Origin of the sequence: Winogradskyella immobilis, from assembly GCF_021887715.1 — a bacterium.
GTDB lineage: Bacteria > Bacteroidota > Bacteroidia > Flavobacteriales > Flavobacteriaceae > Winogradskyella > Winogradskyella immobilis.
Genome location: NZ_JAIQXX010000001.1, coordinates 288358 through 342298, shown reverse-complemented (window position 1 = coordinate 342298; position 53941 = coordinate 288358). Strand labels below are relative to the sequence as shown.

The 53941-nt window shown below is 32.2% G+C and carries 49 protein-coding genes, 1 tRNA gene and 1 pseudogene (1 of these 51 cut by a window edge); 26 read left to right on the top strand and 25 right to left on the bottom strand.

The features are described from left to right. From K8Z87_RS13960 to K8Z87_RS01520, 3 genes are all read left to right on the top strand, one after another. Positions 1-1680, top strand: a 1680-nt coding sequence (locus tag K8Z87_RS13960; protein ID WP_227475707.1) for a collagen-like domain-containing protein, incomplete at its 5' end; no start/stop codon positions are given. 63 nt (positions 1681-1743) lie between these two features. Then, complete coding sequence (locus K8Z87_RS01525; protein ID WP_227475706.1) at positions 1744-2877, top strand: gliding motility-associated C-terminal domain-containing protein; 1134 nt, start codon at positions 1744-1746, stop codon at positions 2875-2877. Between the two features lie 18 nt (positions 2878-2895). Further along, a complete protein-coding gene (locus tag K8Z87_RS01520) occupies positions 2896-3663 on the top strand; it encodes a M48 family metalloprotease (protein WP_227475705.1) in 768 nt (255 codons plus the stop codon). A 45-nt stretch (positions 3664-3708) separates the two neighbouring features. Here K8Z87_RS01520 and K8Z87_RS01515 read toward each other — a convergent pair whose 3' ends face one another. Then, on the bottom strand, positions 3709-4104 hold the full coding sequence (locus K8Z87_RS01515; protein WP_227475703.1) for an ankyrin repeat domain-containing protein: 396 nt from the start codon (positions 4102-4104) through the stop codon (positions 3709-3711). Positions 4105-4368: 264 nt separating this feature from the next. Here K8Z87_RS01515 and gpmI point away from each other — a divergent pair, with 264 nt between their 5' ends. The 4 genes from gpmI to K8Z87_RS01495 all read left to right on the top strand — a co-directional run bounded on the left by gpmI (position 4369) and on the right by K8Z87_RS01495 (position 8005). Further along, positions 4369-5886 (top strand): 2,3-bisphosphoglycerate-independent phosphoglycerate mutase, encoded by a 1518-nt coding sequence (gene gpmI, locus K8Z87_RS01510; protein WP_227475701.1) that lies wholly within the window; start codon positions 4369-4371, stop codon positions 5884-5886. Positions 5887-5889: 3 nt separating this feature from the next. After that, positions 5890-6300, top strand: coding sequence for a BT0820 family HAD-type phosphatase (locus K8Z87_RS01505; protein WP_227475699.1), 411 nt, complete (start codon positions 5890-5892; stop codon positions 6298-6300). A gap of 75 nt (positions 6301-6375) precedes the next feature. Further along, entirely contained in the window at positions 6376-7200 is an 825-nt protein-coding gene (gene map, locus K8Z87_RS01500; protein WP_227475697.1) for a type I methionyl aminopeptidase, read from the top strand. Between the two features lie 10 nt (positions 7201-7210). Continuing rightward, positions 7211-8005, top strand: coding sequence for a class I SAM-dependent methyltransferase (locus K8Z87_RS01495; protein WP_227475695.1), 795 nt, complete (start codon positions 7211-7213; stop codon positions 8003-8005). A gap of 100 nt (positions 8006-8105) precedes the next feature. Here K8Z87_RS01495 and K8Z87_RS01490 read toward each other — a convergent pair whose 3' ends face one another. Both K8Z87_RS01490 and K8Z87_RS01485 read right to left on the bottom strand, forming a co-directional pair. Then, positions 8106-9119, bottom strand: a complete 1014-nt coding sequence (locus K8Z87_RS01490; RefSeq protein ID WP_227475693.1) for an FAD:protein FMN transferase — start codon at positions 9117-9119, stop codon at positions 8106-8108. A 93-nt stretch (positions 9120-9212) separates the two neighbouring features. Continuing rightward, complete coding sequence (locus tag K8Z87_RS01485) at positions 9213-9590, bottom strand: Na(+)-translocating NADH-quinone reductase subunit F (RefSeq protein WP_227475691.1); 378 nt, start codon at positions 9588-9590, stop codon at positions 9213-9215. Between the two features lie 198 nt (positions 9591-9788). Between K8Z87_RS01485 and K8Z87_RS01480 the strand changes: the two genes are divergently transcribed. After that, positions 9789-11228: an SLC13 family permease gene (locus tag K8Z87_RS01480; RefSeq protein ID WP_227475689.1), complete on the top strand. Its 1440-nt coding sequence runs from the start codon at positions 9789-9791 to the stop codon at positions 11226-11228. Positions 11229-11290: 62 nt separating this feature from the next. Further along, complete coding sequence (locus tag K8Z87_RS01475; protein ID WP_227475687.1) at positions 11291-11620, top strand: cupin domain-containing protein; 330 nt, start codon at positions 11291-11293, stop codon at positions 11618-11620. Between the two features lie 108 nt (positions 11621-11728). Here K8Z87_RS01475 and nqrF read toward each other — a convergent pair whose 3' ends face one another. The 6 genes from nqrF to K8Z87_RS01445 are packed head-to-tail and all read right to left on the bottom strand — an operon-like array spanning position 11729 to position 17899. Continuing rightward, entirely contained in the window at positions 11729-13036 is a 1308-nt protein-coding gene (nqrF, locus tag K8Z87_RS01470) for an NADH:ubiquinone reductase (Na(+)-transporting) subunit F (protein WP_227475711.1), read from the bottom strand. Positions 13037-13040: 4 nt separating this feature from the next. Next, complete coding sequence (nqrE, locus tag K8Z87_RS01465; protein ID WP_227475685.1) at positions 13041-13784, bottom strand: NADH:ubiquinone reductase (Na(+)-transporting) subunit E; 744 nt, start codon at positions 13782-13784, stop codon at positions 13041-13043. A gap of 48 nt (positions 13785-13832) precedes the next feature. Then, positions 13833-14477: an NADH:ubiquinone reductase (Na(+)-transporting) subunit D gene (locus K8Z87_RS01460; RefSeq protein ID WP_227475683.1), complete on the bottom strand. Its 645-nt coding sequence runs from the start codon at positions 14475-14477 to the stop codon at positions 13833-13835. 3 nt (positions 14478-14480) lie between these two features. Further along, positions 14481-15269, bottom strand: a complete 789-nt coding sequence (locus tag K8Z87_RS01455; RefSeq protein ID WP_227475681.1) for a Na(+)-translocating NADH-quinone reductase subunit C — start codon at positions 15267-15269, stop codon at positions 14481-14483. Between the two features lie 2 nt (positions 15270-15271). Further along, a complete protein-coding gene (locus K8Z87_RS01450) occupies positions 15272-16501 on the bottom strand; it encodes an NADH:ubiquinone reductase (Na(+)-transporting) subunit B (RefSeq protein WP_227475680.1) in 1230 nt (409 codons plus the stop codon). A gap of 45 nt (positions 16502-16546) precedes the next feature. Continuing rightward, positions 16547-17899 carry a Na(+)-translocating NADH-quinone reductase subunit A gene (locus tag K8Z87_RS01445; protein WP_227475678.1) on the bottom strand — a complete coding sequence of 451 codons (1353 nt, stop codon included), beginning with the start codon at positions 17897-17899 and terminating at the stop codon, positions 16547-16549. A gap of 271 nt (positions 17900-18170) precedes the next feature. Between K8Z87_RS01445 and K8Z87_RS01440 the strand changes: the two genes are divergently transcribed. From K8Z87_RS01440 to apaG, 3 genes are all read left to right on the top strand, one after another. Continuing rightward, complete coding sequence (locus K8Z87_RS01440; RefSeq protein ID WP_227475677.1) at positions 18171-19418, top strand: type IX secretion system plug protein; 1248 nt, start codon at positions 18171-18173, stop codon at positions 19416-19418. An 82-nt stretch (positions 19419-19500) separates the two neighbouring features. Continuing rightward, positions 19501-20877 (top strand): pyridoxal phosphate-dependent decarboxylase family protein, encoded by a 1377-nt coding sequence (locus K8Z87_RS01435; protein ID WP_227475675.1) that lies wholly within the window; start codon positions 19501-19503, stop codon positions 20875-20877. A 54-nt stretch (positions 20878-20931) separates the two neighbouring features. Next, a complete protein-coding gene (apaG, locus tag K8Z87_RS01430) occupies positions 20932-21318 on the top strand; it encodes a Co2+/Mg2+ efflux protein ApaG (protein ID WP_227475674.1) in 387 nt (128 codons plus the stop codon). Here the strand turns inward: apaG and K8Z87_RS01425 are convergent. Further along, the gene (locus K8Z87_RS01425; RefSeq protein WP_227475672.1) at positions 21273-22325 is read right to left on the bottom strand and encodes a DUF6695 family protein; all 1053 of its coding nucleotides are present in this window, start codon (positions 22323-22325) and stop codon (positions 21273-21275) included. The genes apaG and K8Z87_RS01425 overlap by 46 nt on opposite strands. Before the next feature lie 165 nt (positions 22326-22490). Between K8Z87_RS01425 and pruA the strand changes: the two genes are divergently transcribed. Together pruA and K8Z87_RS01415 are read left to right on the top strand one after the other, a co-directional pair. Next, complete coding sequence (gene pruA / locus K8Z87_RS01420) at positions 22491-24119, top strand: L-glutamate gamma-semialdehyde dehydrogenase (protein WP_227475671.1); 1629 nt, start codon at positions 22491-22493, stop codon at positions 24117-24119. 111 nt (positions 24120-24230) lie between these two features. Further along, complete coding sequence (locus K8Z87_RS01415) at positions 24231-24641, top strand: nuclear transport factor 2 family protein (RefSeq protein WP_227475669.1); 411 nt, start codon at positions 24231-24233, stop codon at positions 24639-24641. 4 nt (positions 24642-24645) lie between these two features. Here the strand turns inward: K8Z87_RS01415 and rsmG are convergent, their stop codons facing one another. Then, complete coding sequence (gene rsmG / locus K8Z87_RS01410; RefSeq protein ID WP_227475667.1) at positions 24646-25272, bottom strand: 16S rRNA (guanine(527)-N(7))-methyltransferase RsmG; 627 nt, start codon at positions 25270-25272, stop codon at positions 24646-24648. Between the two features lie 143 nt (positions 25273-25415). On the opposite strand from rsmG, the gene K8Z87_RS01405 reads away from it, so the two are divergent. Together K8Z87_RS01405 and K8Z87_RS01400 are read left to right on the top strand one after the other, a co-directional pair. Then, positions 25416-26519, top strand: coding sequence for a fatty acid desaturase family protein (locus K8Z87_RS01405; protein WP_227475666.1), 1104 nt, complete (start codon positions 25416-25418; stop codon positions 26517-26519). A gap of 22 nt (positions 26520-26541) precedes the next feature. Continuing rightward, positions 26542-27729, top strand: coding sequence for a pyridoxal phosphate-dependent aminotransferase (locus K8Z87_RS01400; protein ID WP_227475665.1), 1188 nt, complete (start codon positions 26542-26544; stop codon positions 27727-27729). A gap of 160 nt (positions 27730-27889) precedes the next feature. Here the strand turns inward: K8Z87_RS01400 and K8Z87_RS01395 are convergent, their stop codons facing one another. The 3 genes from K8Z87_RS01395 to trkA form a co-directional block, all read right to left on the bottom strand. Continuing rightward, positions 27890-28159, bottom strand: coding sequence for a hypothetical protein (locus K8Z87_RS01395; RefSeq protein WP_227475664.1), 270 nt, complete (start codon positions 28157-28159; stop codon positions 27890-27892). Between the two features lie 543 nt (positions 28160-28702). Continuing rightward, a complete protein-coding gene (locus K8Z87_RS01390) occupies positions 28703-30205 on the bottom strand; it encodes a TrkH family potassium uptake protein (protein WP_227475661.1) in 1503 nt (500 codons plus the stop codon). Positions 30206-30208: 3 nt separating this feature from the next. Next, on the bottom strand, positions 30209-31555 hold the full coding sequence (gene trkA, locus K8Z87_RS01385; RefSeq protein WP_227475660.1) for a Trk system potassium transporter TrkA: 1347 nt from the start codon (positions 31553-31555) through the stop codon (positions 30209-30211). Positions 31556-31684: 129 nt separating this feature from the next. Here trkA and ubiE point away from each other — a divergent pair, with 129 nt between their 5' ends. Together ubiE and porT are read left to right on the top strand one after the other, a co-directional pair. Next, a complete protein-coding gene (gene ubiE, locus K8Z87_RS01380) occupies positions 31685-32416 on the top strand; it encodes a bifunctional demethylmenaquinone methyltransferase/2-methoxy-6-polyprenyl-1,4-benzoquinol methylase UbiE (protein WP_227475658.1) in 732 nt (243 codons plus the stop codon). A 1-nt stretch (position 32417) separates the two neighbouring features. After that, positions 32418-33131, top strand: a complete 714-nt coding sequence (gene porT, locus K8Z87_RS01375; RefSeq protein WP_227475657.1) for a type IX secretion/gliding motility protein PorT/SprT — start codon at positions 32418-32420, stop codon at positions 33129-33131. Here porT and K8Z87_RS01370 read toward each other — a convergent pair. After that, complete coding sequence (locus K8Z87_RS01370) at positions 33124-33852, bottom strand: TrmH family RNA methyltransferase (RefSeq protein ID WP_227475656.1); 729 nt, start codon at positions 33850-33852, stop codon at positions 33124-33126. The two genes, porT and K8Z87_RS01370, sit on opposite strands and share 8 nt — an antisense overlap. A 105-nt stretch (positions 33853-33957) precedes the next feature. On the opposite strand from K8Z87_RS01370, the gene tamL reads away from it, so the two are divergent. The 3 genes from tamL to accD all read left to right on the top strand — a co-directional run bounded on the left by tamL (position 33958) and on the right by accD (position 38647). Beyond that, positions 33958-36561 carry a translocation and assembly module lipoprotein TamL gene (gene tamL, locus K8Z87_RS01365; protein ID WP_227475655.1) on the top strand — a complete coding sequence of 868 codons (2604 nt, stop codon included), beginning with the start codon at positions 33958-33960 and terminating at the stop codon, positions 36559-36561. A gap of 121 nt (positions 36562-36682) precedes the next feature. Continuing rightward, complete coding sequence (gene fbaA / locus K8Z87_RS01360; RefSeq protein WP_227475654.1) at positions 36683-37750, top strand: class II fructose-bisphosphate aldolase; 1068 nt, start codon at positions 36683-36685, stop codon at positions 37748-37750. A 39-nt stretch (positions 37751-37789) separates the two neighbouring features. Next, positions 37790-38647 (top strand): acetyl-CoA carboxylase, carboxyltransferase subunit beta, encoded by an 858-nt coding sequence (gene accD, locus K8Z87_RS01355; protein ID WP_227475653.1) that lies wholly within the window; start codon positions 37790-37792, stop codon positions 38645-38647. A 44-nt stretch (positions 38648-38691) separates the two neighbouring features. Here the strand turns inward: accD and K8Z87_RS01350 are convergent, their stop codons facing one another. From K8Z87_RS01350 to K8Z87_RS01340, 3 genes are all read right to left on the bottom strand, one after another. Beyond that, positions 38692-41790, bottom strand: a complete 3099-nt coding sequence (locus tag K8Z87_RS01350) for a T9SS type A sorting domain-containing protein (RefSeq protein ID WP_227475652.1) — start codon at positions 41788-41790, stop codon at positions 38692-38694. Positions 41791-41873: 83 nt separating this feature from the next. Beyond that, a complete protein-coding gene (locus K8Z87_RS01345; RefSeq protein ID WP_227475650.1) occupies positions 41874-42482 on the bottom strand; it encodes a Riean_0653 family protein in 609 nt (202 codons plus the stop codon). Between the two features lie 187 nt (positions 42483-42669). Further along, positions 42670-43791 (bottom strand): helix-turn-helix domain-containing protein, encoded by a 1122-nt coding sequence (locus tag K8Z87_RS01340; protein ID WP_227475649.1) that lies wholly within the window; start codon positions 43789-43791, stop codon positions 42670-42672. Positions 43792-44030: 239 nt separating this feature from the next. Here K8Z87_RS01340 and rpsO point away from each other — a divergent pair, with 239 nt between their 5' ends. Together rpsO and K8Z87_RS01330 are read left to right on the top strand one after the other, a co-directional pair. Next, positions 44031-44300, top strand: coding sequence for a 30S ribosomal protein S15 (rpsO, locus tag K8Z87_RS01335; RefSeq protein ID WP_227475648.1), 270 nt, complete (start codon positions 44031-44033; stop codon positions 44298-44300). A 216-nt stretch (positions 44301-44516) separates the two neighbouring features. Next, the gene (locus K8Z87_RS01330) at positions 44517-46751 is read left to right on the top strand and encodes a polyribonucleotide nucleotidyltransferase (RefSeq protein ID WP_227475647.1); all 2235 of its coding nucleotides are present in this window, start codon (positions 44517-44519) and stop codon (positions 46749-46751) included. A gap of 56 nt (positions 46752-46807) precedes the next feature. Here K8Z87_RS01330 and K8Z87_RS01325 read toward each other — a convergent pair whose 3' ends face one another. After that, positions 46808-47431 carry an LA_2272 family surface repeat-containing protein gene (locus K8Z87_RS01325; protein ID WP_227475646.1) on the bottom strand — a complete coding sequence of 208 codons (624 nt, stop codon included), beginning with the start codon at positions 47429-47431 and terminating at the stop codon, positions 46808-46810. A 119-nt stretch (positions 47432-47550) separates the two neighbouring features. Here K8Z87_RS01325 and K8Z87_RS01320 point away from each other — a divergent pair, with 119 nt between their 5' ends. The 3 genes from K8Z87_RS01320 (at position 47551) to rpe (ending at position 50386) form a co-directional block, all read left to right on the top strand. After that, positions 47551-48519: a helix-turn-helix domain-containing protein gene (locus K8Z87_RS01320; RefSeq protein WP_227475644.1), complete on the top strand. Its 969-nt coding sequence runs from the start codon at positions 47551-47553 to the stop codon at positions 48517-48519. Between the two features lie 112 nt (positions 48520-48631). Further along, on the top strand, positions 48632-49495 hold the full coding sequence (locus tag K8Z87_RS01315; RefSeq protein WP_008270568.1) for a sigma-70 family RNA polymerase sigma factor: 864 nt from the start codon (positions 48632-48634) through the stop codon (positions 49493-49495). A gap of 228 nt (positions 49496-49723) precedes the next feature. Then, a complete protein-coding gene (gene rpe, locus K8Z87_RS01310) occupies positions 49724-50386 on the top strand; it encodes a ribulose-phosphate 3-epimerase (protein WP_227475642.1) in 663 nt (220 codons plus the stop codon). A gap of 100 nt (positions 50387-50486) precedes the next feature. On the opposite strand, the pseudogene K8Z87_RS01305 reads toward rpe, so the two are convergent. The 6 genes and pseudogenes from K8Z87_RS01305 to ftsZ all read right to left on the bottom strand — a co-directional run. Continuing rightward, positions 50487-50846 (bottom strand): annotated as a pseudogene (locus tag K8Z87_RS01305) (UDP-N-acetylglucosamine 2-epimerase); the annotation flags it as partial. A gap of 103 nt (positions 50847-50949) precedes the next feature. Next, positions 50950-51807 (bottom strand): zinc-dependent peptidase, encoded by an 858-nt coding sequence (locus K8Z87_RS01300; protein WP_227475641.1) that lies wholly within the window; start codon positions 51805-51807, stop codon positions 50950-50952. A gap of 243 nt (positions 51808-52050) precedes the next feature. Continuing rightward, a tRNA-Arg gene (locus tag K8Z87_RS01295) sits at positions 52051-52124 on the bottom strand. Further along, positions 52115-52357, bottom strand: a complete 243-nt coding sequence (locus tag K8Z87_RS01290; RefSeq protein WP_227475640.1) for a GIY-YIG nuclease family protein — start codon at positions 52355-52357, stop codon at positions 52115-52117. Before K8Z87_RS01290 ends, K8Z87_RS01295 begins: the two co-directional genes overlap by 10 nt. 112 nt (positions 52358-52469) lie before the next feature. Then, positions 52470-52922, bottom strand: coding sequence for a GatB/YqeY domain-containing protein (locus K8Z87_RS01285; RefSeq protein ID WP_227475639.1), 453 nt, complete (start codon positions 52920-52922; stop codon positions 52470-52472). A 150-nt stretch (positions 52923-53072) separates the two neighbouring features. Continuing rightward, a protein-coding gene (gene ftsZ / locus K8Z87_RS01280; RefSeq protein WP_227475638.1) for a cell division protein FtsZ crosses the window boundary here: on the bottom strand, positions 53073-53941 show its 3' portion. It continues 1045 nt past the right edge of the window; 869 of the gene's 1914 nt are visible here — the last part of the coding sequence; its start codon lies off the right edge, out of view — the gene reads right to left on this strand; its stop codon occupies positions 53073-53075.

The following is a 53941-nucleotide window of genomic DNA, read 5'->3' as shown; positions in this document are numbered from 1 at the left end:
GGTGAAATCGGACCACAAGGTCCTGCTGGACAGAATGGTCAAGATGGACAAGATGGTGCTACAGGTGCCACTGGAGCAACTGGCGCACAAGGACCACAAGGGGAAATTGGACCACAAGGTCCTGCTGGACAGAATGGTCAAGATGGCGCAACAGGTGCTACTGGCGCACAAGGACCACAAGGTGAAATTGGACCACAAGGTCCTGCTGGTGCAACAGGAGCTACTGGAGCACAAGGACCTCAAGGTGAAATTGGACCGCAAGGTCCCGCTGGACAGAATGGTCAAGATGGACAAGATGGTGCGACTGGAGCACAAGGACCGCAAGGGGAAATTGGACCTCAAGGTCCGGCTGGTGCAACAGGCGCTACTGGCGCACAAGGACCACAAGGGGAAATTGGACCACAAGGTCCGGCTGGTGCAACAGGTGCTACTGGAGCTACTGGCGCACAAGGACCACAAGGTGAAATTGGACCACAAGGTCCTGCTGGACAGAATGGTCAAGATGGACAAGATGGTGCGACTGGAGCACAAGGACCGCAAGGGGAAATTGGACCACAAGGTCCTCCTGGACAAGATGGTGCTACAGGTGCCACTGGAGCAACTGGCGCACAAGGATCGCAAGGTGAAATTGGACCACAAGGTCCTGCTGGACAGAATGGTCAAGATGGTGCTACTGGAGCAACCGGCGCACAAGGACCACAAGGTGAAATCGGACCACAAGGTCCTGCTGGTGCTGATGGAGCAACAGGCGCTACTGGCGCACAAGGACCGCAAGGTCCCGCTGGACAGAATGGTCAAGATGGACAAGATGGTGCGACTGGAGCACAAGGACCACAAGGACCGCAAGGACCCGCTGGTCAAAATGGACAGAATGGACAAGACGGACAAAATGGACAAGATGGTGTTGACGGACAAGATGGTGCTGATGGTGCTGATGGAGAAACGCCTACAATTTCAGTCACCACTCAAACAATAGGTTATAATTTCGCAGCAGCTTTTACTCAAGGTGATGGAACTAATTCTTTTAACATCAATTCTACTGTAGTTAGAAATTCTGCAGGTAGGTACTCAGTAACACTTTTAGAACCTCATCCAAATGGTTCAAATTATGTAGTAACATTAGGAACAGATGGTGACCCTGCTTTTATAACAGCTAACCCTCATGTTGATGATGGCTCCAGAACAAGTACCGGGTTTAATGTATCAATTACTCTTGGAAATACTTTTACTGATGTTAATTGGTCTTTTAATGTTACAGCTAATATAGACGTTGTAACAGCTGTAACTACAGATGGAGGAACGGGTGGAGGACCAAGTGGAGGTTCTGGGTTATCCTCTAGTGGTACACCTGCTACAGGAGCTAATGCTTTTGTCCCTATAAATCTTATGGATGATAATGGTGGAAATAATGTATTTCAACTTCAATTTAATGGGCCTAATATTAATACTAGTACTTCTTATGAGATATTACTTGACAATGTCCCTTATCAATTAACAAACTTTACATTGGGTGATCATACAGTTGTAGAGAATGATAATGGTGATGGAACTTTCGATTATTTATTTACTAGTACTTCGCCTATACCTCCTTTTAACCAATTCAGAGAAATCTTTGCGACTCGATCTGATACTGGAACAGGAAATGGTTGCGGATGTGTATCCTTTTTTACAATTCCATAAAACAATGTTTTTTATAAAAAAGATACAATGGATACTTATATTAATCACTAATAAACTTATTTGATGAAACAAATCATTTTCTTCATATTAGCTCACTCATATATATTCTCACAAACCGCATTTCAAAATTTTGGAAATGTGCAAATTCATAATGAAGGAGAAATAGGATTTCATATTAACTTAATTAATGATGGTGTTTTTAATGAAAATTTAGGTTTTACAGGATTCTACAATACTGTTAACTCATTATCAATTTCAGGAACTCAAATTCCAAGATTTTTTGATATGGATGTTAGTGTAAATGACAATTTATTTTTAGATATAAATACAGAAGTATTAAACTCTCTAAGTTTTACAGATGGAGACATTATAACACCTAGAGAAACCCCAAGTATTTCAATAGATTTTTTAGATAATGCTTTACCTATTTTAGAGAGTGATGATAGCCATACAGATGGTTATGCATCCTATCTTGGAAGTAATCCATTTGCATTTCCTATTGGAGATAATAACTCATTAAGACCTTTAATTATTCCTTTTCACAATAGCAATCTATTATATAGCGCCGCTTATTTTAATGAAGATCCTAACTTTCCTTCAATATTTACAAGCAGTTTTGACACCTCAAATTCCGAGGACATTATAAATACAATTAGTACTATTGAATTTTGGGATTTTGACGGATTAAGCAAAACTCAGGTTACACTAACTTGGAATAGAGAAAGCAATATTAATACACTGGTTAATGATTTAGAAAATTTAAGAGTTGTTGGTTGGAGTTTATCGGAAAACAGATGGTTAGATTTAGGTAATGTTAATACTACTGGAAGTTTAAGCTCTGGCACAATTACATCTAACTCTTTTATTCCCAACAATTACGAAGTGATTACTTTTGGATCCTTAATCGGCAGTGATGACATTATAATCTATGATGCGTTTTCACCAAATGGCGATGGCGTTAATGATTTTTTTGAAATAAGAGGTATTGAGTTATTTGAAAACGAGCTCAAAATATTTAATCGTTGGGGAAGTTTAGTATTTAATGCCAAAAACTATCAAAACGATTGGGATGGTACTTCTCAAAGAGGATTTGTTATAAATAGAAGTAGAAAACTTCCTGTTGGGACTTATTACTATACATTAAAATTAGTTAATGAAGATCGATTTATAGCAGGACCTATTTATTTAACTCATTAAATTTAAAATCATTATATAGTGAGAAGAGGTAATCTTAAAGCACGACTTTTAATTGGCCTTGTTGTTATTGGGTTTGCGTTTATGCGTCGATGCAGCCAACAAGAAACTAACCCGTATACGGGTAGAACACAAGCTATTTCTCTATCACCAGATCAAGAAATTGCTATTGGTTTACAAAGCGCGCCACAAATGGCTCAGCAACATGGAGGTTTACACCCAGATTCGCGATATCAAAATAAAGTGGATGAAGTAGGGCAAAAACTTGTTGTCAATAGTAGTGCAAATAGGTCTCCTTATAAATATGAATTTCACCTTTTAGCCGATTCACAAACTATAAATGCTTTTGCATTACCTGGAGGTCAAATATTTATTACTTATGCTTTATTTTCAAAGCTAGAAAATGAAGATCAATTGGCTGGAGTTTTAGGTCATGAAATTGGACATGTATTAGGCAAACATTCTAATGAGCGTATTACCAATGCTGATTTTTGGAAATATTTTGTAATGGGAGCCTCAGCTGTTGACATGGGAGCTGTAGCGCAACAATATGGACAGGGAAGTTTATTAAAAAATGGTCGTGGTGATGAACTAGAAAGTGATGATTTAGGTGTATTATTAATGCTTAACTCGGGCTATAACCCAGAAGAGATGATTGGTGTTATGCAAATACTTAAAACTGCCGCTGGCCCTAATAGAGTTCCTGAGTTTCAAAGTACGCATCCAGATCCTGAAAACCGTATAGAAAAAATAAAAGAAGCCATTATAAAATATAAAAAAGCATCCTAAAAAGGATGCTTTGCTTTAACTAACTAACTTAAAAAATTGCCTTATTTAGGCGCTCTTATCTTTAAAACGTTTTAATAAATTTTCTGCATCTTTTGCTTTTGATAATTTTGCATACTTCAATGCCGTATAACCCTTATCGCAAGGAGCATGTATTTTAGATCCTGCTTTAATTAATGCTCTCATGGCATCTACACGATTGTATTTTGCAGCATAATGAATTGGAAGCATCCCGTTTGATTTTTCATTAACGTTTGCTCCATTTTTAATTAACTGTTTAACGGTTGCCAAGTCTCCTTTTGCAACAGCTAAAGACAAAGGACTTACTTTAGATTTCTTTATAGAAATTTCAGTAGTGTTTGAAATTGTTTCAGAGTTTAATGCATTAACAGTTACAGTTGAAAAGCCAAATGCTAAGGCTAAAATTACTAGTGATTTTTTCATGATGAAAGATTTAAAAATTAATTGATTTGTTTTTTGATTATACTAAAGAGACGATTATAAATTTAAAGTGTTACGCCTTTTAATAACTAATAACATATTTTTAACTATATGTAAACAAATATGTTAAGGCTTTGCCAATAGATATAATTTTGTTGATTTTTAAATAATAGAGATATAAAAAATTAATAACTCTTTTATTTTTTTAGTTTGCCAATTTGATATAATTATCTAAGTGTTATCTTTGAAATTAACTAAAAAACAAAAATGAATAAAAAAGTCATTTTAATGATTTTAGATGGTTGGGGCATGTCTCCAGATCCTAAAGTATCTGCAATAGATAACGCGCAAACTCCATATATAGATTCGTTATACACAAAATATCCGTCAGCAAGTTTAAGAACCGATGGTTTACATGTTGGGTTACCTGAAGGACAAATGGGTAATAGCGAAGTTGGCCATATGAATCTTGGTGCAGGACGTATTGTATATCAAGATTTAGTTAAAATTAACTTAGCTATTGAAAATAATACACTTCAACAAGAAACTGTTTTACTTAATGCTTTTAATTATGCCAAACAGAATAATAAAAATGTGCATTTATTAGGCTTAGTTAGTGATGGTGGAGTACACTCACATATCAACCATTTATTTGGGTTATTAGATGCCGCAAATGATTATGGTTTAGATACTGTTTTTGTGCATGCCTTTACTGATGGCAGAGACGTAGATCCTAAATCTGGTTATGGTTTTATTAATAAACTAGAAGATAAACTAAAATCATCTACAGGAACTTTAGCAACTGTGACAGGTCGCTATTACTCCATGGACAGAGACAAACGTTGGGAACGTATTAAACTGGCTTATGATGCTTTAGTCTATGGTAAAGGAAAACATTCAAAACATATTTTAAAGTCCATAGAAGAAAGTTATGAAAATGGTATTACTGATGAGTTTATAGAACCTATTATACATGTTGATACCAATAATCAGCCTGTAACAACTATTAAAGATGATGATGTTGTTATCTTTTTTAACTTCAGAACAGATCGCGGACGCGAATTAACAGATGTTTTATCGCAAAATGATTTCCATGAATTTAACATGCGAAAGCTTCAATTGCATTATGTAACTTTAACGAATTATGATGATAATTTTAAAGGCATTAATGTTATTTTTAATAAAGATAATTTAACTGATACTCTTGGTGAAGTTTTAGAAAAAAATAACAAGACACAGATTAGAATTGCAGAAACCGAAAAATATCCGCATGTTACTTTTTTCTTTTCAGGCGGAAGAGAATTACCTTTTAAAGGAGAGTCTCGTATATTAAGAAACTCGCCTAAAGTAGCCACTTACGATTTAAAACCTGAAATGAGTGCTTACGAACTAACCGAAGCTTTAGTCCCAGAACTTCAAAAAGGCGAAGTGGATTTTGTATGCCTCAATTTTGCAAATGGTGATATGGTAGGTCATACAGGTGTTATGGAAGCTGCTATAAAAGCATGCGAAGCTGTAGATAGTTGTGTTAAGCAAATTATCGACACCGCTTTAGATAATAATTATACGACATTATTAATTGCCGATCATGGTAATTGTGAAACTATGATTAATGAAGACGGTTCTCCGCATACAGCGCACACCACAAATCCTGTTCCTATTATTTTAATTGATAAGGAATTAAAGGAAATAGAAGATGGTATTCTAGGTGATATTGCTCCTACAATTTTAAAATTAATAGGTATTCCACAACCTAAAACTATGACTCAAAATGCATTGATATAAATTATGAATTTTCAAGATAAGCTAATACTCGCTATAGATTTTGACGGTACTATTGTTGAAGATGCCTATCCTAGCATCGGCAAACCTAAATTATTTGCTTTTGAAACTTTAAAACGTTTACAAAAAGAAGGGCATCGTTTAATACTTTGGACTTATAGAAGTGGTAAACGATTAGATGAAGCTGTAGCTTTTTGTAACGAAAACGGTATTGAATTTTATGCTGTAAATAAAAGCTTCCCTGAAGAACAAAACGATATTGAGAAAAGCCCTAAAATTCATGCTGATTTATTTATTGATGACAGAAATATAGGTGGATTTATTGGTTGGGGTAAAATACATCAAATGCTTATTGACGACACACCACTTATTGAGACTAAAGTTAAGAAAAAAGGATTTTTAAATTGGTTTAAATAAGAGTTTATTTACCTACTCTAGAACCATATCTTAAGTTTATATAAATGGCTATCTTTGCCGCATAATTTCATAACCATGATTGTTGTTAAAACAAAAGAAGAAATAGAATTAATGCGCGAAGCAGCCCTTGTCGTTTCTAAAACTTTAGGTGAAGTTGCTAAAGCGGTTAAACCTGGTGTTACTACGCTTCAATTAGATAAAATTGCTGAAGAATGTATTAGAGATCAAGATGCTATCCCTGGCTTTTTAGGCTTGTATGATTTTCCTAATACGCTCTGTATGAGTCCCAATTCTCAAGTAGTACATGGCATTCCTAATGATATTCCTTTAGTTGAAGGCGATATTATTTCTATTGATTGCGGTGCTATTAAGCATGGTTTTTATGGTGATCACGCCTATACATTTCCTGTTGGAAAAATCGATGCAGAAACTGAAAAGTTACTTCAAGTAACTAAGGAATCGCTTTACATCGGTATTAAAGAATTAAAATTAGGCAATCGTGTTGGTGATGTTGGTTATGCCATTCAACAATACACAGAATCGCATGGTTATGGTGTAGTGAGAGAATTGGTTGGTCATGGTTTAGGCAAAACTATGCATGAAGATCCTGAAATGCCCAATTATGGACGTCGTGGTCGTGGCAAAAAATTTATTGAAGGTATGGTTGTTGCTATAGAGCCTATGATTAATATGGGGACACATAAGATCAAACAACATAAAGATGGTTGGACAATCACTACTCTAGACAATCTACCAAGTGCACATTTTGAACATGATGTTGCTATAGTTGATGGTAAACCAGAATTATTGTCGACGTTCGCATATATCTATGATGCCTTAGGAATTAAGAGTAATGAAGAAGATGAGTTTAGGCAAATTAAGTTAACAGTTAACAGTTAACAGCATCCATTTGAAACGACTTTTTAAAATAGTCCTAAATAATATTCCCAGACCTATATTAATTAGGTTAAGTTATGTAGCACGCCCAATATTAGCATTTTTTCTAAGAGGTAATCGATACACTGACCCTATTGATGGTAAAAGCTATAAAAGCTTTCTACCTTATGGTTATGGCAACCAACGTAATAATGTATTATCACCTTCTACTCTATCTCTAGAGCGTCATCGCTTATTATGGTTGTATTTACAAAAGGAAACAGACTTTTTTAAAACAGACACTTTGCCTGCACTCAGTGTGACAAAAAAATTAAAAGTATTGCATTTTGCGCCAGAACAAGCATTTTATAAACGCTTTAAAAAACTAAAGCATCTTGATTATATCACAACTGATTTGAATTCGCCATTAGCAGATGTAAAAGCCGATATTTGCGATCTTCCTTTTAAGGATAATGAATTTGATATTATTTTATGTAATCATGTTTTAGAACATATTCCTGACGACACTAAAGCCATGCAAGAATTGTTTCGTGTTTTAAAATCTGGTGGTATGGGTATTTTTCAAATTCCACAAGATTTATCTCGAGAAACTACTTTTGAAGACGATTCCATAACTGATAAAAAAGAGCGGGCTCGAATTTTTGGACAATACGATCATGTTAGAGTTTATGGTCGTGATTATTTTCATAAACTTCGTTCTATTGGTTTTAGAGTCGAAGAGGTTGATTATACCTCAGCATTTTCTGAAGAAGAAACACAAAAGTATTGTTTAGCTAAAGGTGAAATTATTCCTGTGGTTTATAAATAAAAAAAAGCTGCTCTAACCCTAACTTAGAACAACTTTTTTCATTTAAGTATTAATAGCACTATTAAGACACCTTATATCTTAAAAAGTCACATTACTTTTTTTATTCAGGAAAATTATTTAAGCTCAACGTTTCTAATGCATCATTATCTGTTAAGTAAATAAAATACACCTGAAGTTCTGGGTGCTGTTCTAAAAATGAAGTCACGGCTTCTATTCCCATAGCCTGAAAAGCAGTTGCATACCCATCTGCCAACATAGCATTTGGTGCAATTACAGAAACACTCAATACATTGGTTTTAGTTGGGTAACCTGTTTTAGTATTTATAATATGTGCATATCGATTACCATTATCGTCTACTTTAAATTTACGATAAGTTCCAGAAGTAGCCATACCTTTATCTGATAGTGAGATAATTTTTGAATACGATTGCGACCCATCAAAATTAGGGTCATCAATACCAATGGTCCATGCTTTTTGGTTTTTTATATTTATCCCAGCTGCTCTTAAATCACCTCCTATATCTACCAGATAATTGTATATGCCTTTAGAGACTAAAAAATCTCCAATAACATCTATACCGTAACCTTTGGCTATAGCATTAAAATCAACATAGGTGTCATCTGGTTTTACAAAACCTTCATCTGTATGCTTTACATTATTAAAACCTACATTACGCATTAGTCTTCTAATTGTACTACTGTCTGTTAAAAACTTGTTTTTATCAGGTCCAAAATTCCAAGCATTAACTACGTTACCAATGGTTGGGTCAAAAACACCTTGTGTTTCTTCATATATTTTTTGAGACGCTTTATAAACGGTTTTGAAATGATGGTCTAATGTTACAGGTTCATTTCTGTTAAACTTAGAAATATCAGAATCCGGAATATATGTAGACATTGATGTATTTATAACTTCAAATAAGCTATCAAACTGTTTTTGGAAATTTTCAGGTTGTTCAGAATAATATTGAATGTTATAATTTGTACCGAATACAATACCAGAAGTCTTTAAATAGTGCAACTCCTGTTTTGCATGCTCATTCTCTTGTTTAGATACCTGCTTACAAGAAAAACAACATATCAAAATTGATACAATGAATATAATCTTATTCATATTTAACTTTAAAGTTTTGTTTATTAAGATTCCTGCCTACACTTCGACAATCCCGATAACTATCGGGACAGTGTGCCACACAGAAATGACAAATCAATTCAAATTCATATCAAGTACTTGAATTCCATTGTATTCAATAAGATATTCTTCGTTTAAATATATGGGTAATTCTTCACCTTTAGGGTTTCCTAAACCAACACCAGCATAAAGTACTTTTGCATCTTTATCAAAAGCATGTTTTTTAAAGGTTTCCATCCAAACCACATCAAAATTATTAGGATTATCTGGTAATAAAACAGCACGTACAATCACAAAAAAATATTGACTGTTTTTATCGATACACACAAATTGCGGATGCTTTTTTAGCTTGCTATTAATAGCCACAAACTCAAACCCTCGAGCTTCTAGATCTTTGCCTACATGGTTCATAGCTAAATTATGTAATTCTTGTTTAGTCAGTGCTGTACTCATATTCATTTCCCTTGTAAAAGAGAATCTATTTAAATCTAACAAACTTTGAGTTTGCAAAGGTAAAGCCTGGTGCAGATATTTCCGAATTAAATGTCTATTTTTACTAGCAATGAAACATTCTTTATTATATTTTACCATACTGCAAGATGCTCATTTGAATGTTCCTTATGAGCATAAAAAAACAATAACTATTAACAGATGAAACATCATCCGCTATCTAAACGTATCGGTCTTTTTTTAGGCCCTTTGTTATTTACAATTGTTCAAATTTTACCTTTTGAAATGGTTTCTGAAAAAGCAGATACGGTTATTGCTGTAGCACTTTGGATGGTATTATGGTGGATCACTGAAGCTGTTTCTATTTCTGTAACCTCATTACTCCCATTACTATTATTTCCATTATTTAAGATAATGCCTATCGCAGACGTTGGTGCTAATTACGGAAGTCCGATTGTCTTCTTATTTTTTGGTGGTTTTATTTTAGCTTTAGCCTTAGAAAAAGTTAATCTTCACAAACGTATAGCGCTTACCATTATAAAATTAACAGGCACATCTCCTAATAGAGTTATCTTAGGATTTATGATTGCCACTGCTTTTATGAGCATGTGGATTAGTAATACCGCAAGTACTGTCGTAATGTTACCAATTGCCATGTCTGTTATTAATTTATTGGTTAATGACGAAGACGGCTTTACTAAAAAAGACAAAAACTTTGCACTGAGTGTTATGTTAGGCATTGCATTTTCTGCAAATGCTGGTGGTATAGCTACGGTTATTGGCACACCGCCAAACTCGGTATTAATTGGCTTATTAGAAAACGAATACAACACTACTATTAACTTTGTAGATTGGATGCTTATTGGCTTACCATTTTCTACAACATTAATTACCATCATCTATTTTGTATTGGTGAAATGGATGTTCCCTAATAAGGGTTTGGTGTTTGATGCTTCTAAATCTGTGATTAAAACAGAGCTTAATAAGCTTGGTAAAACCTCATCAAAAGAGAAACAAGTTCTCATTACATTTGCTGTTATTGTATCGCTATGGATTTTTAGAGGAGTCATCAACAAATATATACCTGGACTGGGTTTAACAGATACTATGATTAGTATTTTTGGTGCTATTGCATTATTTGCAATACCTCATCGTTTAAAAGAAGGAGATTTTATATTAGAATGGAAAGACACTAGTAAATTAGCTTGGGGTATTTTAATTCTTTTTGGTGGTGGATTAGCTCTTGCAAAAGGCATGTCTGCTAGTGGTATTGTAGATGTTGTAGCTACAACTATTTCTAATAGTGATATTAGTATTTTGGTTATGGCTTCGTTACTTATTATACTTATGCTGTTTATGACAGAGCTTATGAGTAACGTAGCACTAACTGCAGTTTTAGCACCTGTAGTTGCAGGTATTGCTATAGGTCTAAATATTCCTATTTTGTATTTATTAATCCCTGTAACTATAGCAAGTAGTTGTGCATTTATGCTCCCTATGGCCACACCACCAAATGCTATTGTATTTGCTAGTGGTTATATAAAAGTGCATCAAATGGCTCGTGTTGGTGTTATTTTAAACCTAATTGCAGTGAGTCTTTTAATATTAATGTTTCAATTTGTTATACCATTGATATTTTAGTCTAGATGATACAATTCCAAAAACATAAGTCAAACTATTTTTATTTAGCATTATTAATTATAATGTATAACTGTATAAACAAAAACACTTTACCAGGCCCACTAGAAGCTGGCTGGAAAGGAGAAGCTGTTTGTGAAATCGTTGAAGACAATAAAGAATTAAGAGTTCTCAAATGTACTTTTGAGCCTGGTATTGGACACGAAAAACATTATCACAATCCTCATTTTGGCTACACGCTTGTTGGTGGCAAATTTAGAATAACAGATACTACTGGAATACGAAACGTTGACGTCCCAACTGGTTATAGTTTTAGTAAAAATGAAATCTCTACCCATGAAGTTTTAAATATTGGAGAGACTACTGCTGTGTTTTTGATAATGGAGTATAAATAAAAAACCAGCACTGTTATGTACTGGTTTTAATATGTTTTGATTCTCTACTAAGAGATTGCCACGCTTCTCTCGCAATGACAAATCATTTTGCAAAGTATCGCTTGGCGACTAGCCTCCGAAGTCATCAAATCTTATATGCTCATCTGGGATACCGAAATCTTCTCCCATTTTTTGCACTGCTTGGTTCATTAACGGAGGTCCACAGAAGTATAATTCTATATCTTCTGGGGCATCATGATGATTTAAGTAATTATCAATCACACAGTTATGAATAAAGCCCACAAAACCATCTCCATCATCATTAATATTTTCTTTTACTTTCCAATTATCTTCTTCCATAGGTTCTGAAAGTGCCATGTAGAATTTAAAATTAGGGAAATCCTTTTCTAATTTTCTAAAGTGCTCAATGTAAAATAGCTCTCGCTTAGAACGACCTCCATACCAATATGTTACTTTACGACCCGTTTTAATGGTTCTGAACAAATGGTATAAATGCGAACGCATTGGTGCCATACCAGCGCCACCACCAACATAAAGCATCTCACTTTCAGACTCATTAATAAAGAACTCTCCATAAGGTCCAGAAATAATAACTTTATCTCCTGGTTTTTGTGCAAATATATAAGACGATGCTACACCTGGATTAACGTCCATCCATCCATTTTTTGCTCTATCAAATGGAGGTGTTGCAATACGTACATTAAGCATAATCTCACGACCTTCAGCTGGGTAAGACGCCATAGAATATGCACGCTCAACTGTTTCGTTATTTTTCATTACTAGCGGCCATAAACCAAACTTATCCCATTCTGCTTGAAATTTATCTGCTGTTTCATGTTCTTCAGGATGTGCAGTAATATCAATATCTGAATATTTAATTTCGCACTCAGGAATTTCAATCTGTATATATCCACCTGCTTTATATCCCATATCTTCAGGAATTTCAACTACAAATTCCTTAATAAAAGACGCCACATTATAATTACGTACTACAGTAGCTTCCCATTTTTTAATACCAAATACTTCTTCTGGAATGGTAATTTCCATGTCTTGCTTTACCTTAACTTGACAAGACAAACGTGCTCCATGTGCTAACTCTTTTCTAGAAAAATGTGGAGTTTCTGTAGGTAAAGCTTCTCCTCCACCTGCTAATACATGACACTCACACTGAATACAAGTTCCGCCACCACCACACGCAGATGGTAAAAATATTTTTTCACCGCCTAAAGTAGATAATAGCGTTCCTCCTGAAGCTACCTCAATTTCGCGCTCTCCATTAATTAAAATTTTAACAGGGCCAGATGGAGATAATTTTTGTTTTACATATAATAATAAACCAACTAATGCTAGTGTAATTAACAAAAACGATGCAACAGTTGCTATGACGGTACCTATTGTACTTGCTACTAATAAAATCATATTACTCTACTACTTTAGTTGTGTTATCTGCCTCTTTTTCTATTTCAGAAACGTCAGCTAGTTTTTTATCTTCGTCTACCTCTGTAACAACTTCTACAGTTTTTTGTTCTTCTTCAACGGCTTCATCACCTCCTGTTAACATACCTCCAAAACTCATAAAACCAATAGCCATTAAGCCCGTAATAATAAACGTAATACCTAAACCTCTTAATGGACCTGGAACGTTACTATATCTTATTTTTTCGCGAATAGCTGCAATAGCTAAAATGGCTAAAAACCATCCAATACCAGAACCAATACCATACGTCGCTGCTAATCCTAATGAGGCGATTTCACGAGATTGCATAAATAATGATCCACCTAGGATAGCACAATTTACTGCAATTAATGGTAAAAATATACCTAAGGAATTGTATAATGATGGCGAAAATTTCTCCACTACAATCTCTACCAATTGTACCATAGTTGCAATGGTAGCGATAAACATAATGAAAGATAAGAAGCTTAAATCGTATTCTGCATACTCAGGACCTAACCAAGATAGTGCTCCAGGTTGTAATAAATATTGATCTAATAACCAGTTTAAAGGTACTGTTATGGCCAGTACAAAAATCACTGCAGCTCCAAGGCCAACAGCAGTTGATACTTTTTTAGATACAGCAAGGTAAGAACACATTCCTAAGAATGTAGCAAATACCATATTATCTATAAAAATTGATTTAAAAAATAACTCTACGTGTTCCATATTTTTCAGTATTAAGATCCTGTAACAAGTTCAGGATAACACTTTGTGTTAATCTTCTATTAATGCTTTATTTTTACTACGTTGTACCCAAATGATGAGCCCTACTACAATCAATGCCATTGGCGATAATAACATAAATCCGTTATTCTCATAACCAAATGCATACAGTCCTGTTTTTTCAATAGGATCACCTAGAATTGGAAAACCCAATAAGGTACCAGAACCTAATAATTCTCTAAAAAAACCAACGATAATAAGAATTACACCATATCCAAAGGCATTACCAATACCATCTAAAAATGATCTCCATGGCCCATTACCTAAAGCAAAAGCTTCAAAACGTCCCATAATAATACAGTTGGTAATAATTAATCCTACAAATACCGAGAGTGTTTTACTCAACTCGTAAGCAAAGGCTTTAAGTACTAAATCAACAATAATTACTAACGCTGCTACAACAATAAGTTGAACAATAATTCTAATTTTAGAAGGAATAATATTTCGTATTAAAGAAATAATAACGTTACCAACACCAAGTACAAATAATACTGAAATAGACATTACTATTGATGCCTCTAACTCTGCTGTAATTGCTAGAGCAGAACATATACCTAATACCTGGATTGTAATTGGGTTGTTATCCGCTAGAGGATCTAATATTAATTTGCTGTCTTTTTTAGATAAAAGTCCCATAAATTAATTTTTTAAGTTTTTAAAATAAGATAAGTACAGTTTTAAATCTGTTTTAATCATTGCTGTTACACCATCTCCTGTAATTGTAGCACCTGCAATGGCATCAACCTCATTATCTGTTTTATCATTGTTCTTTGGATCTGCATTACCTTTACGAATAGTAACGCCTTTAAACACTCCATCTTTCATTAAATGCTCTCCAATAAAATCGTCCATAAAGAAACGTTGTTTAATGTTGGCTCCTAACCCAGGTGTTTCTCCTTTGTGATCAAAATATACACCATGAATAATCATATTTTTATCTAAAGAAATGTAGCCCCAAATAGCATCCCAAAGTCCTTTCCCTCTAATTGGTACAACATAACAAGTCTGACCTTCTTCATTCTTACCTAGAAATAACGGTAGCTTTCTAATTTCACCATCTTTAGCATTATTTTGCTCTTTTTTAATGTCTATAAGATATGGCTCTTCGTTATTATTCTCTTCTTTATATTCATCTTCAGAAAGCACTCTAATTATTTTACCATCTTTAGCTTCTATAACCACTTGGTTAAAAATATTATCTTTAAATAATTTTGGTGTTTCTTCATTAGAAACAAAGATTGCTTTATTCTCTTCATTCTCATTAACACCTAAAGCGTACAAAATGTTTTTTTGCTTTTCTAAACGCTCATTTTCGGTAATCATAGGGTTTAGAGTGGATGCTAAAAATGCTAACAAAGCACCTACAACCAATACCATCCCTATGGCAAATATGACTGTATACGTATTTTTATCTGTTCTCTTTTCCATCCTTATGCAGTTTTAGCTTTTAGACGTTTCATTCTTTTCTTAACATTACCTTGAACCACATAATGGTCTATTGTTGGTGCAAACACATTCATTAATAAAATGGCTAACATGACACCTTCTGGATATGCTGGATTGAATACACGAATCATAATTGATATAAAACCGACTAAGAAACCATAAATCCATTTTCCTTTATTTGTTTGCGAAGCTGTTACTGGGTCGGTTGCCATAAAAACAGTACCAAAGGCAAAACCACCAATGAGTAAATGATGCCAAAATTCTGTACTCATTAAGCCATAGAATTTACTACTCTCAGTAATCCAACCAGAGCTTACAACTCCATTAAATATAAGTCCCATAACTAAAGCTCCAATTACTGAAGACAACATAATTCTCCAGCTCCCTATCTTAGCAAAGATTAGGAATAAAGCTCCTATTAATATTAAAAAGGTAGACGTTTCACCTATAGAACCAGGAATAATTCCAAAAAACATATCCATCCAATCATAACCTAAAACCCCATTATTCTGTGCTAAACTTCCTAAAATCGTTTCACCAGAAATAGCATCTACATTTTCACCTGCTGCAATTTGATTTGCTCTTTCTACAGCACCATGAACCCATACTTTATCTCCAGACATCCATGTCGGATATGCGAAAAATAAGAATGCACGGATAGTTAATGCAGGGTTAAGAATATTCATTCCGGTACCACCAAACACTTCTTTACCAATTACAACACCAAAAACAACAGCTACTGCCAACATCCATAATGGTGTATCTATTGGCACAATAAGTGGCACCAACATCCCTGTTACGAGATAACCTTCTTCTACTTCATGCTTTTTGATAACGGCAAATAAAAATTCGATAGCTAAACCAACTCCGTACGAAACAATAACTAGTGGCAACACTTTCCATAAACCAACAACTAAGTTATCTATCGTCCAAAAAGAAGCCCCTAAAAATCCGTTAGCCTTAGTGGTAATTTCTCCTAAAGCTATGTGATGTTGGTAACCTGCGTTATACATACCAAAGATTAAACATGGTATTAAAGCCATGATCACGGTATTCATAGTACGTTTTAAATCGTCTGCGGCCTTAATATGAGTTCCATTATGTGTGATCTCATTAGGCAAGTATAAAAATGTATGAATAGCATTAAATGCAGGAGCCATTTTAGTGCCTTTATACTTTTCTTTTAAGTTATGTAAATTACTTTTTAATCCCATATTGAATATGTTTGACCTCTCAACTGCGCTCGAGGTGACATTTTATTATCCTATCTCTTTTAGCATTAAGTCTAAACCTTCTCTAATAATTTTTTGATGTGGTTGTTTAGAAACACATACAAATTCTGTTAGTGCAAAATCTTCAGGTGCTACTTCATACATTCCTAAAGCTTCCATTTCGTCTAAATCTTTATACATACATGCTTTTAAAATTTGCATTGGATAAATATCTAAAGGAAAAACTTCTTCATAAGTTCCTGTAGTTACAAAAGCACGATGTTCTCCATTAGTATTGGTATTTAAATCGTATTTCTTTTTAGGAGACATCCAAGAGAATGTTAATGCTCTAGATGTAGATATTTTATTAAAAATTGGTTTATTCCAACCAAAAAACTCATAATCATCTCCTTCAGGAATTATTGATATTATATTACTATAATAATCTAAGTTTCCGTCTGGATTTAATTCTTTTCCACTTAACACATTACCTGATATAATACGATCATTCCCATCTTGCTCTACTCCATTATCATAAATCATAGTAGACACTTCAGATCCTATTATTGTTTTAAAATAACGTGGCTTTTTTACTGAAGATCCAACTAAAGCAACTATACGTTCAGCATTAAAACGACCTGTTAATAATAACTCTCCTATAATTATTAAATCTTGTGCATTAACTGTCCAAACTGTTTCACCTTTATTTACGGGATTTACTTTATTAATTAAAGTACCAACATTACCTGATGGATGTGGACCAGAAACTTTATATGTAGTTATATCATTTAAATCTGCTAGAGGAGAATTGGCAGTAACACCTACAGAGACATGCACACCACCATCAGTTAATTTAGACAATACAGTTACAGCTGCCTGAAGCTCTGCTTCTTTACCTTTTAAAGTAAAATCTAAGTCTGCAGCTAAAGGTGCACTTGCGTAACCAGAAATAAAAATAGCTTTTGGTGTATGCTCTACATTTGCAACAACATCGTAAGGACGTTGTTTAATAAATGCCCAACAACCAGAAGCTAATAAGTGAGCTTTTATAGTTTCTGCATTTGCATTGGCATCTAGTTTACCATGTTCTACATAACTTTGCGTTTTATCTGCAGTTATTTTAATACCGTCTATTCGACGCTTTGGTCCACGCTGTATTTCTGTTATAGTTCCAGAAACTGGTGATACAAATTTCACTGCTTCGTTCTCTTTATTATAGAATAAAGTTTCTCCAGCTTTAACTTGCTCACCTTCTTTGGCAACTAATTTAGGAATAATACTGTGGAAATCTTCGGGTCTAATAGTGTAAGTATTACTAATAATAGCATTCTCGATGGTTTTTTCGGCTTCGCCAACCAACTTAATATCTAAACCCTTTTTAATTCTAATGTCTTTTGACATATTTCTTAAAGATTAGTTATCTAAAAATCGATGCAAAAATACGAATTTTTGATACAGTTTCCATAATTATTAACACTAATTTTTATGTTGTATTTCGCTAAAAAAGCATTTCAGATTTGTTTATAATTAACATAAACTTTAATCTCTTTTAAAAATAAAATTCTTAAACAAATTAAAAATAAATAAGTATGTTAATGAATTTGTCTTAAAATATTCCAATACAATACTTGGGCACAGAATTTGTTTATATTTACAGCAAAAGGTTTTATTAATGTTAAATAAACTATACTCTATTATATTTTTGTTAGTTATTCCAACAATTGGATTCTCTCAAGTGGAAGAAATAAATCCACCAGATTTTATTAAAACCATTACGTTTAGAAGTAATACTACAGAAGGACAATTGCCTATTTTAAAATTAGGCGAAACCTTAAACTTAGAATTTGATGCACTTACTGGAGATGAAGAAGATTTTTATTATAAGATTGAACATTTTAACTTCGATTGGACTCCTTCAAATCTTATGAAGTCTGAATATCTAAGTGGCATTGATGGACAACGTATTAGAGATTACACTAACTCTTTAAACACCTTTCAAATTTACTCACATTATGATTTAACCATACCTAATCAACAAACTAGAAGATTACTTAAATCTGGTAATTACCTAATCACAATTTACGATAGTTATGACGAGATTATGTTTTCTAGAAAGTTTATGATTTTTGAAGATTTGCTTGGTGTTGGCGTACAAGTTAAACGCACAAGAAACCTCAACAACATACAAGAAAAACAGATTGTTAATCTTAAAATCAACTCTAACAATCTAAATCTTGTAAACCCAAAACAAACTGTAAAAACATTGATTATTCAAAACAATAATCTTAATGCTACTATTTCTAATTTAAAACCTCAATTTACAATAGGTAATGAATTGATTTACCGCTACGATGATGAAGCTTCATTTTGGGGAGGTAATGAGTATCTTTATTTTGAAACCAAAGAAATTAGAGGCGCTAATATTGCTGTACAATATGTAGATTTAAGAGATCTTTATCACAGTTATTTATTTAATCAAATCAATAGGTCAAAAAGACCTTATACTTATTTCCCTGATATTAATGGTAATTTTGTTATTACAGCATTAAATGTTGATGATGTAGATAGCAGAGCTGATTATAGCATTGTTCACTTTTCTCTAAATAACGAATTGCTTTTAGATAAAAAAATATATGTGTATGGTAATTATAACAACTATGCTTTAGAACCCGCTAATGAAATGATATACAATTCTGAAAAACAAGTTTACGAATGTGTTTTTCCTTTAAAGCAAGGTTTTTACAATTACAAGTATGTCGCAGTTGATGCTAATGGCAATTTAGATGAAGGAGCCATAAGCGGTAATTTTTGGCAGACTGAAAATAATTATAAGGTGCTTGTTTATTACAGAGATCTAGGAGCACGTTTTGATCGTCTTATTGGTTTTGGCGAAACAAATTCTGAAATCATCACCAATTAAAATTATCCTAAATTAATTATCATACTGTAAGTTTCTTCGGTATTTTTGACAAAAATTTTTCAATTTATTTTAAATTCAAACTATGCAACAAGACATCGATTTATTTAATGAGCTAAGTCATATCCTTTTAGAAGAAGAAAAAAACAATCCTGTAGCAAAACCAATTCCTACAACAGAATTGTTTAATGCTTTAGATTTAGACTTAAATACAGATGGCATCTTAGATGATGAGCTAAAAGCCAATTTAGCTTCTATAATAAAAAGCACTCCAAAAACTGCTTCGAAATCATTTTTCAATCAATTATTTGGTGGTAGAATGGGAAAAGCTACTCTTGGTGATTTATTATCTGTAATGCTTAATAATAGCATGTATACATATAAAGTTGCTGGTCCGCAAGTTGGTATTGAAAAAATAGTATTAAAGAATATAGCCAAACTTGCTGGCTACCCTAAAGACAGTGATGGTACCTTAGCTCCAGGAGGTTCAATGACAAATATGATGGCCATGCTAATGGCTAGAGATCTCAAGAACACAAATATAAGAGCGAATGGTATTTCTGAGAAAATGATAGTATATACCTCTGAAGCATCGCATTATTCTATTGCTAAAAATGCTGCATTAACTGGTATAGGAAGAGATCAGGTTCGTAAAATTAAAACCAATAGCAAAGGAGAAATGTCGCCTGAGCATTTAAACCAAACTATAGTAGAAGATATAAATAACGGACATATTCCATTTTTTGTTAATGCTACAGCTGGCACAACAGTTTTAGGAGCTTTTGATGATATTACAGCAATTAGCAAAGTTTGTAAAGCACACCAATTATGGCTACATGTAGATGGTGCCTATTGTGGTGGAGTTATTTTTAGCAAACAATATAAACATTTAGTTAACGGCTTAGAATTATCCGATTCGTTTAGTGTTAATGCTCATAAAATGTTAGGTACGCCTCTTGGCTGTTCTATAATTATTACAAAACACAAAGCACAATTACACCATTCATTCTCAAACGAAGCTGATTATTTATACCAAACCGACGGTGATGATTTTAACCTCGGAAAAACATCCATACAATGTGGGAGACGTAACGATGCATTAAAATTATGGACGTTGTGGAAATCTATAGGAACATCTGGTTTAGAAAAAATGGTTAATCACCAGTTTGAACTGGCACAAACTGCTAGAGACTATATTAATAACAACTCTGATTACACTTTATATAGTTTTGAAGATTCTATATCTGTATGTTTTAATTATAAAGGTATCCCTGCAAATGAGTTATGTACAGCGTTATATGAAGATTCTCAACTTATGGTAGGTTTTGGTAAATTTAACGACCAAGAATTTGTAAGAATGGTGACATTAAATACTGTTTTAGATCATAATGATATTGTAGCATTCTTTAAAACTCTCGAAACTTATGTTTCAAATCATATGCTAAAAACAGCATCCTCTTAACTGTTTTAATAGCAAAAAATACTTTATTTTAGCAAGAGGAATAGATTAAAGGTAATGGTACAACAAGTTACAAGCGGAATTAAAATTTCTGTAGAGACCAATTTTGAAGGTACATTTTATAAAAATTATAAAGTGAATTTTGCTTTTGGTTATAAAGTAACTATTGAGAACCAAAGCAAGGAAATCGTTCAGCTAAATTCTAGATATTGGAAAATTTTAGATGCTTTAAACAATGAAGAAATCGTTAAAGGTGAAGGAGTCATAGGTGAAAAACCTATTATTTCACCTGGCGAATCACATATTTATAGTTCTGGCTGTCTATTAACTTCGCCATTTGGCTCAATGCATGGTTACTATAATATGGTTAACTTATCTAATTCAAAAAAAATAAAGGTCTATATTCCTTCCTTTAAATTAAGCGCTCCTTTTTCTTTAAATTGATTTGATTCATAATCTCTTAAAAAATCAAATTTATACGTTGTATTGTTTTGTTCTATATGAAAGAATAAACAGTTAGAGTAATAAACAAATTTGTACGCTTTAGAGCTATCAAAATCTGAAGCGTCTACTTTAAATACACCATCTACATCTACATCTCCATAAGGAGATATTCGTCTAAATCGATATTCTTCTTTTTTGTTTATATCATACAATTCAAACCAAGCTCCAGAACCTATACCAGAAAGCCATTGTGCATTTTCATGTTTTTCAGCATTATGTTTAGGTTCTAAACTACCAATAAAATTAGGCTGATGGTCTTTTAAACGATCGAGAAATAAACGCAAGTTTTCTTTAACAATAGTGCTTTTAAATTCTGTAATTTCTCCTTTTTCAGAAACTTCATAAACAAAATTCTCTGTATCCGCTTTTACAGCATTTCCTCCTGTACTCGGCGTAAACCATTTGTATTTAATTAACCGTTTTCTTAGAGTCTCGTCAGTAGTTCCTGCAATGATTGTATCAGTAACAAATCGCGCACAATTACAAGCATTATCTGCAAAAGCAGCATAAGTAATAAAACCTTGTTCCTGTAAGCCATCGATATGTTGACGTGCCATCTTATAATTTACAGCATTACAGACCGAAGCCACCAATACACCATCACCGTGAGTTAATTTGGGATTCGTAGCTAAAAACACTAAAATAGATTCTAGATTTACAATAGTATCGTTTTTAATTTCTGCTTTTAATGGAAAATCTAATTCTCTGTCAGTTGTAAAACCTCTTACACGTCCATAAGGAGCTTCCGTAACATAGCGACCAAAGTCATGATACTCTAAAACACCTGTAGATTTATCAATTAAAACCAAGGCTGCGTGACCAGCTCTTACATAATTTTTCTTTCCGATACCTATAACCCGAAGAAATTTTGAATACCACTCTTCTGCCACCATTACTACGGTTTCTGGATAGCCTAGTGTTAATATAAAAGCATCATTTTGAAGCATTGTCGTTCTAAGTTGTAAATCGGTTTTTAGTAGTCCTTTTAAAAGGCGGCAACTTACAAAAATTAATTCGGAATTATGTTTTCATTAAGAATTTCAAATTAAAATAATCTATTAAATATTGTACCTTTGCTCATCAAAATTTTATAATTAAAAACACAATATAACATGGGAAAAGGATTCTTTAACGTACCGGTTGCTATTAATGAACCTGTAAAATCTTATGCTCTGGGTTCTCCTGAAAGAGAAGCTGTCGCTAAAGCATATAAAACAATGTTTAATAGTAAGACTGAAGTACCGATGTATATCAACGGAAAAGCTATTAAAACTGGTAATACGCGAACAATGTCTCCTCCTCATGATCATCAACATATTGTTGGAGAATATCATTTAGCAGAACAATCTCATGTAGACGAAGCTATTTCTACGGCTTTAGAAGCACGTAAAAGCTGGTCACAATTACCATGGGAACAACGTGCTGGTATATTTTTAAAAGCTGCAGAATTAATTGCTGGACCTTACCGAGCAAAAATTAATGCTGCAACAATGATTGCACAATCTAAAACGGTTCACCAAGCTGAGATTGATGCTGCTTGTGAGTTGATTGATTTTTTACGTTTTAACGTACAGTTTATGACGGATATTTACCACGAACAACCCGAAAGCACGAGTGATGCATGGAACCGTCTAGAATACAGACCACTTGAAGGTTTTACCTATGCTGTGACACCATTTAATTTTACTGCTATTGCTGCAAATTTACCTGCATGTATGGCTATGATGGGTAATGTTGTGGTTTGGAAACCTAGCGATAGCCAAATTTTCTCTGCTAAAGTAATTATGGACGTCTTTAAAGAAGCTGGCGTACCAGATGGTGTTATTAACGTAGTGTTTGGCGATCCTGTAATGATAACGAATACCGTTATGGCAAGCCCAGATTTTTCTGGTTTACATTTTACAGGTTCTACATTTATCTTTAAAGAATTGTGGAAACAAATAGGTAACAATATTCATAATTATAAAACCTATCCTAGAATTGTAGGCGAAACTGGAGGAAAAGATTTTATCATTGCGCATAAATCTGCAAATGCTAAACAAGTTGCTACTTCAATATCTAGAGGTGCTTTTGAGTTTCAAGGTCAAAAATGTAGTGCTGCTTCTAGAGCATACGTTCCTTCTAACTTATGGCCAGAAGTTAAAGCTTCTGTTGTAGAAGATGTAAAATCCTTTAAAATGGGATCTCCAGAAGATATGGGTAATTTTATTACTGCTGTAATCCACGAAGGTTCTTTTGATAAACTTGCAAAGTATTTAGACGCTGCTAAGAGTGATGCTGATGCTGAAATTATAGTTGGTGGTGGCTACGATAAATCTAAAGGTTATTTTATTGAACCTACAGTTATAGTCACTTCAAACCCTAAATACACAACAATGTGTACTGAACTTTTTGGACCAGTTATTACAATTTATGTTTATGATGAAAATGCATATACAGAAACATTAAAATTAGTTGACCAGACAAGTGAGTATGCATTAACAGGAGCTATTTTATCTACAGACAGATATGCAATACAAGAAGCTACTAACATTTTACAAAATGCAGCTGGAAATTTCTATATCAATGACAAACCTACTGGTGCAGTTGTAGGACAACAGCCTTTTGGTGGAGCTAGAGCTTCTGGAACTAATGATAAAGCTGGTAGTGCATTAAATTTATTACGTTGGGTATCACCACGTATGATTAAAGAGACATTTGTAACACCAACAGATTACAGATACCCTTTCTTAGGAGAGTAGTTTTTATTAAAATATCATTATATAAAAAGAACCATTCTTAATTTTTTAAGGATGGTTCTTTGTAAGCTCTTTTTAACAGTTCGACTATAATTTCAATAAAAGCAAAACACCATGGAACAGAAACTTCCACTTCCACCGTTTACATTAGAAACCGCAAAACAAAAAGTACAAGCCGCTGAAGATGCTTGGAACACTAAAAATCCAGAAACTGTTTCTAAGGCTTATACTGTTGATACCGAATGGAGAAATAGAGATACATTTATTAATGGCAGAGATGAAGTTGTATCTTTTTTAACTAATAAATGGAATATTGAACGTAACTACAAATTAAAAAAAGAACTTTGGGCTTTTACTGAAAATAGAATTGCAGTACGTTTTGAATACGAATTTCAGAACGCTGAAGGTAATTGGTATAGAGCTTATGGTAATGAAAATTGGGAGTTTAATGAAAACGGTTTAATGCAAAAACGTTATGCCAGTATTAATGATCTTCAAATTAAAGAAACAGATCGAAGACTTTAATCTTTTATTTATGCTTCAATGGTAGATATACCACTTTTTTAGTTTCAAAAAAATCTTCTTTAAAATAATCGGTTAAAGGAAAAATTTTAACCGTTGTGTATTGTTTCAATTCTTCCTTTAGATCTCCACCTTTAAGGTATAAAATTCCATTTTTAAATTGGTTTTTCTGATCTTTTTTAATTTTACCTTTCACCCATTTAGTAAACTCTGGCATTGCAGTTACAGCACGACTTACAATAAAATCGAAAGTTTCATTAATAGCTTCTACTCTACTATGCGTCGTTTTAATATTTTTTAATTCTAACTGTTCTGCAACACTATTAACAACCTTCAATTTTTTATTAATGCTATCTACTAAATGAAATTGACAATTAGGAAATAATATAGCTAATGGCACTCCAGGAAAACCACCTCCAGTACCTACATCTAAAACAGAAGAGCCATCAGCAAAAGGCATCACCTTAGCAATTGCTAAAGAATGTAAAACATGTCGTAAATACAACTCATCAATATCTTTACGAGAGACTACATTTATCTTACTATTCCAATCCTTATAAAGATTTTCTAAGGCTTCAAATTGTTGTATTTGTAATTCTGTAAGGTTAGGAAAGTATTTTAGTATGAGCTCCATTGTCAATATTTCTGCAAAAATAGTTAATTTAAATATTGATATTTTAACTAAACTCCAACAAAAGCGTACAATTATTAATTATCTTTGCCTACTATATAATGAATGTTAGCTTATATTCGTTATGTGAAAACGTATAAAATAGTATGAATACACCAAAAGCTTTATCATTCTCAAGAAAAGATTCTGCAAAATTCTTCAGAACACTTAATAAGCGAGTTAACGATTACTTTAAAGAAAATAACATAAAACGTACAGGTAATTATAAATTATGGATTAAAACAATAGTAATGTTTGCTATATTTTTAACTCCATATTTTTTACTCTTAACTTTAAATATTCCAACTTGGATACAAGTTTTATTAACAGTTGTTATGGGAGTTGGCATGGCAGGCGTTGGCATGAATGTAATGCACGATGGTAATCACGGTTCTTTTTCTAACAAAGAATGGGTAAATCGATTAATGGGAAGTAGCATATACATTTTAGCAGGAAATGTTTACAACTGGCAAGTACAACATAATGTATTACACCATACATATACTAATATACATGGCCATGATGAAGATTTAGAAGCAGGACGCATTCTTCGTTTTTCTGAACATGCTAAATGGTATAAACATCATAAATTTCAACATTACTATTCTATTTTGCTATATGGTTTATTAACTATAAACTGGGCAATTACAACAGATTTTCAACAGATGAAGCGTTACATGCAACGCAAATTGTCTTATGGCAAATTCCCGAATCCAGTAATGAATTGGAGTAAATTAGTCATCTCAAAACTTATTTATATTGCTATGTGGATTGCCATTCCTATTTTTCTAACAGATTTAGCGTGGTATGAGGTCGTTATCGGATTTTTAATTATGCATTATGTTGCAGGCTTAATTTTAAGCGTTGTTTTTCAGTTAGCACATGTTATGGACGAAGCAGAAATGCCAATGCCTGAAAAAGATGGGATGATGAAAAACACTTGGGCTATACATCAGTTAAAAACAACCGTTAATTTTGGAGCAAAAAGTAGAATTATAAATTGGTATACTGGTGGTTTAAACCATCAAGTAGAGCATCATATCTTTCCTCATATTAGCCATATTCATTATGGTAAAATTGCTGAAATTGTAAAAGAAACTGCAAAAGAATTTAATTTACCATATAAAGAATATAAAACAACACGTAAAGCTATTATTGCGCATTTTAAATTTCTGAAAGAAATGGGTACTAAACCCGTTGTAACTATTTAATCAACTTTTTTATTTCATTAGCATGAATAACCTTTCTGATAGAATTAATAATCTATCTACTTCAGCAACCTTGGCGATGGCAGCAAAAGCAAGAGAGCTACGCGCAGAAGGAAAAGATATTATAGGCCTTAGTTTAGGCGAACCTGATTTTAGCACACCAAATTTCATTAAAACTGCCGCAATTGAAGCTGTAAATGAAAATTACAACAGCTACACACCTGTTGATGGCTATGTGGAATTAAAGGATGCTATTATTAATAAGTTTAGACGTGATAATAATTTAAATTACGACAAATCTCAGATTGTAGTCTCTACAGGTGCAAAACAGAGTTTATTTAATATTGCTTCCGTAATGTTAAATGATGGAGATGAAGTTATTTTACCTTGTCCGTATTGGGTAAGTTATTCTGATATTGTAAAACTTAATGGTGGAGTTCCTATTGAAGTAGAAACCTCTATTACTAATGATTTTAAAATGACGGCTGAGCAATTAGAAGCTGCCATTACACCAAAAACTAAAATGATTTGGTACAGTTCACCTTGCAATCCAAGTGGTTCTGTTTATAGCAAAGAAGAACTTAGAGCTTTAGCCGACGTATTACAAAAACACCCAAATATATATGTAGTTTCTGATGAAATCTACGAACACATCAATTTTGTTGGAGACCATATTTCTATGGCATGTTTTGATGATATGTTTAATAGAACCATTACTGTAAATGGTGTATCTAAAGCATTTTCTATGACGGGTTGGCGCATAGGTTATATCGGTGCACCAACAGAAATTGCAAGAGCTTGTAATAAAATGCAAGGGCAAGTAACTAGTGGTGCTAATTGTATTGCGCAACGTGCAGTAATAACAGCATTAAACGAATCGCCATCTCGCATTCAACATATGATCGATGAGTTTAAAACAAGACGCGAACTTGTTTTAGGTCTATTTAGAGCTATCGATGGCTTTAAATGTAATGAGCCTGAAGGTGCCTTTTATATTTTTCCTGATGTATCTGACTATTTCGGAAAAACACTAAAAGGAAAATCTATAAACAATGCGTCTGATTTTTCCATGTACCTTTTAGAAGAAGCTAATGTAGCAACAGTTACAGGTGAAGCTTTTGGAAACCCAAACTGTATTCGTATTTCTTACGCTGCTTCTGAATCGCAAATTAAAGAAGCTGCAAGACGTATTAAAACCGCATTAGATAAATAAAGGTTATTTCTTTTAATATATACAAAAGACTAATGTCAGGTTGAGCGCAGTCGAAACCTATTTTGAATACTAGGCTTTAAAGATCTTTTTGATTGCGCTCAGTGTGACTCTTCATTTTTATAGAGATGAAGCAATTAATTATTGAATTCTTAAATCAAACTCACGATTTAGTTAAAACAATTAAAGCTACTATTAAACCAAAAAATCCTATTAAGGTTACCACAGTTATTTTTACCCACCAAATCTGACGCTCCATTTTCATGCGTTTTCTAATAGCACTTAATTGTTTATTAGTTGCTTTAGGCAAATTATATTCTGTTTTCTCTTCACATATAGATGTTCTTAAACGTAATGTGTTTTTAAACTTATCTCTTTTAAGAAGTAATTTTCTATTATTCTTAATTGTTAAATTCATTGCTAAGATTGACATAATACTGCTATTTAAAGGATTAAACATGAGTTAATTTCAAAGAGATGATCTCTAAAAATCGTGGAAAAATGCATAAAAAAAAGGCACTTTTACAAGCACCTTTTAAGATTATTTATGTTTTTTAGGATTAAAACAGTATTGCCAATGTAATTACAAATATTGAAAGTTTTAATACCATATCCATATGGTTGACCATATTGAATCTCTTATGTTTAAGATGCTGTCTTACACCAAATACAGATGTCGAAGAAGAATTAGTTAAGTTCTGTTTAACTACTGATTTGTAAGTAGAATTTAATAAGTGTTCATTATTGAATACAAATTCTTTTCTTGTTCTGGGTGATGGTTCTGTTTCTTGTTGTGTTAATACTAATTCCATGATTGATTATTTTTTAATTGATTACACTTATATGACGCCATATTAAATAAAATGTTACAGAGTATAACGAATATGTTATGTTATAATTAATCAAAAAACTATGGAAATATCAGTAAATACTGATGGTTCTTAAAATTGAAAAAAAATGAAAAAATAACGCTCTATTATCTATTTCGCCAGAAAAAAGGAGTTAATAAAATAAGCACTGTAAACAATTCTAATCGACCTAAAAGCATTAAAAAAGAAGCCCACCATTTTGCTAAAGGTGGTAATGCTGCATAATTATGTGTAGGTCCAAAATCCCCTAAAGCTGGCCCAACATTTCCTAAACTTGAGGCTGACAAACCAATCGCCGATTCAAAATCCATTTGAAACATTGAAAACACTAAAGCTCCGAAAATAAAGAAAAGCATATAAACAATAAAGAACCCTAGTATATTAAATACAATATCACCAGACACAGATCTGTTATTATAACGTACTGGCAATATAGCGTTAGGATGAAGTGCACGTTTAAATTCTAAAAAACCATTTTTAATTAAAACCAAATGACGCACTACTTTTATACCACCAGCTGTACTACCTGCAGATCCTCCTAAAAACATGAGTCCAAAAAAGAAAACCGTTAAAAAAGGAGTCCATAAAGTATAATCTGCAGTTACAAAACCTGTTGTTGTAATAATGGCTAATACTTGAAATAAACCATGTCTTACAGCGCTTTCAAACTCACCCATAACCATAGGATGATCTATCGAGGATTGCGATGGGTCCGCATTAAAATATATGATTAATGCAGCAATCGCAGTAAATACAATTATAAATTTAAAGTAAATTTTAAATTCTTCGTCTTTAATGATTTTTTGCACTTTACCTTTAAATGCAAAATAACTCAACACAAAATTAGTACCTGCTAAAAACATAAATACCATAATGATATATTGAATAGCCGGATTAGAATTCCAATGCGCAATACTATCATTTTTAGTTGAAAATCCGCCTGTAGACAAAGTACTCAAAGCATGGTTAATAGCATCGAAAAAAGACATTCCCGCCACTTGTAACAATAGTGTTTCTGCAATGGTATAACCTACATAAATTAGCCACAAACGTTTTGCTGTATCTGTAATTCTAGGGTGTAATTTATCGCCACTAGGTCCTGGAGCTTCTGCTGCAAAAAGCTGCATACCTCCAATACCTAACAATGGCAAAATAGCAATTGCTAATACAATAATACCCATACCACCAATCCAATGTGTTGTACTACGCCAGAAGAGTACTCCTTTAGGCACACTTTCAATATCATTCAAGATACTTGCACCTGTTGTGGTATAACCTGATATAGTTTCAAAAAACGCATCCGTAAATAAAGGTATCGCTTCAGTAATAAGATAAGGAAGTGTTCCTGTTAAAGACATTACAATCCAACCAAAAGCGACTACAATATAACCTTCGCGCTTATTCATCTCTTTGCGATGCTTTCTTGTGCCTATCATTAGCGCTGCGCCTATAAGTAACGTTATCAGCGCAGATAGAAGTAATTTAAAAGTAACACCATCTTTATAGATTAAACTAATTAAGGTAGCAATAGCCATAAAACCGCCATTAAATAACAGCAATAATCCAAAAAAATGGAAAATAATTTTATAATTAAGTTTTATGCGAGTCATAAACTAAGAGAAAAACTTTTCAACTTGAGATATTGAGCGAGGTAAGCAGCAAACGACTACTCTATCTCCTGCTTCAATTTTAAAATCCCCTAACGGGATTAATCCTATTCCGCTTCTTATAACGCCTCCAAAAATGGCCGAACGCGGAAAATTAAGTTCTTTAATTATTTTGTTAGTAATCTTAGAGTTTGGTTTTACAACAAACTCTAATAATTCTGCATTCATATTTGTCAACTTGGTCATAGCAACCACTTCGCCTTTACGTATATATCTAAAAATATTGTTGGCCGCAAGGAGTTTTTTATTTATTAAAGTATCTATACCTATAGACTGTGACAGTTGATAATAATCCATATTTTCAACTAAAGCAATGGTTTTTTTTACTCCTTTAGATTTTGCTAAAAGACAAGACATAATATTTGTCTCTGAGTTTCCTGTTACAGATATAAAGGCATCCATATCAGAAATATTTTCTTCTTCTAAAATATCTACATTTCTTCCGTCACCACATATAACCAAAGCATTAGGCAAATCATCAGCCAATTCTTCAGCAATATCTTTTCTACTTTCTATAATTTTAACATTTTTACTCTGGCCAAGGTCTTTTGCAGTTTTATAACCTATTTGACTACCGCCAAGAATCATAACATCTTTTATTTCAACTTTAACTTTCCCTGATAAATCAAACAACTCTTGATCACCTCCTTTAGAAGTTACAAAAACAACCTTATCACCTTCTTTAAAAATAGTGTCACCTCTAGGAATTATCGTATACTGTGTGCCAAAACGTTGAATTGCTATAGGAATAAAATGAAGTTCAGAGTACAATTCTGCAGCTTCCTTTACTGTTTTTCCAACAAAAGCCGCAGTACGCGATATACGCAAACCTAGCATTGTAAGTGCTCCTTCTTCAAATTCATAAGTATCATTAAACCCATACTGATTTAATAACAACTCTATTTCTGAAGCAGCAAGTGACTCTGGTGAAATTAACTCATCTATACCAAACTTAGAGAAGCTTACCGTTTCTTTATTATCTATAAATTCTGTATTAGAAATTCTTGCGATTGTTTTTTTAGCTAATAATTGTTTGGCTAAAGCACAAGCTGTAATATTTGTAGTTTCGGATGAGGTTACAGCAATAAATAAATCTGCTATTTCTATACGAGCTTCTCTTAATGTAGTTATAGAAGTTGCATCGCCTTTTATTGTTTTAATGTCTAGATGTTCTCCCGCATAAGTAAGTCCATCTTTTTTATTATCAATTAAAGTGATTTCTTGCGACTCGAATGATAATAATTTAGCCAAATGAAACCCTACTTCACCAGCGCCTGCAATAATAATTTTCATTATTTCTTATTTCCAAAAACATACAAATATACATTTATTTTTGAGTGAAACATTGATTTTTAAACCAATATAATATTTAAACAACATCTGTAAAAATCTAATAATAGGTTATATTTGCAAAAAAAATTAATGACCGAAAAAGTTAAACCCTATAAAGACAGCGCGCTTAACAAAAAGCAACAGGTCACTAAAATGTTTGACACCATTTCTAAAGAATACGATGGGTTAAATCGTGTGATTTCTTTTGGCATTGATGTTAAATGGAGAAATAAGGTTGTTAAAATTGTTGCTGATAAAAACCCAGAAACCATATTAGATATAGCCACAGGAACTGGTGATCTTGCTATAAACTTAACTAGTACTAACGCTAAGCAAATTATTGGTTTAGATATTAGTGATGGCATGCTTGAGGTTGGGCGTCAAAAAGTTAAATCTAAAAATTTAGATGGTATTATTGATATGGTTATCGGAGATTCTGAAGACTTACCATTTGAAGACAATAGTTTTGATGCTATAACAGTAGCTTTTGGTGTTAGAAATTTCATGAATCTAGACAAAGGGTTATCCGAAATTTTAAGAGTTTTAAAACCTAACGGAGTCTTTGTTATTTTAGAAACTTCAGTACCTACAAAACCTTTTTACAAACAAGGGTATAAATTCTATTCAAAATATATATTACCAACTATAGGCAAGGTGTTTTCTAAAGATCGAAGTGCTTATAAATATTTATGTGAATCTGCTTCTGTTTTTCCATATGGAGAAGCTTTAAACAATATTTTAAAACAAATTGGGTTTATAAATGTCGAGGACAAACCTCAAACATTTGGTGTAGCTACAATTTACACAGCATCTAAAGCATAATATGAAAAAATTAATTAGTGTTGTAATCATTTTATTAATCTCTAGTAATAGTTTTGCACAACTATTCACTAAAGAAAAAATACCTAACCTAGAAAACATGGACAAAAAAATATTGTCTTGGGGTTATTTTTTAGGTTTTAATAGTTACGATTTTCAGTTTAATTACGAGCAAGATTTAGATGATATCTTAGTTGACACTACAGTTGGTTTTCAAGTTGGTTTAACCGGTGATTTAAGATTAAATGACCATCTTAACTTGCGTCTAGAGCCAGGTGTGTTTTTTACGACACGTAATTTACAATACAATGAAAGTGCTTTTGGAGGTATAGATTTTAGGGCTTCTGACTTAATTAGAGAGGTAAAGTCAACGTATATACATGTTCCGTTATTATTAAAGTTTTCTGCCAATCGCATCAATAATTTTAGGCCTTTTATTGTAGGTGGATTATCTACAGCTATAAATTTATCTAGTAATGAAAACAATCCAGATGATAATAGTTCAGGCGAATTTAGAACGACAAATAGCAACTACTTTTATGAAATAGGCTTTGGTATAGATCTATACCTTACTTATTTTAAATTTACACCATCAATCCGTGGAGTGTTTGGACTTAATGACGAACTGGTTAGAGATGAAGATCCTAATAGTCCATGGACTGGCAATGTTAGATCAATGAAAACAAGAGGCATCTTTATTAATTTCACTTTTAGATAAAAGAACGTTTAAATTCACTTAAGCAAATTGAAGTTGCTGTAGCTACATTTAAACTTTCAGTTGCTTTTAAGTTTCCAAACCTTGGGATTGTCAATTTAGTATCTACTAATGTTTCTATGGTTTTTGAAATACCATTTGCTTCATTTCCTAAAATTAAAATACCTTCTTCAGGCAAAACAGATTCATAAATAGATTCACCCTCTAAAAAAGTGCCAAATTTTTCGATTTTAGATGCCTTTAAAAAATCTTCCAACTCTATATAACTAACATTAACTCGAGTTAAAGAGCCCATTGATGCTTGTACTACTTTAGTATTATAACAATCTACTGTTGTTTTACTACAGATTAAATCTTTAACACCAAACCAATCGCAAAGCCTAATAATAGTCCCCAAATTTCCTGGATCTCTAACAGCATCTAGTGCAATTATAAGTTTTGAATCTTCTATCGGTTTACTAACAGGTATCTTAAAAATAGCTAAAGCTGTATTTGGTGATTTTAATTGGCTTATTTTTTTTAATTCTGCTTCAGAAATTACAGTTGTACGACTTTCATCCGTATCAAAGATTGAAGTTATTGTATAAATATGTTGTAATTCTATTTTAGAATTTAAAAACTCTGTAATCCCTTTTACACCTTCTACCGTAAATAATCCGTGTTGCTCTCGGAATTTTTTTTGAGTTAAACTTTTAATTAACTTTATCTGATTCTTTGATAACATTAAAATGTCTTTACATTTGTTAACGCAATAATAGTTTAAAAATTAATACTTTTTTGGACTAATTTTTGTTTAGATAAAACAATATCAAAAAAATTGATATAAAATTTGAATTCTAAGTACAGCAAAACAACAACTAATATAAGTTATGTATCGGCAATACATAAGAGTTTAGCTCTGCTATTGCTGGTATTTATATTTTCTTGCAACGCTGTAAAGCATGTTAAAGACGGCGAGCATTTATTAACTAAAAACACTATTGAAGTTGACGGTAAAGTTAACACTGAAGAACGTGTTAATAATATTCCGCTTCAAAAACCAAATACAACATTACCTATTCCGTTTACAAATATTCCTTTTAGACTGCACATACACAATCTCGCAAGACCTAATATAGACTCTATTCTTCAAACTAAAGTGTATGATGATTCTTCTAAAGTGAGACGCAAAACAAAATTGCTGTCTAGAAAACAATTAGATAAAGAAATCTTATCTCGTAAAAAATTTAATGCTTGGTTAAAAAGAAGCGGAGAAGCACCAACCATATTAAGTGAAGACCGTACTGAAAGAACTAGTGAACGGTTACGAAAATATTATTACAAACGTGGTTTTATAGATAATACTGTTGATTTTGAAATACAACGTGACTCCAACAAACGTGCTCAGGTAAAATACACTGTAAACAAAAACGCCCCATATACATTAGATTCATTGATAACCAACATTAAAACTCCAATAATTGATTCTATATATAATAGAAATACAAATACCTCTTTTATTAAAAAAGGACAACAATATGATGAAGACAATTACATTAAAGAGATTGGACGTATTAATAATTTAATGCGTAATTCTGGAGTCTATCATTTTACACAAGATTATTTACGTGTTGAGATTGATACATTTAAGACAACAAATACTTTTAATGCAGAACTCTTTATAACTGACAGAGTTATAAGAGATGACAACAATAATACGCGCACAGAGCCTTTTAAAGTCTATAAAATTAAAGATGTAAATATTTTTACAGATGCTACTAATGAGAACAGAATAGCTAATAAAAAAATTACAGATAGTATTACTAGTAACGGATATCGTCTGTACAGCTACGATCAACTTAAATTTAAACCTCAAGCATTAACTGACGCTGTTTTTATTGAAGAAGGCAGTCTCTACAGAGATATTGATCGTACAAGAACATCTCGTTATCTTAACCAATTACAAATGTTTAAATCCTTAGGTATAGATTATATTCCTAATGAACAAGACACGACTTTAACAGCTAATATTTATTTATCTCCAGATAAAAAATATTCTTGGACAAATGAAGTCAATTTATCCCAAAGTAATATCCAAACTGCTGGTGTAGCTCTGAGTACAGGCTTAAAAATTAGAAACGCTTTTAAAGGTGCAGAGACTTTAGATATTTCATTTTTAGGGTCTATTGGAGCTTCAAGAAATAGTAATGCAAATGATAGTGGTGTATTTTTTGACATTAACGAATTTGGAATCACAGCTGCGCTAACTATTCCACGCTTTTACATTCCTTTCAATACAGACAGAATTATACCAAAATTTATGTCTCCTACTACCAAAATCAATATTACAGCCACTGGACAACAGAATATTGGGTTGGATAGACAAACCTTATCCTCTGTTTTTGCTTATAATTGGTTTCCTTCAAATGCTGTGACTAACAATCTTGAATTATTTAATATTCAATATGTACGAAACTTAAACGTTGGCAATTACTTTGATGTTTATGCAAATTCCTTTAATCGACTAAACACAATCGCTCAAGATATTGGTTTTATAGGCAGTGATGAAATTCTATTAATAGATGATCCTAGATCTTTTGAACCTGCCAATACATTTATACAAGAAGTAATCGATGGAAATACATCATTAACACCTGATGATAACGATTTTATTGCCGTCAGTAATATTGAAGAACGAAGACAACGATTAACAGAAGACAACCTTATTATATCTACAAATTTTGATTATAAGAAAGATTGGAGAACTAATAATACCAATAAATTTTCTTCATTTAAATTTCATGTTGAGCTTGCAGGAAATATTTTATCTTCTATATATAATTTAACAGGAAGTCAAAGGAATGAAGATGGACGTTTCGAAGCTTTAGGCGTAACATTCTCTCAATATTTTAAAACGGAATTCGATTATATTAAATATTGGGACTTTGGCGGTAAAAACATTTTAGCTATGCGTAGCTTTTTTGGCGTTGCTATTCCGTATGGAAACTCAGATAATATTCCTTTTGCTGAAAGTTATTTCGCTGGTGGCCCAAACGATAATAGAGCTTGGACTGCTTACGATTTAGGTCCTGGTCGTTCTCAAAATATTGAAGAATTTAATGAAGCCAATCTAAAGTTACATTTTAGTTTAGAACAACGTTTTAATCTTTTTGGAAGTATTGACGGAGCTATTTTTATTGATGCTGGTAATATTTGGAATGCATTTGGAAATGTAGATGATGACCCTGATTCAACATTTAATAATCTAGAAGATCTACAAGACATTGCAGTCGGTAGCGGTTTTGGTATAAGATATGATTTTGATCTCTTCGTATTACGTGGAGATATTGGTTTTAGAACCTATGATCCTTCATTAAATCAAAGTAATCGATGGTTTAGAGATTACAATTTCGGAAATGCCACATATAACATAGGAATTAACTATCCTTTCTAATATTACTCTTAAAAGACTAAATCGTTTTCGTAAAAATATTGAGCATATAGTCTAATGAGATATAGACTTACTCTCTATTTTTATGTATTTTTGATATCTTATAATCGCAATAAATAAAAACATGAGTCATTCTATAAAACCAGGAGTTGCTACAGGCACAGAAGTACAAGCTATTTTTAATTTAGCTAAAGCAAAAGGGTTTGCATTACCCGCAGTAAATGTTGTAGGCTCTAACTCTATCAATGGAGTTTTAGAAACTGCTGCTGCTTTAAATGCGCCTGTAATTATTCAGTTTTCAAATGGAGGTGGCGTTTTTAACGCTGGTAAAGGTTTAAGTAACGAAAATCAAAAAGCAGCTATTGCTGGTAGTATTGCAGGAGCAAAACATGTTCATCAAATGGCAGAAGTTTATGGCGTGCCTGTTATTTTGCACACAGATCATTGTGCAAAAAAACTTTTACCTTGGATTGATGGGTTATTAGATGCTAGTGAAACACATTTTGCCGAAACAGGAAAACCTTTATATAGCTCTCATATGATTGATTTAAGTGAAGAACCACTTGAAGAGAATATTGAAATATGTAAAGCGTATTTAGAGCGTATGAGTAAAATGGGAATGACTTTAGAAATTGAACTTGGCATTACAGGTGGCGAAGAAGACGGAGTTGACAATAGTGATGTTGATGAATCTAAATTGTATACACAACCTGAAGAAGTAGCATATGCTTATGAAGAATTAAGTAAAGTTAGCGATCAATTTACTATTGCTGCTGCATTTGGAAATGTACATGGGGTTTATAAACCTGGAAATGTAAAATTAACCCCAAAGATTCTTAAAAACTCGCAAGAATATATATCAGAAAAATATGGTGTAGAACATAATCATATCGATTTTGTATTCCATGGTGGTTCTGGTTCTACGGTTGAAGAAATTAGAGAAGCTATAGGTTATGGTGTTATAAAAATGAACATCGACACTGATATGCAATACGCATTTATGTCTGGTGTTAGAGATTATATGGCTGATAAAACAGCCTATTTACAGACTCAAATTGGCTCGCCTGATGGTCCTGATTCTCCGAATAAAAAACATTACGACCCGCGTGTTTGGTTACGTAAAGGTGAGAACACTTTTGTTGAACGTTTAAAAAAGGCATTTGAAGACCTAAATAATGTAAATACTTTATAAATTTGCATCCACTAACTATACGAACTAAATACAAATAGGATGGCTTGGTTTAAGAGAAAAGATAAAGGCATACAAACCGCTACTGAAGAAAAAAAAGATACTCCCAAAGGACTTTGGTATAAATCTCCTACCGGAAAAATTATAGATACCAAAGAGCTTGAACAGAATTTCTATGTTAGTCCTGAAGATGGTTACCACGTAAGAATTGGAAGTAAAGAGTACTTTGAAATTCTTTTTGACGATAATAAATTTAAGGAGTTAGATACTGGATTAACGTCTAAAGATCCTTTAAAATTTGAAGACACTAAAAAATATCCTGACCGCTTAAAAGCTGCTCAAGCTAAAACCAACCTTAAAGATGCTGTAAGAACCGCCATAGGAAAATCTAAAGGCAAAGATTTAGTTATTGCTTGTATGGATTTTACTTTTATAGGTGGATCTATGGGAAGTGTTGTCGGAGAAAAAATTGCACGTGCAGCTGATTATGCTTTAAAGAAAAAGCTACCATTTATGATTATTAGTAAATCTGGTGGTGCTCGTATGATGGAAGCGGCATTGTCTTTAATGCAATTAGCAAAAACTTCTGTAAAATTAGCACAGTTAGCTGATGCTGGCATACCTTACGTTTCATTATGTACAGACCCTACTACTGGAGGTACAACAGCTTCATTTGCAATGTTAGGAGACATTAATATTTCTGAACCTGGAGCTTTAATTGGTTTTGCTGGACCACGTGTGGTAAGAGATACCACAGGTAAGGAATTACCAGAAGGGTTTCAAACTTCTGAATTTTTATTAGAACACGGGTTTTTAGATTTTATCACGCATAGAAAACACCTTAAAGATAAAGTAAATCAATATATCGATTTAGTAACTAATCAACCAATAAGAGCATAAAAAAAGCGACCCAATGTGGTCGCTTTTCATTTATAAATTAACTTTTATTTCTTTATGATTTTTAAATTGAAATCCCTTTCGTTAGTGCTAACTTTAATATAGTAAATTCCTGCACTCAACCCTTTAAGGTTAATTTGTACTTTATCTGAATCTTTTAAATAAGAAATTTCTTTTACTTTCACCATTAATTGGTCAAATATTAAAACTTTATCTATTTTTAAAAATTCTTTTTTAACATTAGTTTTTCTAGATCTTAATGAAATATTAACTAAATCATCGGAAGGGTTAGGGTAGACATTTATAAACTTTTCATCTAATATTTCTGAAGAACGAGAAGGAGTTATCCCAATCCCACCTTTGCCACCTGATGAATCATGTGTTATGTAATCAGAATATGTTGAACCAACACCACATTTGTTTTGACCTTTTAATCTAACATATCCATTGATACCACCTGTGCCTGTAAAAGCTACTATTCCATTAACAGAACTAGAAGTTTGCAATTGTTGCCAATTAAATGAAGAAAAATTAAATGAACTTACTGTAGAATAAGGAAGAGGCAAATCCCACATATAGGATGTAGCTCCATCTATATTTCCTGATAAATAATTAACAACACTTCCTGTTAAAACTTGTCTTGGTCCTGAAAACCCATTTGGATTTGTTGGTTTACCTAACCATACCTCTTTTTCAACTTCTATATTATTTTCAAAAATCGCTTTTATTGTACCAAAACTTCTATGGTCAGAATTTGTTCTGATAGTAATTGAATTACCTGTACTACTCAAAATTTGTATATTATTAGAAACTTCCCAAGTAGCAACATTTCCCGGTACTTTACAATTATTAAATGTATAAGTTTCTATTTCTCCACTGCAAATTATTTCTTCTCCAATTAAGTTATTCGAATTAACTGGAAAATAAGGATCTTGTGTATTACCAGCTAATTCTTGCAATAGCCAATTAACACTATTTTCTGTAAAAGAAGTATGTTGTTCATTTACTTTAGGTCCAAAATAACTATCAAAAGGAATTTCATTAGAGCAAACTAAATTTCTATCTAGCTTTTGTCCCCAATTAAAATTAGGATTATTAAAACCTAATGCACTAACTGTAGGTATAAAAGAGTGCACTTGCTTATTAGTACGAGACTCAAAATGATCTCCCCAAATACCAAATAGACCAAGTGCAAATTCCCCAAAGTTTAATCCATTATCCCAATTTGAAATACCTACACTTTGACCAATAACTGAGTTATGAATCTGATCTTCGCTATTAAACAAACCTCCTGGCAATACATCTAGACTACCTCTAGGATTGTTATTAGTATAAGAAGCTGTTCTTAAGGGCTTTAATTCTCTCCATAATCTTGCAACTTGTTTATTAACTCCAATAGATGGCATATAATTGGTATTCATTTCAGCAACTTTAATAGTCCACCAAAGTTGATCTACAAAACCGTGTACTCTAAAATCTTCTTCTGCTTCAACACCAACTTTTACACCTTCTAATGATCCATTAACTATTGCTATTTTTCTTAAATTTTGTGGATACCCATTAGAGTTTGGCAAACCATTTGATTCCATATTATTATAATACTGTTGATGAACTGGTGAGCCTCCATTTAAATAATCTGGTAAATGATTAATTAAATGTTGTTCTATTAATTGTTGATTAGATGCTGTAGATTTTAATTGATTAAAATAAAAATCTTCAGCAGCAACGCTATCACCAAAGACATCTAACAAATTTATCATAGACTGAATACCCATTGGTATATTAGCCCCTAAATGTGGACTATCAATACTTACCCATAAACGTGTATTATGATTAATATTGTGTTTCTCCATATAAGCAAGCGCATAACGGCTTATTTGTCCGCCCATACTAGGACCAACAATAACTAATTCTTCACTGCTATTATTTGTAAACAATGTATTATTTAGGTGCTGATAAAGTGAAACATGGCTTAATGCATTACGCTCTATATAATCTGCACCGCCGTCTATTACCTTAGTCCCTCTTGTATAAGTAGGCTGATTGACTAAAATGACATCATAACCAAGATTTCTTAAAACAGGAATTAGTTCTTGTTTAGTTCCTTGGTTATCAAAATAAATCATGAATTCTTCTATAGATGTATGCTCTCCTGAAGGCAGTGGAGAATCTTCATCTTGTATTTTTCGTTTATCGCCAGGGTCGAACCCATCAATTATTATAATAGGCTTTAAAAGGGTACGTTGGGCATTACCTCCATTAGTATGATAAAACACTCTATAGTCTAGCTCCCCAAAAATTGGAGATGTTTCATCATAACCTTGAAATGGTATTGTAGACACAAAGCCTTTTACATCTTCAACGAGGGGATCTGTTCTATTTAATACACTTGTTTTATTTACTATAGATGAATTCGTTTTTACATGAAATTTCCCATAAGTAATCTTGGTAGTACCGTCTTCATAAGTTGCTTCAAAGGTTATTTTTTTATAACCACTTTCAGCATACTGTATAACTAATTCATTTTGTTTATAGTTGTTTTTAGAGTATATAATATAATTTTCGTTAGTATCAAAATTTGCTTTTATAGATTCTATTTTATTATTGTGGTCTTCAAAAAATAATTTCTTTTTAAACTTAAATGTTATTAAAGATCCAACAGCATATTTTAAAAGTGGTGAAATAATTAATAGATCCTCACTAAGGAACGGAGGATTGTCATTAATTTGAGTAAAAATATTACCATTAAAGCTTAATGCTCCCAATGATTCATCTTCACTATTATAGTTAAGTCTATATAGTGTATTATGTATTACACCTATATCTACTATGCTTAAATCAGCTTCTTCTTTGTAATCTTTCCTAGCCTGTTTTGCTGGTTTATATTTATCTTTTTTTGAAGATTTATATAACTCTTGCAATGCTTGCTCAAAAAAACTTAAAGTGCTTTCATTCCTAGTCTCATTATTAAAGCCAACTAAATTGGCTAAGGGAGTAGTCCTCTCATAAAGAAAAGAAGACTTTAATGTTTTTTTGTCTATGTTTATAAGCATACTATCAATATCTGGCTCTGGCACATTGATTTCTTGAGCATAAAATAAGTTAATAAATAGTAAAAGAGAGGTGTAAGTAATAAAGTTTTTCATAATTTTGAAGTGTTAATAGATGAAGCATTTTTTATTTAAAAGTTTTATTTATGAGGGTGCTATTGGCGTAGCACCCATTTTTTTTAAGGAAATGAGGTGTCTGCTAACGTATCCCACTTAATATCAAAACGTCCTTGGGTAATTTCTATAAAGTCGTTAGGATCATCTCTATTTTGCACAATACAATTAAATGTCCCTGAAACAATTCTATTTTCGGAATCATAACGTGTTATGGTTAATGTCCCACTATCCTCAATAGAACAATACCATCTAAAAATTTGTTCATTCTCATCCCAAATACGAGATCTAATATTTAAACTTGGGTTAGCATCCACATTATCTTGACAGTTACTTTCTTTAACATTATATATTCCTTCTCCATTTTGATGCAAATCAACAAAATGAATATCCAGTAGTTCTCCATTTCCCGATTTAAAATCTCTAACAGAAATTTCATTATATAAGTAATTTGGGAACTCCCCTAAAGAAATAAAGCTCATCCCAGAATCTGGCCCCAAAGTAGATCCTGAGCCATCTCTTGGTATTAATAACTGTCCATCTATAAGACACCCAAAGGTATTAGCTCCCGTTTGTGTAATTGGAGGTAATCTAAGTTCTGGTTCATCATCAGTATTACTACAGCTATTAAATAATATACTGTATATACAAAAAACTAAAAGTGTTACTCTCATAATTATATTTTTTTAGCTAGTTAAAATTAGTTATGCTCTTAAAAAAGGTGTCCAAGATTCTCTAAATTATATAAATCTGGACATTATTTTTGAAGATTAATCTTTATTAAATTTGATGTTGTTAATGTTAACATGAAGCTGAAATCCTAATAAAAAGCGTGGAAAGTGGCAGATATACTATGAAATTTTAATTTTTTGATCTAAATTGAGAAGGCGTAAGAAACGTGAATTTTTTGAATGCTGTATAGAATGTTGATTTAGAATTAAAACCGCATTCTAATCCAATAGTTACAATTGTGTATTTATTAAAACTATCATCAGACAGTAGTTTTTTTGCTTGTTCAATCCGCAAAGCATTTATATAATCTGAAAAATTAAAATCATTATAATTGTTAATTATCTTAGAAATATGACTAGAACTCATATTCAATTCCTCACAAAGTTTATCTAAACTAAAGTGAGGATCTAAAAATCTATTATTTTTTAGTATATAATTATTAATTGTATTGAAATCATCTTGATATTTTTCTAATAATTGACTTGATATGTCTTTTCGACTCCCATTAGCTTGTCTGGTATTATTTGTAATAGAACGACGTAATAAAATTCTATTTCTTAGAATATTATATCTATAAAACCCTTGATAACCTATCCAATATAACAAAAAAGAAGTACCTAACCTAAGTAAATAATAAGCCCATTTATCTCCCATAGAGTTCATTATTATAGCAAAAATCCAGAAAAGGAATATAACACCTCCTAAAATCAAAAAAAACTTTATCCATTTTATATCATCATAAGTTTGTATATGATTATATAATTCTCTTTGTTTAAAAACGAGATATGAGGATTTAAAAATTATAAACAAACCAAATGCAGCATTACAAATCTCTTCAATTGAGGTATAATTTTCTATAATAAGAGTACTTCTCCCCTCTTTAGTATATAACACATAAAGAATCAAAGAAATTCTAATTAGTATTTGTAATAAAAAAAATAAAATCGAACCTTTTAATATGTTTTTTATTTGTTTTTTTACTCTTAGATAATTGACTAAAAACAAATAAAACATAGGAAACATCATCATATACCATGGTATAAGTAAATTTTTAATAAAAAATAGGTTAGAAGAAAAACCTACATCAATTAACCAAGCTTGTAAATTATTTAATGAAAGAAACAAAACAGTTAAGTTTAAGTATATAATAACCTTAACCAAACTCTTCTTGTTAAATAAAGTAACAACATTAAAAACAAAGCCTTGAATAACTCCTGCTATTAATATATAATTGAAGAATGTAATGCCCATTTAAAAATCCTATTATGTTTAACCTAAATAAAAGCATAATCGAGTTTATAATTAATCATAATCTGCATTATTAAATATAGGGAAGTCTAAATATAAATAATAAAATGGAAAAAAGTCATTAAACTTTAACTAAAGTTTAAAAAGTTAAAAACTCTCTTTAAATTCTTAAAAATTACTATATTTGCCGCCTGAAAGAAAGACTTTCAGTATACATAAAAATCATTTACAATAATATTAGCATGTATTTATCAAAAGAAGCTAAAGAAGAAATCTTCTCAAAACACGGTAAAGGAGCAAACGATACTGGTTCTGCAGAAGGACAGATTGCATTATTTACAGAACGTATTAACCACTTAACTGAACACTTAAAAAACAATCGTAAAGATTATAACACTGAGCGTTCATTAGTAAAACTAGTAGGTAAAAGAAGATCTCTATTAGATTACTTAACTAAGAAAGATATTTTAAGATATCGTGCAATTGTTAAAGAATTAGGATTAAGAAAATAATCTCAATATAAAGACCACGCCTAATAGCGTGGTTTTTTATTTTATATAACGCAATCGAAAGCGTCTAAAATTCGAATTGAAGAAGCTTATACAGTTTTTCATTGGTCACACAACAACTACAATTTATGCTGAATTTATTTCAGTGCACAACAACACAGCGACCATTGTTTAACAAGACTTTGATTTTTAATATCAAAGCGTGAATTAAAAAAAATTATGATTCCAAAGACTTACAAAGAGGTCATTGACCTAGGTGATGGTAGAGAAATTTCTATCGAAACCGGAAAATTAGCAAAACAAGCGCATGGTAGCGTTGTTGTGCAATCAGGGAAATGTATGTTATTATGTACAGTAGTTTCCAATTACAAACAGGCAGATGTGGACTTTTTACCACTAACTGTAGATTACAGAGAGAAATTTGCAGCCGCAGGACGTTACCCAGGTGGTTTCTTTAAAAGAGAAGCAAGACCAAGTGATGGTGAAGTATTAACAATGCGTTTGGTGGATCGTGTATTACGTCCATTATTCCCTAAAGATTATCACTCTGAAACACAGGTAATGATTCAATTAATGTCTCATGATGATGATGTTATGCCAGACGCCATGGCAGGTTTAGCTGCTTCTGCTGCGATACAGTTATCAGATTTCCCGTTTGAATGCCCAATTTCTGAAGCTAGAGTTGCGCGTGTAAATGGCGAATTTGTAATTAACCCAACAAGAGAGCAATTAGAAGAATCTGATATTGATATGATGATTGGTGCTTCAGCTGATTCTGTAATGATGGTTGAAGGTGAAATGGATGAAATTTCTGAAGAAGAAATGGCTGATGCGATTAAATTTGCTCACGAAGCAATTAAAGTACAATGTGCTGCTCAAGTACGTTTAGCTGAAGCTGTTGGTAAAAAAGAAGTACGTGAGTACGATCCAGAAAGATCTGATGACGATTTAGCAAAGAAAATTTATGATATGGCATACGACAAAGTGTATGCTGTAGCAAAAGCAGGTTCTTCTAAGAAAGAACGTGGTATGGCTTTTTCTGAAATAAAAGAAGAAATTAAAGCAACTTTCTCTGAAGAGGAATTAGAAGATTACGGCGGATTAGTATCTAAATATTATGCTAAAGCTGAAAAAGCAGCAATTAGAAATTTAACTTTAGATGAAGGTTTACGTTTAGATGGCCGTAAGACTACAGATATAAGACCAATTTGGTGTGAAGTAGATTACTTGCCTTCAACTCATGGATCTTCAGTATTTACACGTGGTGAAACTCAAGCCTTAGCTACTGTAACTTTAGGAACATCTAGAGATGCAAACCAAATAGATATGCCTTCTTACGAAGGTGAAGAACGTTTCTATTTACACTATAATTTCCCACCATTTTGTACAGGTGAAGCAAGACCAATCCGTGGAACATCTCGTAGAGAAGTAGGACATGGTAATTTAGCACAACGTGCTTTAAAAGGTATGGTACCTGACGATTGTCCTTACACTGTAAGGGTTGTGTCTGAAGTATTAGAATCTAACGGTTCGTCTTCTATGGCAACAGTTTGTGCAGGTACAATGGCAATGATGGATGCTGGTGTACAAATGACAAAGCCAGTTTCTGGTATTGCAATGGGATTAATCTCAGATGCTGATTCAGGAAAGTATGCTGTATTATCTGATATCTTAGGTGATGAAGATCACTTAGGTGATATGGATTTTAAAGTAACTGGTACTGCAGACGGTATTACGGCTTGTCAAATGGATATTAAAGTAAAAGGATTATCATACGAGATTTTAGTGAATGCACTACAACAAGCTCGTGATGGTCGTTTACATATCTTAGAGAAGTTAACAGATACAATTGCGCAACCAAATGCAGAAGTTAAGGAGCACGCTCCAACAATGATTACAAGACGAATTCCTAATGAATTTATTGGAGCATTAATTGGTCCTGGTGGAAAAGTGATTCAAGAATTACAAAAAGAAACTGAGACTACTATTGTAATTAATGAAGATCCTGTTACTGAAGAAGGTATTGTAGAAGTTCTTGGTGTTGGTAGTACAGGTATTGATGCTGTAATGGCAAAAATAGATTCTTTATTATTTAAGCCAGAAGTTGGTAGCGTTTACGAAGTAAAAGTGATTAAAATGTTAGATTTTGGTGCTGTTGTAGAATACATAGATGCACCAGGAAACGAAGTGTTATTACATGTATCTGAATTGGCTTGGGAACGTACAGAAAATGTGTCTGATGTCGTTAACATGGGAGATGTATTTGATGTAAAATACTTTGGTGTAGATTCTAGAACACGTAAGGAAAAAGTATCTCGTAAAGCAATTTTACCTAAACCAGAAGGTTATGTTGCGAGACCACCAAGAGATAATAACCGTGGACGTGATAATAGAGGTAGAGATAATCGCGGACGCGATAATCGTAAACCTAGAGAAGATAAGAAAGAAGATTAATTCTTTTGTGGAAATTAAAAAACCGTTTCATAATTATGAAACGGTTTTTTTATTATTTAATCTTTAAATTGCCAGTTAATAAATGGTAAAGACCGTTTAGCGTTTTTATTCCAAAGTCCTAACTGAATGCCTCTTAGCTTTCTACACGTATTAAAAAGACCAATTTGCATTCCGCTAACTTGTGTATCTGCATTGCCTAAAATTCCAACACCAATACCATTAACTTTGTAATGCTTGTTAACTAAAGGAGTCACTGAAACACCATTAAGCAATGTTTCAAAACTACCACTCATATTAACTTCTAGTCCATTAACAGTTGCTGGCTCTAAAGATGCTAAACCTAAACGAATTCCATTAATCTTATCAAACGTTACTGTGTTTATATTATTAATATCATCTGAAGGCGGTCCTTCTTTTAATATTTCAGAAAAATGTACAGCAGCTAGAAACGGAAAGAATATATTTAAAGGGTTGACATCTAACTCTAACCCATTGGTTTTAACTGAATAATCTAAATCATACCAATATTTTATTGTTAACCCATTAATTGAATTAGTTTTAGATGGAGAGAAACCTACTATATTCTTAATCTTCAGTGAATCTTTGTCAATAATTGACTTTTGACTAAAGGAAATTGAGCATGTAAATAGTATAAGGCAAACTGTGAAAAATGATTTCATAATTAATTATGTTTTAAATTCAATTCAAAAATATTGTTATAATCACATATTATATTTTGAATTATAAGAGTATTTAAATTATTATTTGCGATAATCACAAATAATAATTATGTTTGACCATGTATCAAACCGAATTTCTTAAGGCAATAAAGCAAGAATTAGCAACTAATGCATCTACAATTGAAGCTATAGCTACTGCTTTAGATATTAGTTATGATGCTGCACATCGACGTGTAAGTTTAAAAAGTAAGTTTTCAATAGAAGAAACAATTATTATTGCTAAGTACTTTAATATATCTTTAGACCGTTTATTTGCAATCTCGGACACTGAGTTAGTTACCATTGAAAAGACAAAACATATAGAAACTGAAGATCAACTTCAGTTATATTTTGAAGATTCTTACAATTCGCTTTTACCTCTATTAAAGCAAAAAGGATGTCATATTTTATATTCTGCTAAAGACATTCCAATATTTTATAACCTTAATGGGGATCAATTAAGTTGTTTTAAATATTATGTATGGTTAAAACTATTAAACCCTAAATTAGCTTCAAAAAGTTTCGAAGATTATGCACCAAGTACTACTCTAATAGAAATGGGCAAACGCTTAGGCGAGCTTTATAATAATTTAAATGTTAGCGAAATATGGGACATTACATCAGTAAACAGCACATTAAAACAGATTCATTATTATCATCAAGCTGGGCAGCTTAAAACAGAAACTGCTTTAAGTTTATGTCAATTACTAAATGATCTAATCAGTAACATATCTAATAAACTTATTGAAAATAGTAGAGTCTTTAAATTGTATTATAATGAGCTACATTTAATGAACAATAATGTATTAGTTAGCACTCCAAACTCACAGTTATTGTATGTCCCATTTACATTATTATCTTACTACAAAACAGATGATAAATATACTTGTAATGAAGCTCAAACATTTTTAGAAAAACAATTACAAAACTCAAAATTGTTAAACACATCTGGCGAAAAAGAACGGAATATGTTTTTTAATAAAATACAGTCAAAAATAGACGCTTTAATACACTTAATCGAAGCTAAAGCACAGTTAGACTTTGAATAGTTTTATGAAACCAAAAAATATTTTATATTTATTGTAACATTTTGTGCAATGCTACGTATAACTATACAGCAACATTAGTGTTGTTAAATAAATTTGCACAAATCGGAAATACATGAGACAACTCAAAATAACCAAGCAGGTAACCAACAGAGAAACTGCTTCATTAGATAAATATTTACAAGAAATTGGTAAGGTAGATCTTATCACAGCAGACGAAGAGGTTGAATTGGCACAGCGAATTAAAGCTGGAGACCAGATTGCTTTAGAGAAGTTAACAAAAGCAAATTTACGTTTTGTTGTATCTGTGGCTAAGCAATACCAAAATCAAGGTTTAACACTACCAGATTTAATTAATGAAGGTAATTTGGGGTTAATTAAAGCGGCGCAACGTTTTGATGAAACTCGTGGTTTTAAATTTATATCTTATGCGGTATGGTGGATTAGACAATCTATTTTACAAGCATTAGCAGAACAATCTCGTATAGTACGTTTACCACTAAACAAGATTGGTTCTATTAATAAAATAAATAAAACATTTGCATTTTTAGAGCAAAGTCATGAGCGTCCACCTTCTGCAGAAGAAATTGCAAAAGAATTGGATATGACTATCAATGACGTAAAAGAATCTATGAAGAATTCTGGCCGTCATGTTTCAATGGATGCCCCTTTAGTAGAAGGAGAAGATTCTAATTTATATGATGTATTACGAAGTGGAGAATCACCAAATCCAGATAGAGATTTATTACATGAATCTTTACGTACTGAAATTGAACGTGCTCTAGAAACATTAACACCTCGTGAAGCAGATGTGATTCGTCTTTACTTTGGATTAGGAAATCAACATCCTATGACATTAGAAGAAATAGGCGAGACTTTCGACTTAACTCGTGAGCGTGTTAGACAAATTAAAGAAAAAGCAATTCGTAGGTTGAAACATACCTCTCGAAGTAAAATATTAAAAACATATTTAGGTTAACCTTAATTATGCTCAGTCACCAAACTCTTTAACGTAAGGTTTGAGCATATTTACGACCTAATAAAGGTAACAACAGTTACAAAACATAACTGTTCGTTTTTTGATTGATGAAAGAACCCACGGCTGATTACCGTGGGTTCACTTTTTATATTACTTTACTACATCTAAAAAAGAACATCAAACCTCTTTTTTATTTACATTTGCACAAACAAAACACAACACTCTATAATGGCTTCAAACTTAATTGCACCTTCAATGCTAGCTGCCGATTTTGGCAACCTTCAACGTGATACTGAAATGGTTAATAATAGTGATGCCGATTGGTTTCATATCGATGTTATGGATGGTCACTTCGTTCCAAATATCTCATACGGAATGCCTGTAATACAAGCTATTAAAAAGCATGCAACAAAACCATTAGATGTGCATTTAATGATAGAAAAACCTGAACGTTATATCGAGGAATTTGCAAAAGTTGGAGCAGATATCATTACTGTTCATCATGAATCTACAGTACATTTACATCGAACACTTAGACAAATAAAAGATGTAGGCTGTAAAGCTGGTATAGTTTTAAATTTAACGACTCCTGTTTCTGTACTTGAAGATATTTTACCAGAATGTTATATGATTTTATTAATGTCCATTAATCCTGGGTTTGGTGGACAAAAATTTGAAGACATTACATATAAAAGAGTAAAAAAGCTTCGCAAAATGATAGATGAGCAAGGATTAGATACTTTAATAGAAATTGATGGAGGAGTTACGGATAAAAACATAAAGCAATTAGCAGATGCGGGAGCCAATGTTTTTGTTGCCGGAAGCCATGTATTTAAAAGTGATAATCAACCTGAAACAATAAAAAATTTGAAATACCTGGCTAACTCTTAACCTCAAGTTTTTCTATAATTACATTAACTATTCGTTCGGTTGCTTTTCCATCCCATAAAGGTATATTTTGTCCTTTTTTCCATTGGTCAGTATATAACACATCTAAATGTGCTAGTTTAGTGTTTTGTTTTTTAGTCACTATAGCACAAGCCATAGTTGAAGTTACATCACCAACAACTAAAACTAAATTCGTAGGATTTTCTATAAGATCTTTTTCAAAAGCTAACATAAGACTTGCTGTTTGCCCAGCTTGTGTACCTCCTGAACATCCTAAATTTATATCTGGTTCAGAAATATTTAGTTGTTCAAAAAAACTGCCTGACATGTTTTTATCATAATGTTGACCTGTATGCACTAATCTATAAGTAATATTGTTATTAGATTTTTTAATGGCGTTAATGATTGGCGCAATTTTAATAAAATTTGGTCTTGCTCCAGCAACAATAGTAATCGTATACATTAAATTATAATTATAATAAATTCAAATTTACACTTTTACCCGATAATTGAGATTTAAATACGATTTAGTTTCCTTTCAAATTTTGCAATCATTATTTTATAGATTAATATCCCGCAAAATTAAAATTTAACATCTGTTTGGTTAACAGATATAATTTAGGGAACTGTGATTTGAATATTTTGGGCGTTTCTATAAAACATTCAATAAGTACAGACGCAAATTCAAACTCATTAGTAAATGCATATGCTCTAAAATAATGTGATTTAATTAGCTTTTGCCTTATAGACTCATTTTCTCTGAGATAGGTCTTTAAGTCACTAAAACCTTCACTAAAAATCATAGCACTTATATCGTCGTTTTTAAAACTATTTAAATGCAGTGCATGCCCAAACTCATGAACTCCAAGATTAAGATTGTCGTTACTAATATCAAAACCGCGTTTAAAATCTTTCCATGATAAAGCAATTAATCCTAACCTAGGGTTTATTTCCCCTTTATGATTGGCATCATTAATTTTTGAATAAAAAGATTCAGGGTAAATAATTACTGTATTTATAATGTTTAATAAATAGTTTTTAAAACCAAAAGTTAGCATAACTGCTGTAGCAGAAATAAGAGTCTTAATTTCATCTGTAACGATTAAATCTTGCCGACCAATAAATTCTTTTTCTTTTATAAATCTTGCTACACGATGCTTAAAAACAGCTTTCTCCTTATCTGTTAAACGTTGATAAAATGTAAACTGATTTTCTAAAACACACTCTTGTTCATCCTTTAACTTATTTCTAAAAATAAAGAAATTCAAAAAGAATGGTCTTTTCTTTTTTGAAGCATAAACCTGCTCAAAATACACATAAAAACGACTTAGTATTATTATAGCCATACCAACAAAAAAGATCATTAAAAATGCTAATCGCAATTTTGGATTCATTTCTGCTTCAAGACATATGGCTACTATCATAAGATAAATATATAAAAACTAAAACCCTAGACTATTTTAAATAAATGAAACGCCAGAATATAGGTTAAATTACAAATCAATACATATCATAACGATAAAGTGCAATGAATAAATGAGTAATAATGTATAGAGAATTAATTTAAAAGTAAAAAATCATTATCTCTATAATATTGTTTTCTAAATCAAAAAAGCTGTACATACAAATTAAAATAAATTTGTATGTACAACTTTTTAATATAGTAGTGACCTCGAAGGGATTCGAACCCCCAACCCTCAGAGCCGAAATCTGATATTCTATCCAGTTGAACTACGAGGCCAATATTTGTTTTAAAAAATCTCTTCCTTTACCTGATTTTAAAAATTTTTCACGCTGTCTAGCTTCTTTTCTTGTATTTAATATTTCTTTATATACTAATTCCCAAGGCATGTAACCTTTAGTTGATTTTGTTTTACCTGAATTATGTTCTTTTATACGTTCTCCTAACCTTTTAGTCATACCTTTATATAGGCGATCATCTACTTTACTTTTTATTACATAAACATAATACATTTATATATCTGATATTCCCTGCCTGCGGCAGGCAGGTATCCAGTTGAACTACGAGGCCTAATGAAATGAAAGACCTTTCGACTGCGCTCAAGGTAACATTTCTTAAGTATAATTACAGCATTAATTGTGTTTTTACAATAGTAGAAATTGTTTTTCCATCTGCTTTACCAGCTAATTGTTTGTTTACAATTCCCATAACTTTCCCCATATCCTTCATACCTGATGCGCCAAGATCTGCTATCGTTTTAACAACGACTTCTGTTATCGCAACTTCATCTAATTGTTCTGGTAAAAACTGACTGATTATTTTAGCTTGTGCCAATTCTGGTTCTGCTAAATCTGTTCTATTTTGATCTAAAAAAATAGTAGCACTATCTTTACGTTGTTTCACAAGCTTAGATAAAATTTTAATTTCATCATCTTTAGATAAATCTTCTTTAGTACCAGAAGCCGTCTGCGCTAATAAAATCTCAGATTTTACAGCTCTCAATGCTGCTAATGCTGTTTGATCTTTATCTTTCATTGCTGCTTTCATAGCAGTCATAATATCTACTTGTAAACTCATATTACTTTCATTTATTGAACTGCGAAGATACTAAAGAATTTGATTTGATGTTTGGATAGTAAACAAAAAATAGGGTATTAAAAAACCCGAAAGTTAGAGGGATTTTCGGGTTTTAATTGTTGTGCTAAAGCACTTAAGATTAACTAATCATTAATCAACATTATCGTGTAAAAAAGAATTGTTACTTCTTAATTGAATATCATCATTATCATCAGTACCAACAGATGTACGAGACGTATTTATCTCAGAAGAATGTTGACTATCTTCTAGATTTACACCCTGCCGTTTATATGCTGGCTCCTTTTCAATCTCATCAATCTTAGCATTATTAAATTTATAATTAAAGTCTTTCATTTTCTTACGACGCTCGTCTGCTCTAGCTTTTAAGATTTCAGAAATTGGACTGTTAATTGGATCTATTTCTTCTTCAAGAACTTCCTCTGTTTCTTCAGCTGGCAGAACTTTCTTTTCAAAAACAATCTCTTCTTTAACTTCTGTTTCTGTATTTGTATTAATTGAAGAATCTGCTGTTGTAAATTCTTCTAAAGCATAACGCTTCTCACCTTCTTCGTTAACTTCTGTAACTGAAATTAATTCTACAGGATCTGTAACATCCATTTCTTTAACCTCTTCATCTAAATGAAACAGCATTTTTTCATCGTTGGTTTCTGGTTCTTCTATTTTATCATTATCTATGTCAGATAAAGGTAAATTAAATGTTAATGTAATTTGCTCTTCTTCTACTTCTTCTGGTTTAGTTTCAACCTCTTTATTTTCAATTGGAGTAATTACAAAATCATCTTCTTCAACCGTATTTACATCTAAAACTTCGTCATAAACAATATTGATGTTTTTAATAGCTTCCGTAGTTTTTATAAGCTCATTTTCTGGCAATTGTTCTTCTTCAAAATCATCTTCTAATAATGTATGAATGATTGGTGCTTCCTCTTCGTTTTCTAAAACAATATCTGGTGTTATAATTGCCGGATCGCGTTCTTGTACACTAATCTCTTCAGTAT

Coding starts and splice junctions, on each gene's coding strand:
- K8Z87_RS01525 (WP_227475706.1), top strand. CDS start 1,744: ATGAAACAAATCATTTTCTTCATATTAGCTCACTCATATATATTCTCA.
- K8Z87_RS01515 (WP_227475703.1), bottom strand. CDS start 4,104: ATGAAAAAATCACTAGTAATTTTAGCCTTAGCATTTGGCTTTTCAACT.
- gpmI (WP_227475701.1), top strand. CDS start 4,369: ATGAATAAAAAAGTCATTTTAATGATTTTAGATGGTTGGGGCATGTCT.
- K8Z87_RS01505 (WP_227475699.1), top strand. CDS start 5,890: ATGAATTTTCAAGATAAGCTAATACTCGCTATAGATTTTGACGGTACT.
- map (WP_227475697.1), top strand. CDS start 6,376: ATGATTGTTGTTAAAACAAAAGAAGAAATAGAATTAATGCGCGAAGCA.
- K8Z87_RS01490 (WP_227475693.1), bottom strand. CDS start 9,119: ATGAATAAGATTATATTCATTGTATCAATTTTGATATGTTGTTTTTCT.
- K8Z87_RS01485 (WP_227475691.1), bottom strand. CDS start 9,590: ATGAGTACAGCACTGACTAAACAAGAATTACATAATTTAGCTATGAAC.
- K8Z87_RS01480 (WP_227475689.1), top strand. CDS start 9,789: ATGAAACATCATCCGCTATCTAAACGTATCGGTCTTTTTTTAGGCCCT.
- K8Z87_RS01475 (WP_227475687.1), top strand. CDS start 11,291: ATGTATAACTGTATAAACAAAAACACTTTACCAGGCCCACTAGAAGCT.
- nqrE (WP_227475685.1), bottom strand. CDS start 13,784: ATGGAACACGTAGAGTTATTTTTTAAATCAATTTTTATAGATAATATG.
- K8Z87_RS01460 (WP_227475683.1), bottom strand. CDS start 14,477: ATGGGACTTTTATCTAAAAAAGACAGCAAATTAATATTAGATCCTCTA.
- K8Z87_RS01455 (WP_227475681.1), bottom strand. CDS start 15,269: ATGGAAAAGAGAACAGATAAAAATACGTATACAGTCATATTTGCCATA.
- K8Z87_RS01450 (WP_227475680.1), bottom strand. CDS start 16,501: ATGGGATTAAAAAGTAATTTACATAACTTAAAAGAAAAGTATAAAGGC.
- K8Z87_RS01445 (WP_227475678.1), bottom strand. CDS start 17,899: ATGTCAAAAGACATTAGAATTAAAAAGGGTTTAGATATTAAGTTGGTT.
- K8Z87_RS01440 (WP_227475677.1), top strand. CDS start 18,171: ATGTTAAATAAACTATACTCTATTATATTTTTGTTAGTTATTCCAACA.
- K8Z87_RS01435 (WP_227475675.1), top strand. CDS start 19,501: ATGCAACAAGACATCGATTTATTTAATGAGCTAAGTCATATCCTTTTA.
- apaG (WP_227475674.1), top strand. CDS start 20,932: ATGGTACAACAAGTTACAAGCGGAATTAAAATTTCTGTAGAGACCAAT.
- K8Z87_RS01425 (WP_227475672.1), bottom strand. CDS start 22,325: ATGCTTCAAAATGATGCTTTTATATTAACACTAGGCTATCCAGAAACC.
- pruA (WP_227475671.1), top strand. CDS start 22,491: ATGGGAAAAGGATTCTTTAACGTACCGGTTGCTATTAATGAACCTGTA.
- K8Z87_RS01415 (WP_227475669.1), top strand. CDS start 24,231: ATGGAACAGAAACTTCCACTTCCACCGTTTACATTAGAAACCGCAAAA.
- rsmG (WP_227475667.1), bottom strand. CDS start 25,272: ATGGAGCTCATACTAAAATACTTTCCTAACCTTACAGAATTACAAATA.
- K8Z87_RS01405 (WP_227475666.1), top strand. CDS start 25,416: ATGAATACACCAAAAGCTTTATCATTCTCAAGAAAAGATTCTGCAAAA.
- K8Z87_RS01400 (WP_227475665.1), top strand. CDS start 26,542: ATGAATAACCTTTCTGATAGAATTAATAATCTATCTACTTCAGCAACC.
- K8Z87_RS01395 (WP_227475664.1), bottom strand. CDS start 28,159: ATGTCAATCTTAGCAATGAATTTAACAATTAAGAATAATAGAAAATTA.
- K8Z87_RS01390 (WP_227475661.1), bottom strand. CDS start 30,205: ATGACTCGCATAAAACTTAATTATAAAATTATTTTCCATTTTTTTGGA.
- trkA (WP_227475660.1), bottom strand. CDS start 31,555: ATGAAAATTATTATTGCAGGCGCTGGTGAAGTAGGGTTTCATTTGGCT.
- ubiE (WP_227475658.1), top strand. CDS start 31,685: ATGACCGAAAAAGTTAAACCCTATAAAGACAGCGCGCTTAACAAAAAG.
- porT (WP_227475657.1), top strand. CDS start 32,418: ATGAAAAAATTAATTAGTGTTGTAATCATTTTATTAATCTCTAGTAAT.
- K8Z87_RS01370 (WP_227475656.1), bottom strand. CDS start 33,852: ATGTTATCAAAGAATCAGATAAAGTTAATTAAAAGTTTAACTCAAAAA.
- fbaA (WP_227475654.1), top strand. CDS start 36,683: ATGAGTCATTCTATAAAACCAGGAGTTGCTACAGGCACAGAAGTACAA.
- accD (WP_227475653.1), top strand. CDS start 37,790: ATGGCTTGGTTTAAGAGAAAAGATAAAGGCATACAAACCGCTACTGAA.
- K8Z87_RS01350 (WP_227475652.1), bottom strand. CDS start 41,790: ATGAAAAACTTTATTACTTACACCTCTCTTTTACTATTTATTAACTTA.
- K8Z87_RS01345 (WP_227475650.1), bottom strand. CDS start 42,482: ATGAGAGTAACACTTTTAGTTTTTTGTATATACAGTATATTATTTAAT.
- K8Z87_RS01340 (WP_227475649.1), bottom strand. CDS start 43,791: ATGGGCATTACATTCTTCAATTATATATTAATAGCAGGAGTTATTCAA.
- rpsO (WP_227475648.1), top strand. CDS start 44,031: ATGTATTTATCAAAAGAAGCTAAAGAAGAAATCTTCTCAAAACACGGT.
- K8Z87_RS01330 (WP_227475647.1), top strand. CDS start 44,517: ATGATTCCAAAGACTTACAAAGAGGTCATTGACCTAGGTGATGGTAGA.
- K8Z87_RS01325 (WP_227475646.1), bottom strand. CDS start 47,431: ATGAAATCATTTTTCACAGTTTGCCTTATACTATTTACATGCTCAATT.
- K8Z87_RS01320 (WP_227475644.1), top strand. CDS start 47,551: ATGTATCAAACCGAATTTCTTAAGGCAATAAAGCAAGAATTAGCAACT.
- K8Z87_RS01315 (WP_008270568.1), top strand. CDS start 48,632: ATGAGACAACTCAAAATAACCAAGCAGGTAACCAACAGAGAAACTGCT.
- rpe (WP_227475642.1), top strand. CDS start 49,724: ATGGCTTCAAACTTAATTGCACCTTCAATGCTAGCTGCCGATTTTGGC.
- K8Z87_RS01300 (WP_227475641.1), bottom strand. CDS start 51,807: ATGATAGTAGCCATATGTCTTGAAGCAGAAATGAATCCAAAATTGCGA.
- K8Z87_RS01290 (WP_227475640.1), bottom strand. CDS start 52,357: ATGTATTATGTTTATGTAATAAAAAGTAAAGTAGATGATCGCCTATAT.
- K8Z87_RS01285 (WP_227475639.1), bottom strand. CDS start 52,922: ATGAGTTTACAAGTAGATATTATGACTGCTATGAAAGCAGCAATGAAA.